Annotated in this window: 35 protein-coding genes, 1 tRNA gene and 1 other RNA gene; 20 read left to right on the plus strand and 17 right to left on the minus strand. The window is 65.3% G+C overall.

Features of this window, described 5'->3' with window-relative positions:
* Positions 1 to 129 precede the first annotated feature (129 nt).
* Together K1X74_20535 and K1X74_20540 are read right to left on the minus strand one after the other, a co-directional pair.
* The gene (locus tag K1X74_20535; protein MBX7168736.1) at positions 130 to 621 is read right to left on the minus strand and encodes a 6-pyruvoyl tetrahydropterin synthase family protein; all 492 of its coding nucleotides are present in this window, start codon (positions 619 to 621) and stop codon (positions 130 to 132) included.
* Complete coding sequence (locus tag K1X74_20540) at positions 618 to 1,556, minus strand: triphosphoribosyl-dephospho-CoA synthase (GenBank protein ID MBX7168737.1); 939 nt, start codon at positions 1,554 to 1,556, stop codon at positions 618 to 620. The genes K1X74_20535 and K1X74_20540 overlap by 4 nt, the downstream gene beginning before the upstream one ends.
* A 150-nt stretch (positions 1,557 to 1,706) precedes the next feature.
* Between K1X74_20540 and ppk1 the strand changes: the two genes are divergently transcribed.
* Positions 1,707 to 3,866, plus strand: coding sequence for a polyphosphate kinase 1 (gene ppk1, locus K1X74_20545; protein ID MBX7168738.1), 2,160 nt, complete (start codon positions 1,707 to 1,709; stop codon positions 3,864 to 3,866).
* 39 nt (positions 3,867 to 3,905) lie between these two features.
* On the opposite strand, the gene K1X74_20550 is transcribed toward ppk1, so the two are convergent.
* Positions 3,906 to 5,420, minus strand: a complete 1,515-nt coding sequence (locus K1X74_20550) for a CehA/McbA family metallohydrolase (GenBank protein ID MBX7168739.1) — start codon at positions 5,418 to 5,420, stop codon at positions 3,906 to 3,908.
* Between the two features lie 188 nt (positions 5,421 to 5,608).
* On the opposite strand from K1X74_20550, the gene K1X74_20555 reads away from it, so the two are divergent.
* The 10 genes from K1X74_20555 (at position 5,609) to K1X74_20600 (ending at position 18,068) form a co-directional block, all read left to right on the plus strand.
* Positions 5,609 to 6,604 carry a J domain-containing protein gene (locus tag K1X74_20555; protein MBX7168740.1) on the plus strand — a complete coding sequence of 332 codons (996 nt, stop codon included), beginning with the start codon at positions 5,609 to 5,611 and terminating at the stop codon, positions 6,602 to 6,604.
* A complete protein-coding gene (locus K1X74_20560) occupies positions 6,601 to 6,921 on the plus strand; it encodes a hypothetical protein (protein ID MBX7168741.1) in 321 nt (106 codons plus the stop codon). The genes K1X74_20555 and K1X74_20560 overlap by 4 nt, the downstream gene beginning before the upstream one ends.
* Before the next feature lie 7 nt (positions 6,922 to 6,928).
* Entirely contained in the window at positions 6,929 to 7,291 is a 363-nt protein-coding gene (gene rnpA / locus K1X74_20565) for a ribonuclease P protein component (GenBank protein ID MBX7168742.1), read from the plus strand.
* Entirely contained in the window at positions 7,288 to 7,527 is a 240-nt protein-coding gene (gene yidD / locus K1X74_20570; GenBank protein MBX7168743.1) for a membrane protein insertion efficiency factor YidD, read from the plus strand. The genes rnpA and yidD overlap by 4 nt, the downstream gene beginning before the upstream one ends.
* A 173-nt stretch (positions 7,528 to 7,700) precedes the next feature.
* On the plus strand, positions 7,701 to 9,569 hold the full coding sequence (locus tag K1X74_20575; GenBank protein ID MBX7168744.1) for a flagellar basal body P-ring protein FlgI: 1,869 nt from the start codon (positions 7,701 to 7,703) through the stop codon (positions 9,567 to 9,569).
* Positions 9,570 to 9,678: 109 nt separating this feature from the next.
* Positions 9,679 to 13,305 (plus strand): chromosome segregation protein SMC, encoded by a 3,627-nt coding sequence (gene smc, locus K1X74_20580; GenBank protein ID MBX7168745.1) that lies wholly within the window; start codon positions 9,679 to 9,681, stop codon positions 13,303 to 13,305.
* Between the two features lie 726 nt (positions 13,306 to 14,031).
* Entirely contained in the window at positions 14,032 to 14,604 is a 573-nt protein-coding gene (locus K1X74_20585) for a helix-turn-helix domain-containing protein (GenBank protein MBX7168746.1), read from the plus strand.
* Positions 14,605 to 14,789: 185 nt separating this feature from the next.
* Positions 14,790 to 16,466, plus strand: coding sequence for a glycosyltransferase family 39 protein (locus tag K1X74_20590; GenBank protein ID MBX7168747.1), 1,677 nt, complete (start codon positions 14,790 to 14,792; stop codon positions 16,464 to 16,466).
* 67 nt (positions 16,467 to 16,533) lie between these two features.
* Complete coding sequence (gene moaC, locus K1X74_20595) at positions 16,534 to 17,013, plus strand: cyclic pyranopterin monophosphate synthase MoaC (protein ID MBX7168748.1); 480 nt, start codon at positions 16,534 to 16,536, stop codon at positions 17,011 to 17,013.
* 50 nt (positions 17,014 to 17,063) lie between these two features.
* Entirely contained in the window at positions 17,064 to 18,068 is a 1,005-nt protein-coding gene (locus K1X74_20600; protein ID MBX7168749.1) for a polyprenyl synthetase family protein, read from the plus strand.
* 51 nt (positions 18,069 to 18,119) lie between these two features.
* Here K1X74_20600 and nrdR read toward each other — a convergent pair whose 3' ends face one another.
* Entirely contained in the window at positions 18,120 to 18,590 is a 471-nt protein-coding gene (nrdR, locus tag K1X74_20605) for a transcriptional regulator NrdR (protein ID MBX7168750.1), read from the minus strand.
* Positions 18,591 to 18,862: 272 nt separating this feature from the next.
* Here nrdR and K1X74_20610 point away from each other — a divergent pair, with 272 nt between their 5' ends.
* Positions 18,863 to 19,495 (plus strand): PH domain-containing protein, encoded by a 633-nt coding sequence (locus K1X74_20610; GenBank protein ID MBX7168751.1) that lies wholly within the window; start codon positions 18,863 to 18,865, stop codon positions 19,493 to 19,495.
* Between the two features lie 25 nt (positions 19,496 to 19,520).
* Here the strand turns inward: K1X74_20610 and rpoN are convergent, their stop codons facing one another.
* From rpoN to ffs, 5 genes are all read right to left on the minus strand, one after another.
* On the minus strand, positions 19,521 to 21,014 hold the full coding sequence (gene rpoN / locus K1X74_20615; GenBank protein MBX7168752.1) for an RNA polymerase factor sigma-54: 1,494 nt from the start codon (positions 21,012 to 21,014) through the stop codon (positions 19,521 to 19,523).
* A gap of 175 nt (positions 21,015 to 21,189) precedes the next feature.
* A complete protein-coding gene (gene recR, locus K1X74_20620; protein MBX7168753.1) occupies positions 21,190 to 21,789 on the minus strand; it encodes a recombination mediator RecR in 600 nt (199 codons plus the stop codon).
* Positions 21,790 to 21,809: 20 nt separating this feature from the next.
* Positions 21,810 to 22,133: a YbaB/EbfC family nucleoid-associated protein gene (locus tag K1X74_20625; protein ID MBX7168754.1), complete on the minus strand. Its 324-nt coding sequence runs from the start codon at positions 22,131 to 22,133 to the stop codon at positions 21,810 to 21,812.
* A gap of 85 nt (positions 22,134 to 22,218) precedes the next feature.
* The gene (dnaX, locus tag K1X74_20630; GenBank protein ID MBX7168755.1) at positions 22,219 to 23,946 is read right to left on the minus strand and encodes a DNA polymerase III subunit gamma/tau; all 1,728 of its coding nucleotides are present in this window, start codon (positions 23,944 to 23,946) and stop codon (positions 22,219 to 22,221) included.
* Positions 23,947 to 24,105: 159 nt separating this feature from the next.
* Positions 24,106 to 24,204: signal recognition particle sRNA small type (gene ffs, locus K1X74_20635), an RNA gene on the minus strand.
* A gap of 271 nt (positions 24,205 to 24,475) precedes the next feature.
* On the opposite strand from ffs, the gene K1X74_20640 reads away from it, so the two are divergent.
* Positions 24,476 to 24,973, plus strand: a complete 498-nt coding sequence (locus tag K1X74_20640; GenBank protein MBX7168756.1) for a DinB family protein — start codon at positions 24,476 to 24,478, stop codon at positions 24,971 to 24,973.
* 4 nt (positions 24,974 to 24,977) lie between these two features.
* Here the strand turns inward: K1X74_20640 and K1X74_20645 are convergent, their stop codons facing one another.
* Positions 24,978 to 25,637: a metal-dependent transcriptional regulator gene (locus K1X74_20645; GenBank protein MBX7168757.1), complete on the minus strand. Its 660-nt coding sequence runs from the start codon at positions 25,635 to 25,637 to the stop codon at positions 24,978 to 24,980.
* 201 nt (positions 25,638 to 25,838) lie between these two features.
* On the opposite strand from K1X74_20645, the gene mch reads away from it, so the two are divergent.
* From mch to K1X74_20660, 3 genes are all read left to right on the plus strand, one after another.
* The gene (gene mch / locus K1X74_20650) at positions 25,839 to 26,777 is read left to right on the plus strand and encodes a methenyltetrahydromethanopterin cyclohydrolase (GenBank protein MBX7168758.1); all 939 of its coding nucleotides are present in this window, start codon (positions 25,839 to 25,841) and stop codon (positions 26,775 to 26,777) included.
* Between the two features lie 37 nt (positions 26,778 to 26,814).
* Positions 26,815 to 27,687: a RimK family alpha-L-glutamate ligase gene (locus tag K1X74_20655; protein MBX7168759.1), complete on the plus strand. Its 873-nt coding sequence runs from the start codon at positions 26,815 to 26,817 to the stop codon at positions 27,685 to 27,687.
* Between the two features lie 446 nt (positions 27,688 to 28,133).
* Positions 28,134 to 28,889 (plus strand): gamma-glutamyl-gamma-aminobutyrate hydrolase family protein, encoded by a 756-nt coding sequence (locus tag K1X74_20660; GenBank protein MBX7168760.1) that lies wholly within the window; start codon positions 28,134 to 28,136, stop codon positions 28,887 to 28,889.
* An 87-nt stretch (positions 28,890 to 28,976) separates the two neighbouring features.
* On the opposite strand, the gene K1X74_20665 is transcribed toward K1X74_20660, so the two are convergent.
* Complete coding sequence (locus tag K1X74_20665) at positions 28,977 to 29,558, minus strand: DJ-1/PfpI family protein (GenBank protein ID MBX7168761.1); 582 nt, start codon at positions 29,556 to 29,558, stop codon at positions 28,977 to 28,979.
* A gap of 241 nt (positions 29,559 to 29,799) precedes the next feature.
* On the opposite strand from K1X74_20665, the gene K1X74_20670 reads away from it, so the two are divergent.
* Positions 29,800 to 30,405 (plus strand): hypothetical protein, encoded by a 606-nt coding sequence (locus tag K1X74_20670; GenBank protein MBX7168762.1) that lies wholly within the window; start codon positions 29,800 to 29,802, stop codon positions 30,403 to 30,405.
* 145 nt (positions 30,406 to 30,550) lie between these two features.
* A complete protein-coding gene (glgB, locus tag K1X74_20675) occupies positions 30,551 to 32,764 on the plus strand; it encodes a 1,4-alpha-glucan branching protein GlgB (protein MBX7168763.1) in 2,214 nt (737 codons plus the stop codon).
* A 313-nt stretch (positions 32,765 to 33,077) separates the two neighbouring features.
* On the opposite strand, the gene K1X74_20680 is transcribed toward glgB, so the two are convergent.
* Positions 33,078 to 33,320, minus strand: coding sequence for a hypothetical protein (locus tag K1X74_20680; protein MBX7168764.1), 243 nt, complete (start codon positions 33,318 to 33,320; stop codon positions 33,078 to 33,080).
* A 15-nt stretch (positions 33,321 to 33,335) separates the two neighbouring features.
* Between K1X74_20680 and K1X74_20685 the strand changes: the two genes are divergently transcribed.
* Complete coding sequence (locus tag K1X74_20685; protein ID MBX7168765.1) at positions 33,336 to 34,907, plus strand: tetratricopeptide repeat protein; 1,572 nt, start codon at positions 33,336 to 33,338, stop codon at positions 34,905 to 34,907.
* A gap of 59 nt (positions 34,908 to 34,966) precedes the next feature.
* On the opposite strand, the gene K1X74_20690 is transcribed toward K1X74_20685, so the two are convergent.
* The 5 genes from K1X74_20690 to K1X74_20710 form a co-directional block, all read right to left on the minus strand.
* Positions 34,967 to 36,469 (minus strand): DUF1501 domain-containing protein, encoded by a 1,503-nt coding sequence (locus K1X74_20690; protein ID MBX7168766.1) that lies wholly within the window; start codon positions 36,467 to 36,469, stop codon positions 34,967 to 34,969.
* A gap of 11 nt (positions 36,470 to 36,480) precedes the next feature.
* Positions 36,481 to 37,716, minus strand: a complete 1,236-nt coding sequence (locus K1X74_20695) for a sulfite oxidase (GenBank protein MBX7168767.1) — start codon at positions 37,714 to 37,716, stop codon at positions 36,481 to 36,483.
* 19 nt (positions 37,717 to 37,735) lie between these two features.
* Positions 37,736 to 39,853, minus strand: coding sequence for a DUF1549 and DUF1553 domain-containing protein (locus K1X74_20700; GenBank protein MBX7168768.1), 2,118 nt, complete (start codon positions 39,851 to 39,853; stop codon positions 37,736 to 37,738).
* Positions 39,854 to 40,237: 384 nt separating this feature from the next.
* On the minus strand, positions 40,238 to 42,526 hold the full coding sequence (locus tag K1X74_20705; protein ID MBX7168769.1) for a tetratricopeptide repeat protein: 2,289 nt from the start codon (positions 42,524 to 42,526) through the stop codon (positions 40,238 to 40,240).
* A 47-nt stretch (positions 42,527 to 42,573) separates the two neighbouring features.
* Positions 42,574 to 43,221, minus strand: a complete 648-nt coding sequence (locus K1X74_20710; GenBank protein ID MBX7168770.1) for a hypothetical protein — start codon at positions 43,219 to 43,221, stop codon at positions 42,574 to 42,576.
* A 314-nt stretch (positions 43,222 to 43,535) separates the two neighbouring features.
* On the opposite strand from K1X74_20710, the gene K1X74_20715 reads away from it, so the two are divergent.
* Positions 43,536 to 43,608: transfer RNA gene (locus tag K1X74_20715), tRNA-Met, on the plus strand.
* Positions 43,609 to 43,610 lie beyond the last annotated feature (2 nt).

The raw sequence follows: 43,610 nt of genomic DNA on the forward strand, positions 1-43,610 counted from the left end.
TGGCCGACGGTGCGATCGACCGCCTGATCGGCGGCAGCGACCTCGATTGGCTCTTCTACACCTTCGGCCAGGACGTCGTAAACGGCCTGGAACCCGGCGAAACGGAAACCGATTCGGCGCCCTGAGCCATCAGTCGGCGCGCCACGTCCAAACGCCAAGCTGACCGTTGCATTCGTCGACCTCGACCCGGTACGTAGGGTACGTGTGCCTCGTCGTCCGCTCAATCACCTCGCGGAGCTTACCTCCGACATGCCGGGCGAGTAGTTCGGCCGTTGTATTGGCCACCGGCAACAGCACGCAGTCGTCGAGCGGAAACACCCAGCGGCGATCTTGGAAAGTCACCGTCACCTCGTTCGGGCCGGCGGCCACGCGGATGCTCGGATGGTGCATCGGCAGCAGCATCCGGTGATCGAGTTCGGCCACGATATCGCGCAAAGCATCGCGCAAGGCGATGAAGTCGACGACATATTGATTCTCGTCGAGCGGTCCGTGCACCTCGGCGGCAACCCGGTAATTGTGTCCGTGCAGCCGCTCGCAGACGTTGCCGTTGAACGTGATGAAGTGGGCCGCGGAGAAGACCAGGTAGTCCTTCGTCACACGGACGTGGTAATGCTCGCTCAAGCTCTCTGCTCCTCGGCATCTTGCTTGACAAACGGCCGGTAAAATCGCCAGGGCGCCGTCAACGTGCCCTGCCGCAAGAGCACAAACAGCCCTGCCGCCAGCAGATCGGCCGTGGTCCCTGGATTGCGCCGATGGTGATCGCTGCGCAGCCAGAAATCGAGATCGCCCAGCGCCCGTTCATAATCTTCGTCGCCCGGTGGCCCGGCCTGCAACACTTGGCCGGCCAGCCGCGCTGCCTGCTCGGCCACGGCCACCCCGCACTTGCGCGCGATCAGGCTGTCGGGCCAGCGGCTCATCGCGCGGACATGCGCGAACACGATCGCATCGGCCGGACAGATGCCTTGCTGCAGGCCGAATTGCAGATCGGGCACGACGTGGTCGAAGACCTCGGCGAATCCGTTGGCGTACTGGCGCGCGACGAGATCGCGCTCGGCGGCGAGCGGCATCGCGGCGACCAGGTCGGCCGGCGGCTCGCCCGCCACGTCGGCCTGGCCGACGCGCCCCAGCCCGCCGGCCGCCGCCTCGCGAATGGCCAGGTACACGCGCGCGGCGTCGTCAGGCGTTAGGCTTTCGAGCACCCGGCGCACCCCGGCGTGCAGGTCGTCCGACCTTGAAGCCTTGGCCAGGGGGGCCAGCAGCAGGATGGTGCCCAGGTTCGTGTTGGTCGCCACGAGTGCCGCGGTGGCCCGAACCGCGGCCAACACCGTTTCGCCGAGCGAACGCTCGCGGGCCAGCTCGAAGACGGGCCCGAGCGCGATGGCTCCGGCGGCAAACTCGAAGAACGAGACGTCGTCGAAGTCGGCGCCGCGATGGACGTTGCCCGGCTTGGCGGCCGTCACCTCCATCAGGCTCGCCAACGTCGCCAGCTGTCCGAGTGACGGGACCGTCGCCGGCGATTCCCCTTCGGGCCGATTGGGATTTGAAATTGCGGCCATCACTGGTGACCAGGAAAAAGGGGCGATGCCGTCGCGCCAGCAATCGCGGCGGCAGGTCCACGTGGGCCGATTGCCGCTGCCGCGTTCGGATCGGCAAGGTATGATGCATCAGGGTCGGAAACATAAATTGTAATCGCTGAGTGCCTGCCCGTGATCGGCCGTCCGTTTCTCGCCGAACACTTCATGAATCGCGAGTTGAGCTGGCTGGAGTTCAACGCGCGGGTGCTCGAGGAAGCGTTCGACGAGAGCAATCCGCTCTTGGAGCGGGTCAAGTTCCTGTCGATCTTTTCGTCGAACCTCGACGAGTTTTTCATGGTTCGCGTCGCGGGCTTGCGAGAGCAGGCCTTTGGCGACGGGGCTCCGCAGGATTACTCGCCCGACGGCATGCGGCCGCTCGCCCAGTTGCAGGCCATCGCCAAGCGAACCCAGGAACTCGTGGCGGACCAGTACCGCTGCTGGTGCGACCACGTCATGCCCGCCCTGGCCGGGCAGGGCATTCGCTTGCTGGCCCACGATCAGCTCTCACCCGAACAGACCGATGCCCTCGATCGCTTCTTCCGCGATCGGGCGTACCCGATTCTCACGCCGATGGCCGTTGACCCGGCACATCCCAGCCCGCGCTACCACAACCGCGGCTTGTACCTGGTGAGCAAGCTGCGCCGCGCCTCGGGCTTGGGGCCGCGCAACCTGTTCGCGGTGGTGCAGTTGCCCACGGTCCTGCCGCGCCTGGTGCCGCTCTCGGCCGAAGACGCGCACGATTTCATCCTCTTGGAGGACGCCGTCGCCGCGCGGCTGCCCGACTTGTTCGGCGGGTTCGAAGTGCAGGCCTGGACCACGTTCCGCATTACGCGCGATAGCGATATCGACCTGCTCGAGCAGGAATCGGACGACATGCTGCGGCTGATCGAGGCCCGGCTCAAGGCGCGGCAACGCGGCCAGGCGGTGCGGCTCGAGGTCTCGGCCTCGGGCGACCCGGAGCTGATCGACACGATCATCGAGTCGGAAGAAATCCGCGACGGCTCGCTCGACGCCTACAGCGAGGTTTACCGCGTCAACGGGCCCGTCGACTTGACTGGCATGAGCGGGCTGCTCGACCTGGCAGATTTTGAAGAGTTGCGCGATCCACCGTTCAGCCCGCGAATTCCCCGGGGTTTGCGTCAACGCCGGGGCGAAGACATTTTCACGCGCATCGCAAACCGCGACATCCTGCTGCACCATCCGTACGACTCGTTCGACAGCGTGGTCGAGTTTGTCAGCCGCGCGGCGAACGATCCGAAGGTGCTGGCCATCAAGCAGACGCTGTACCGCACCAGCGGCGATTCGCCGATCACCCGGGCGCTGATGCTAGCCGCCGAGAACGGCAAACACGTCACGGCCCTGGTCGAGCTCAAGGCCCGTTTCGACGAGGCCAACAATGTGAGCTGGGCGCGCCAATTGGAGCGCGCCGGCGTGCACGTGGTGTTTGGCTTCTTGGACCTGAAAACACACTGCAAGCTGTCGCTCGTCGTCCGGCAGGAGGGTGGCGTCTTGCGGCGGTATGCCCACTTGGGCACCGGCAATTACAACCCGACGACGGCCCTGATCTACACGGACCTGGGCCTGTTCACGGCCGATCCCGACACGACCGAAGACGCCTCGGCGTTGTTCAACCTGTTGACGGGTTACTCACAGGGCCATGCCTGGCGCAAATTGGTGGTCGCGCCCGAAGATCTGCAGGAGCGCACGGTCGAACTCATCAATGAGCAGGCCGATCGGGCCCGCCAAGGCCGCCCGTCGCGAATCTTCGCCAAGCTCAACGCGCTGGCCGATCATCGCGTGATCGAGGCGCTCTACCTGGCCAGCCAGGCCGGAGTGCCGATTGACCTGGTCGTCCGCGGCATCTGCTGCCTGCGGCCCGGAGTTCCGGGAATCTCCGAGAACATCCGCGTCGTCAGCATCGTGGATCGCTTCTTGGAACACAGCCGGGTCTACGTGTTCAGCCCGGACGACGAGGCCCAGGTGTTCCTGGCCAGCGCCGACTGGATGCCGCGCAACTTCTATCGCCGCGTCGAGGTGATGTTTCCGATCGAGGCCGCCGAATCGAAGGAGCGGATCCTCAAGGAGTTGATCCCCGCCTATCTGCACGACAACGTCAAGGCGCGGCTGCTGCTGCCCGAGGGGACGCATCGCCGGCTGCATCCGGCGCCCGGCGATACGCGATTTCGCTGCCAGGAAGAACTGCTGCGCACTTGGAGCGTCGGCGGTCCGGGCGAAGACACGCTCAAGACCAACGGGCTGATCTCCGCCGGGCAGGCTTCGTTGCCGGCCTGAGCGGCCTCTGGGCTGCTGTGCGCTGATTGGGCTGCTGTTTCAGGGGGCGTTGGCCGTGTCGACGCGGTGGGTCCAAAAGTCGACGGTCGTCTCGTGCAGGGCGATCGTCTCGGCGGGCAGTGCCGGCTTGATCGCGCGCAGCCGCGCGAGGCGTTCCCGCGCCCAGGCGAGAAAAAACTCGGCCGATGCCCGGCTCACGCGGTGTGGCACGTCGCCAATCTCGACGTAGTACGGGGCCGTCGTGGCGAAGCGATAGGTCGCTTCGACCTGTGTCGCGACGCGGATCAGGAACCAACCGCTCTCTTCGAAACTCAGCGGCGGTAGTTCGCCCGATTTGGCAAATTCGTCCAGCCGCACGGACCGTTCGACCAGTCCATTCTTGACGATTTCAAGATACTCGATCTTGTCGCGGGTCGAGAGCTTCAGATTGACGTCGAGGTCGACCGCACCGCCGGCCGGGGCCTGAAACACGTGGCCGGGGCGTTGCCCCGCGACCAGCGGCCGCAGCAGCGGGCCGTTGGTCACCATGCACCGTCCCGCGCGCAGGGCCTCCCACCAGGCGTCGCGCGAAAACTCGGGGCCCAGGTAAACGTACACGCGGTTGTAGCCCGGCGGGTTCGACGATTCACCCGATCCGCTGGCGGCCGTCGGCGGCAGACGAAAGCCGCAATTGAGCAAGTGATAGTAGATTTCCTGCGACCACAGCCCGGCCCCCCAGTTCCCCGGCAGCCGCTGGTTGTCGCGCGGACGCGTTCCCGGCATGTCGGCTCCCATACGGTCGCGGCCCAATTGCTGCGGCGCAAGCTGCACCGAATCGATGGCCTGGTGCGCCAGCCACAGCGGCAGATCCCAGCCTGAAATCGTCGCGGCATCGACCCAGGCCTGCGGGTTGCCGTCTCGAAACGCGCGGATCACTTCGAGCGACGAAGGCTGCTCGTGTTTTGCAACGGGGACGCTGAACGCCGCGCCGCGCAAGAGCAGCAACTGGCCGCCCCCCGATGAATCGCGGCCGCACAGCCGCTCGATGATCGGCGGCTCCGCGGTCTGGCGCGACGCGTCGGACTGATTCCCGTCGCCGCAAACGAGCAGTTGCAGGTCCTCGGCCGCCACGATCAGCGGCAGCTCGCGATCGGCGCGGTGCAGCTCGAAATCGCCCGACCACCAGCCCTCGCTCGACATATCGCAAATCCGCTGCAAGTCGACATGCTGTTCGTCGTCGGCAAAATCTTCGATGGTGAAATGGCCGGATCGCACGACGTATTCCGGCCCATGCTCGATGGTGAAGCGATAGGCGCCCTTGGGCAGGTTGAGCAGCACCTTGCCGGGGCAGGCGAAGTGATCGTGCCAAAAGGGAAGCTTGTTCACCTTGCGCGGCTTTCCTGCTTCGTTCACCAGGTGAATCCGGCAGGCGACCGGTTTGCCGGTATCGCGATCAACGATTTCCAGCAGCAATTGACCGCCGCTCGCGGCAGCCCATTCGGGCCGCGATTGGAGCGTGAATGCCGTAGCCAAGGTGAAAACCAGCCAGGATGGGCGTCGGAGCAGCAGATGCATCGCGGAACTCGCGCAGACGGGACGAGCAAGGAGACGTGGAGCGAGCGCAACGCGCGGCCCGGACTAGTCTAGCTTGCAGAGCGCGCGGCGGAACGAGCCTTGAAGCTCGGCGCCGGGGGGCCGTAAAATACCCCGGATACAAACCAATTTTTCGGCGCAGCGCTGCCGCGCTGCACAATCGGAACGATATGGCGGACGACTACTACCAGGTTCTCGAGTTGAAGCGCGACGCCCAGCCGGCGGACATCCAGAAGGCCTATCGGCGATTGGCGCGCAAGTACCACCCCGATCTGCATCCCGACGACAAGGAGGCCAAGCGCAAGTTCCAGGACGTGCAAAAGGCCTTCGAAGTGCTCAACGATCCGAAAAAGCGCGAACTGTATGACCGCTACGGGGCGTCGTTCGAGCAGATGGGTCAGCCGGGACCAGGCGGCCCCGGGGGCGGCACCTATACCTGGACGGGCGGTTTTCCCGGCGGCGGCGCGGGCGGCGGCTCGTTCGAAGACGTCGACCTGAGTCAATTCTTTGGTGAGCGATTCGCAGGCGGCGGTGCGGCAGGAATCGGCGACTTGTTCGGACAATTCAAACGCGCCTCGGGCGGACGCGGACGGCGCCGGGCACCGGCCACCGAAGAACTACGCGGCGCCGACGTCCGGTACGAATACGAAATCCCTTTTCAAACGTCGATCACCGGCGGCGAAGTCACCCTGTCGCTCGAGCGTCCGGACGGTCGCGTCGAAAAGCTGGCCGTCAAGATTCCGGCCGGCATCGAGGAAGGGAAGACCATTCGCCTCCGCGGTCAGGGCGATCCATCGCCGACCGGCGGGCCCGCCGGCGACTTGTTGCTCAAGGTGCGCGTCGCGGCGCATCCGCACTTTCATCGCCGTGGCCAGAATCTGCACGTCAAACTTCCCGTCTCGCTGGCCGAGGCGGCCGCCGGCGGAAAAGTCGATGTGCCGACGCCGCGCGGGGTCGTCTCGTTGCGCATTCCGCCGGGCAGCACCAGCGGGACCAGGCTCCGCATCAAGGGTCATGGCGTTGCCGCGGCAGGCGCCGCGCCGGGCGATCTGTTCGCCGAGTTGCTGATCGCCCTGCCCCGGGGTCTCGACGACGACGATCGCGAAGCGCTGCGCCGGATTGCCGAAAAACATCCCGGCGACATCCGTCAGGAGTTGCACTGGTGAGGCTGGCCGTGGATATCCGGGCGGCTCGACTCGCGTCGGTCGCGGTAGCACTGGCCTGCTTTGGCCCGATCGCCGCGGCGGCCGAGGAAGCCGCCGCCAAACCTCCGGCGCTCGATCCGGTGCGGCGTACGTATATCGTGATGGCCTTGTTCGGGCTGGCGCTGATCGGCGCCTTGATGGTGGTCTTCGTGGCCTGGGGTGGGCGCCTGGTGCGCCGCCACGCGCAGAAGCGTTTTCCACCCACGCCGCTGCATCAGGACGATTGGTACCGCAAGCCGTTGGTACCGCAGACGGACGAGCCCCCCGCCGATTCATGAGGGGTCTATGACGACGGCCCGATTTCTGGCTCGACATCGCCTGCGGCACGGCGCCCTGTATCAGCGCGTGTACCGGCAGCGCAACGTGGTTTCGCACGGACCGGTCGTCGTTTACGGCAACTGCAATGAATTGCCGTATCCGCGATTGGGATTGAGCGTCTCGCGACGAGTCGGCAATGCCGTGGCGCGCAATCGTTGGAAGCGGCTGGTGCGCGAGGCGTTCCGGCTGGAGCTGGCACGGCTGCCGCAGGGCATCGACCTGGTGGTCGTCGCCAAAGGCCCGCAGCCCCCCGAACTGTCCGTGCTCCGCGAAACGCTCGTGCGCCTGGCTGCGAAGCTGGCGCGGCGGCTGGCCAAGGAGGCGCCATGAGCCGCTGGCTCTACCTCTTGCGCCGCGTGCCGGTCGAGCTGCTGGTGCTGCTGGTGCAGCTTTACCAGGTCACGCTCAGCCCGATCCTGGGCGGACATTGCCGCTTTGAGCCGAGTTGCAGCCACTACTTCATCGGGGCGGTACGCAAGCACGGTGCTGTGCGCGGAACGCTGCGCGGGTGCTGGCGCATCCTTCGCTGTCATCCATTCAGCGCTGGCGGTTACGACCCGCCTTGACCCCGATGGCGACCCGTGTCTATCGTTCCGCGCCTCAAGTTGGATCTCGTCTCATCATCCTATCCATGTTCGCGTTCGCGTGCCGGCTCGGCGATCGTGCGTGCCCCAGCCATTCGGGCTAGGGTAGCAGTTCGCGCCGGCGGACAAGGACGCATATGCGGAGCGCCCCGGGCATGATGCCGTTACGCGCCGTTCTCGCCATCGCTTTGATCGGGCTGTGCGGATGCACGCCGTGGGCCGTGCGTTCGCAAAGTCCCGAGGAAGATCTCGAAGCGCTGATGGACAGCCCCGATCTGGTGGGCGACCTGGCCGTCGCGACCGGAACCAGCCCCGTTCGCGTCGAAGCGGTCAGCCTGGTGACCGGCTTGGAAGGCACCGGCGGTGATCCGCCGCCCTCGCATCAGCGCGCCGCGCTGATCTCCGAGATGCAAACGCGCGGTGTCCCGCACCCGAACCGCGTGCTCGAATCGCGCGACACCGCCATCGTGCTGGTCCGCGCCTATCTGCGCCCCGGCATTCAAAAGGGCGATCGCTTCGACATCGAAATCCGTTCGCCTTCGGGCGCAAGCACCACAAGCCTGCGCAACGGCTGGCTGATGGAGACACGGCTCAAAGAACTGCAGATCATCAACGACACCATCCACGACGGCCACGTCCTGGCACTGGCCGAGGGTCCGCTGCTCGTCGATCCGGGAGCGAAGGCCAAGGACGGCGAAAACGTCCTGCGGGCTCGCGTGCTAAGCGGAGGCGTCGCGCTCAAGTCGCGGCCGCTGGGGCTGGTGCTCAAGCCCGATCATCGCACCGTGCGCAACAGCGCGCTGATCGGCAAGGTTCTCGACCGGCGATTCCATACCTACACGGCCGGCATCAAGATGGGCGTCGCCAAGCCCAAGACCGACGAGTACATCGAGCTGGCGATGCACCCGCGGTACAAGGACAACCTGGAGCGATATCTCGACGTGGTGCGCAGCGTCCCATTGAGCGAATCGGCCGCCGAGCGGCTCGAGCGCATCGAGGTGCTCGAGCGGCAATTGCTCGACCCCGTGTCGGCGAAAACGGCCGCCCTCCGGCTCGAGGCCATCGGTCGCGAGGCGATTGAAACGCTGCGCAAGGGACTCGACGTGGCCGATCCCGAGGTGCATTTCTACTCGGCCGAGGCGCTCGCCTATCTCGACGATCGCACGGCCTGCCCGATGTTGGCCGACGTGGCCAAGAACGAGCCGGCGTTTCGCGTCTATGCCTTGACGGCGCTCAGTTCGATGGAAGACGTCGCAGCGTTCGAGGCCCTCAGTTCGCTGCTCGACGTGCCCAGCGCCGAAACACGCTATGGCGCCTTCCGTGCGCTGTGGGCCATGGACGCTTCGCACCCGCTCGTCAAGGGCGACGACCTCGACGGCAAATTCCATCTTCACGTGCTCGACTCGGCGGGCCCGCCGATGATTCACCTGACCCGCAGCTATCGGGCCGAGGTCGTGCTGTTCGGCCACGGCGCGCGATTCGAACTGCCCGTCGTGATCGAGGCCGGCAAGCACATCTTGATCAAAGGCGAATCGGGCGGCGACGTCCTGACGATCAGCCGCTTCGCCGTGGACGAGCCCGATCAGAAGCGACAGGTCTCGCCTAACGTCGAAGAGGTCATCCGGGCTGTGGTCGAGCTGGGCGGGACGTATCCGGACGTCGTCGAGATGCTTATGGCGGCTCGCGGCAAACGGGCCTTGAACTGCCGGGTCGAAGTCGACGCCCTGCCCCAGGGCGGCCGCACTTACGATCGCTCGTGGCCGTCGTTCGACGAAGAATCGTCGCCCGAAGAGGGGTCTGGCGATGGTCTGGACACCCTGGCCGCGACCGCGGAGTCCGGCGCCGAGGTGGCGCCGGTCGAAGACCGGCGAAAGCTGCCCCTGCTGTACCGCGGCGGGGAGGATTGGAACGAATCCGATGACAGCGACGGTTCGGACCAGGCTTTCGACCAGGAGGAGCCCGAAAAGCCAAGGCGACCTTGGGAGGGGCTCTTTGGTAGAATCGGGAAGAAGCGGCCGGGCTAGCGATTCCCCGCTTGTTGGGGGGAGCAGGCATGGCCGGTGTAGAACGGGCTCTGCCGGTTGACCTGCCAGAAGCCCGGTCCGTTTGATTCTGCCAATTCGGCGGCACTGCATGCTCAAGGCTCTCGAACTGGTCGGCTTCAAAAGCTTTGCCGACAAGACGCGCTTCGAGTTCCCCCCCGGGATCACCGCCGTCGTCGGGCCTAACGGTTCCGGCAAATCGAACGTCGTCGACGCGGTCAAATGGGTGCTCGGCGAGCAGAGCGTCAAGAGCCTCCGTGGCAAGGAGATGGCCGACGTCATCTTCAACGGCTCGAGCGGCCGCCCGCCGCTCAATTTTGCCGAGGCCACGCTGACCTTTGACAACGCCTCGCGGGTACTGCCGCTCGATGCGCCAGACGTCCATATCACGCGGCGGGTGTATCGCAGCGGTGAAAGCGAATACCTGATCAACCGTCAACCCAGCCGGTTGCGCGACATCCGCGACCTGTTCGCCGGGACCGGCGCAGGGAGCGAAGCCTACTGCATCATCGAGCAGGGCAAGGTCGATATCCTGCTGCAATCGTCCCCGCGCGACCGCCGAGCGATTTTCGAAGAGGCCGCCGGCATCAGCCGGTTCAAGGCCAAGAAGGTCGAATCGCTCCGCCGACTCGAGCGTGTCGAGCAAAACCTGCTGCGGCTGGCCGACATCGTCAGCGAAGTTGAAAACCAGCTCCGCAGCGTCAAGGCCCAGGCGGCCAAGGCCCAGCGGTACCGCGAATACACCGGCCGGCTCCAAGACTTGCGCACGCAGGTGGCCCTGGCCGATTGGCGTCAGCTCTCCGAACGCATCGACGCGATGGAGACCGAGCTCGCCGAGCTGCACCGCGAGGTCACCGAAAGCAGCGCCACGGCCGAGACGATCGAGGTCCAATCGCTGGCGGCAGAAACCCAGGCCAGCGAATTGACCGAGGCGATCCGCGTCTGCGAGGCCAAGATCGCCGAGAATCGCGAGCGGATCGCCGCCTGCGAATCGCGCAGCGAACACGAACGGGCCCTCGTGGCCGAGCTGGAAGTCGAAGCGAGCCGCCTCCGCAAGCAACTCGCCACGATGGGCCTGAGCATCGGCGATTTGCAGCAGCAGGCCGAGTCGATCGCCGCCGACGTGACACTAGCCGCCGCGCAGCGTGACGACGTCCGCCAACAGCTCGCAGCCCAAGAAGCGGCGTTTGCGGCGCTCGCCGCCGATCTCGAAGCCCGGCGCGCCACCATGAGCGAGCGACGGCAAGCCTACTTGCAGGCCCTGCGCGCGGCGGCAGCGTTGGGCAACGAGATGAGCGTGCTCGAATCGCAGTTGGCGACGGCCCGCGAGGCGGCAGCACGCTTCACCACCCGACTCGCCGAGTTGGCCGCCGCGCAACAATCTCAACAACAACAGCTCGACGCCCTGCAGCAAGGCTCCGCGACCTTGGTCGCGGGCATCGAAGTTGCGGCCGATGCTCTGACCACCACGCAGTCGCAAATCGCCGCGGCGCGCACGCGTCTGGCCGGCCGCACCAAGGATCTACACCACGCGCGGCAGCAGCTCAGTGCCGCGCAAGCCCGGGCCGCGGTGCTCGACGAGCTCGAACAACGTCTCGAGGGACTGGGCGCCGGGGTCAAGGAAATCCTCTTGGCCGCTCGCTCCGCCGAGCCTGGTCCTTGGAGTCAAATCGTCGGGCTCGTCGCCGATTTGATTCGTGTCAAAGTCGAACTGGCCCCGGTGATCGAGGTCGCCTTGGGCGAACGGGCCCAGCACCTGGTCGTCGCCGACGGCGCCGAACTCTGGGACCAGCTCGCCGCCGGGCAGCAAAACTTTCACGGGCGCGTCGGCTTCCTGCCCGCGTCGGGCGCATCGCCGGAGACCGCCGCGGACCTGCTTACCGGCCGCCCAGGCGTGGTCGGCAGGGCCGACACGTTCGTCGAAGTCGCGCCGCAGTGGCAGCCGTTGCTCACACGCCTACTCGGCTCGACCTGGATCGTCGACACCTTGGCCCATGCCTGGCCGCTGCGCAACGAGATCCCTGACGGCGGGCAGCTGGTCACCCTCGCGGGCGATTTGCTGGCCCCCAATGGTACGCTCGTGGTCGGCTCCTGGTTGGCCAGCCCGGGATTGATTTCGCGCCGCAGCGAACTGCGCGTGTTGCGCGACCAGATCGCCGCTTTGGAGTTGCAAGCCGCCGAGCTGGAGCACGACTCGGGCATGCTCGAGCGGCAAATCGGCGAAGCCGAGCTGCTGGCCGCGACTCAGGCGAACGAACATCGCGCAGCGGTCGATCGCCTGGCCGAACAGCGGCTACAGATTGCGGCGGCACAGCAGCGACACGCCGAATTGGCCGACCAGACTCGGGCCGCGCAGTCCGATCTCGACGCCGCCGAGCGACAGGCGGCCGTCGCGCAAGCCGCGCTCGTCAAGACGCGCGAGTTGCGCGAGGCCGGCGAGCGTCAAGTCGCTGAACTCGACGCGCTGCTTGCGCAACTGACCCAGGAGCTCGATGCGATCGACGCCGACCGGGGGCGCCGCAATGCCGAGATGACGGCCATCAAGGTCCAACTCGCCAAAGTCGAAGATCGGCTCGAAAACCTCCAAACCCAGCAGCGTCACCTGGAGCACAGCCAGGAAGAACGCCGCCAGGCCCGCGAAGAAACGGCCGCGCGCCTGGCAGCCGCGGAACAGCGGGCACGTCAATCGCGTGCCGCCATCTTGCAGGCCAGCGCGACCATTGCCGAACTGTTCTTGAGCAAGGACGCTTTTGCTGCCGAGGCCGCTGCCCACGTCGAAGCCCGCGAGTCGTTGCGAGTCGAGCGCGGCGAGCTGGCGCAGCAGGCCCAGCGCGTGCGTGCCAGGATCAAGCGGCTCGAAGACCAGGTGCACAGCAAGGACCTGGCCGCCAACGAGGTGCGCCTGCAGCGCAACACGCTGGCCGCGCAATTGCGCGAAGACTACGGGATCGAGCTGTCCGAGCTCGAAGCGGCGACAACCGACGAGGAGCAAAGGGCACGCGCCGAGGTCGATCAGGAGATCGCCGAGCTACGGCGCAAGATCAACAATCTGGGCAACGTGAACCTCGACGCCCTCGACGAGCTCGACGCCCTGGAGGCGCGCTATCAAGCGCTCGCGGCGCAGTACCAGGACCTGGCCGAGGCCAAGACGGCCCTCGAGCGCATCATCCACAAGATCAACAACGATAGTCGCCGGTTGTTCGCCGAGACGCTGGAAATCGTCCGCGGCCACTTCCAGACGCTGTTCCGCAAGCTGTTTGGCGGCGGCCATGCCGACATCATCCTCGAAGAGGGAGTCGATATCCTCGACAGCGGCATCGAAATCGTCGCGCGCCCGCCGGGGAAAGAGCCGCGCAACATCTCGCTGCTCTCCGGCGGCGAAAAGACGCTGACCTGCGTGGCGCTGCTGCTGGCCATCTTCCGCAGTCGCCCGAGCCCCTTCTGTGTTCTCGACGAGGTCGACGCGGCGCTCGACGAGGCGAACATCGAACGCTTTATCGGCGTGCTCAAGGAATTCCTGGCCTGGACGCAGTTCATCATCGTCACGCATTCCAAGAAGACGATGACCTGCGCGACGACGCTCTACGGGGTCACCATGCAGGAATCGGGCATCTCGAAGCGCGTCAGCGTGCACTTCGACGATATCAGCGAGAACGGCGAGTTCCGCTGGTCGCCGCAACGCGAAGCGGCCAGGGAAGACGACACGGCCGCGGCTTGAACTGCCGGCCGGCGCCCCTGCTCTCCCCTCGGCCGGCGACCCTACCCAGCACCGGGCCGGAATATCCTGCCCGACCGTTACCGACGGTGACTCTGGTAGCCACCGATTACGCGATACGACCCCGGTGGCCACTACGATAGTCGAAACTCTCTAAAGTCATCCCCCCGGGGCAATCGAAACTACCTTTGGAAGGCGTACCACGCGGACACCGCCTCGCAAGAGACGGCCGTTCACCGCGGTAAGCCGGAGGGGGGACAACTAGCACTCGGGTCGCGCCAATCGCTGGCGAATTGGCCCGTTTCGTCGCAGCCGTCCGTGTGCCGCGGACGCCGCCTCGGCGCGCTTGCTGCCCTCTCTCCGGACCAGATCGGTCGGTTCTTGCGACTTCGGTGGATGGCGCACGTTGTGCGCTCTAGCACTGCGGTCCTCGCAAATCCGACTGCTCCTGGCCTTCTCTATGTTACGGATTTTCGCTGGCTTCCTTGTCGTCTTGTGCCGATAGCACTCTTAGGCGCAGGCCAGAGGGAGCTGAGTCCTAGCCCGAAAGTAGCGAATTCCCGGACAAGCCCCGACCCAGACATTTGCCGCAACCTGGCGTACCCACAGCCGGCACGAAGGATTGAAACCGGCCGGGCCAGCGCAGATGCGGGGCACAGCGTCCGCTCGCGGAGTCAAACTCCTCGAGCGGTCCACCTACGAAAGCGTACAGAATTTGGAGAGCCTGCGATGAAGGTGTTTACAACTGGTCAGGTCGCAAAGATCTGTAAGGTTGCCCCGCGCACGGTCAGCAAGTGGTTCGATTCCGGCCGGCTGAAGGGTTATCGCATTCCCGGATCGCAAGACCGTCGCATCCCGCGCGAATATCTTATTAAATTCCTCAAAGAGCATGGGATGCCGCTGGGTGACTTGGAAGACGAGGCCATGGCCAAGGTGCTCGTCGTGGCGCAGGATCAGGTGCTCATCGAGAACCTGAAGCGCGAACTGCCGATCGAACGGTCGTTCAAGCTGAGCACTGCCGCCAGCGGTTTCGAGGCCGGCATTCAGTCCGAAAGCTTCCACCCGGACTGCATCATTGTCGACTTCTCGATTGGCCGGACCGAGTCGCTGCAGATTTGTCAGAACCTGCGGCGCAATCCTGAGTTCCAGGAAGTGATCCTGATTGCCCTGTTGCCCGACGACGGCAACCCGAACAGCTTCGACCGCTCGTCGATCAACGAGACGTTCAAGAAGCCGTTCGACGTGGCCCTGCTGGCCGAACGGCTGAAAACGCTGATCGGCGGCCGCAAAGAGCTCGTTTGAGCCCAACTTTGTCTTACCGTCGCCGGTAGACATATCCCCCGTCGCGGAGACCCCCGCGACGGTTTTTTTTGCGCTCGACTGCTCGGCCAGCGCTGCCCCACGCGGGCAGCGCTGGCCGTTTATCATGGCGCGCTGGCGGCGCGCGGCACGTGGCCCGGCCGCCCTGGAGCCGTGGAGATCCTGCATTGAGCGCCGCCGCTGCCGCGAAGCCCCCCTCGGCTCCCATCGGACGCGAACGATCGCTCCTGCGCGCGTACCGCGGACCAATCGTCGTGGCGCTGCTGGCGCTCTTCGCGACGGCGCTGACGCTGTCGCCCTCCGGTTATGGCCCCGGCGTGACGTGCGACGAGTACTACGACGCCCTGGCCGGTAAACGACTGGTCCAGAGCTTTCTGCGCCACGGCGTCGGGTTCTTCACCGCGCCGGTGATTCACGAGACGTTCGACTGGCAAACCAAGCATCCGCCGCTGGGGCGCTGGCTGCTCGGCTGGGTGCATGCCTTCGGCGATCCGTTGCCAGGCGAACCGAACGCCGTATGGCTACCCGTGGCCCGTCTGGCGTCGGCGATCGAGTTTGCGGCGATGATCCTGGTTGTCGGCTGGCTCGCCACGCGCTGGGCCGGCGCCCTCGCCGGCACGCTAGCGTCGTTCTCCTTGGCCACCATGCCGCGCTGTTTTGGCCATGCGCATTTCGCCACGCTCGACACGCCCACTGCGATGTTTTTCACGCTGGCCCTTGCAGGGCTCGCCTGGGCGGCCGAAACCTCGGGCACCGCGCGCCGCGCCGCCCTGGCCGGCGTGTTGGCCGGCCTGGCCATGGCCACCAAGCTACACGGCCTGCTGTTGGCGCCCGTGGCCTTGCTCGTCTTCGTGTGCCTCAAGCGACGGCACGGTCTGCCTGCGTTCGCCGCCTGGTCCTTGGCCGCAGCGGCGGTGTTCTTCGTGTCCTGGCCGTGGTTGTGGCTGGCACCCTGGGATCACTTGCGGCAGTTTCTCGGCACTGCGACCCAGCGCCAGTCGCTCCATGTGTTCTACCTCGACCGCTCGTGGAACGATTTCGAGGCACCCTGGCACTACCCGGCCGTGATGTTTGCCGTCTGCCAGCCGCCGGGATGGCTGCTGCTTGGATGCGTAGGGCTGATCGTCGGTCTGCGCAAACATCGTGGAGCGGTCGCCTGTTCCGCCGCGAGTGGTCTGCTCGTCGTGCTCGGAGTCTTCAGTTGGCCGGGCGTGCCGGTCTATGACGGCGTGCGGCTGTTTCTCATGGCGTTCCCGCTGTGGAGCGTGTTCGTCGGCGCTGGCTCCGCCGCCGTCATTGACCGGTTCCCTTGGGAGCGTTGGCGGCTTCCCTGGCGCGTCGTGTTCGTGGCCGTGCTTGCTGCGACACAGGCGACGGGGCTGATCGCCCTGCATCCATTTCAACTCAGCTACTACAACTTGCTGATTGGCGGGTTGCAGGGCGCCGAGCGCCTGGGATTCGAAACGACCTATTGGGGCGACACGATTCAGGGCGAGCTGCTAACGATCGCCGCAGCGCAGGCATCGGGCGAAACCATCATCTATGCTCCGCACCTGGCGCCGTTTCAGGCAGAGACGGTCGAAGCGACGAGCCCCGAGCTGGCGGCAACGACCGCCCATCTCGCTGGCTGGGATTCGAGTCAGGCCGATCCGCTGCGAACTGCCCGCTGGCTGCTGGTCTATCGCCGCCGCGCCGACCTGGCGGAGATCGAACGCCGGCTGGCGGGGGCCGCGGTTGTGGCTGAGATTTCGCGCCAGGGGGTCTGGCTGGCAAGACTTTATCGCTTGAACCCCTCGGCAGAGCCGCCTCCCGCGGCGCAAACGTCCGCCTCACAAAGCCCCTAGACGGCTGCTGGCGAGCCTTTAGAATGGCGTGGATCGTTGGTTCCGCTGCCGTCAAAAATCCCTGCGCATGAATGGTTTAAGCCATTTCGACGAGTCCGGCGCCAGTCGCATGGTCGACGTCGGAGAAAAGCCCCAAACCACGCGCATTGCTCGGGCGAGTTGCCGAGTTTCCATGCAGCCGCAGACGCTGGCGTTGATCCGCGGCCAGGGAATCGCCAAGGGCAATGTGCTCGAGGTGGCCCGGTTGGCCGGGATCATGGCCGCCAAGCGGACGTCGGAACTGATCCCGTTGTGCCATCCACTGCCGCTCGACTCCGTCGAGCTAGGGTTCGAATTCCCAGACGAATCGAGCGTAATGGTCGAGTCGACCGTCCGTGTCACGGCCCGTACCGGCGTTGAGATGGAGGCCCTCGTGGCGGTCAGCGTAGCGGGATTGACCATCTACGATATGTGCAAATCGGTCGATCGAGACATGACGCTCGAGGCCGTGCGGCTCGAAGAGAAATCGGGCGGCAAGAGCGGCCACTATGTGCGGCCGGCCCGTTAGCCGAGTGAACGATTGAAATCAGGTCCGCCACCAGGAAGGAAGACAGCGTAATGACGACGGAGGTCGGACGACCGGCGCCTTCGCCCAATATCCTGGCGGCCCTGTACGAACCGATTCAAGCGGAGCTCGCCCAGGCCGAAGACCTGTTGCGCCGCGAACTGCGCAGCCAGCATCCTTTCGTCGATGAACTGGTCAAGCATGGATTCCGGCTCGGCGGCAAACGCCTGCGGCCGGCGCTGGTGTTACTAACCGCACGGGCCGCCGGCCAGATCACGCCCGCGCATCGGACCTTGGCTGCCGTGGTGGAGATGATCCATACCGCGACCTTGGTGCATGACGACATCCTCGACGAAGCCGACCTGCGGCGGCATCTCGAAACGGCCAACTCGCGCTGGGGGAACGAGGCCAGCGTGTTGCTGGGTGACTTCTTGTTCTCGCACGCCTTCTACCTGGCCAGCTCGCTCGACGACGCGTATGCCTGTCGCGTGATCGGTCGCTCGACGAACATCGTCTGCGAAGGTGAATTGCGCCAGATCAACAGTCGCGGCGCTTTCGACACCACCGAGGAAGAATACCTGGCCATTATCGACGCCAAGACGGCCGAGCTGACCGCGTGCTGCTGCCGCCTCGGTGGCCACTACGCCGGCGCCAGTGACGAGGCCGTCGACGCTCTGGAACGCTACGGGCGCGACCTGGGCGTCGCCTTCCAGATCGCCGACGACGTGCTCGACCTGATCGGCGAGGAATCGGCGGCCGGCAAGTCGCTCGGCACCGATCTCGAGAAGCGCAAGCCTACGCTGCCGTTGATCCGGCTGCTCAAAACGCTGCCCGGCGATGATCGCCTCGAACTACGCGAACTGCTCGCGCGCACCGGTGGGCTCGATCGCGCGGGAATCGTCGAGTGGATCGGCCGCGGCGACGGCATCGAGTATGCCCGCGACGTAGCCTGTCGTTATGCCGCTTCGGCCCGCGAGCAGCTCACGCGGTTTGGCCGCAGCCCGGCCGTCGCTGCGCTGGCCGAGATGACCCGGCTGGTGATCGACCGGCCACATTAGACTGACCGGCACCACGGCCCGATTCTCGGACGTGCCGGCAGCCTGCCGGGACTAGCGCTTGAGCTTCGGTGCGCTGCCCAACATAGGCTCGAGTTCTTCGGCAAAGTCTTGCGCGTCTTTGAACGCGCGATAGACGCTGGCAAAGCGGATGTAGGCCACTTCGTCGAGCTGCCGCAGGTGCTTCATCACCAGCTCGCCGATTTGCTCGCTGGGGACTTCGCCCTCGAAGTTGGCGTAGACCTCGTTTTCGATCGATGCCACGAGCTGCTCGATCTGCGCGTCGCTGACCGGTCGCTTCCAGCAGGCTCGCAGCAGCCCGTGCTTGATCTTCTCCCGTTCGAAGGGGACGCGCACGCCGTCTTTCTTGACGACCTTGATCACGGCTTCCTCGATCCGCTCGTAGGTCGTATAGCGCCGCCCGCAAGACACGCATTCGCGCCGGCGTCGGATGGCGAAACCGTCTTCGCTGGCCCGCGAGTCGATCACCCGGTCGTTATCACTCTTGCAAAAGGGACACTTCATACGGATGGCAGCGGCGTCAAAGTCGCGTCCGAGGGCGGTTACGAGTTGGATTCACTATACCTGGACCCGTTGCTTTCGACAGCCGCCCCGACCGGCCGGCGCACCGGCCGCGGGGCCGCTCGTATGCCTCCTGGCGTCGACAGCCGCCGGCGAAACAAGCAGAATACGGTGCACGGCGACCCGGCTTGGGTCCCAAGCTTTGGCCGCCGCCGACGAACATCCGTTAGAAAACCATGCGCCGCGCCGGCGCAAGCGTCTGGAGCTACCGAAGAATGTCCACCTCACAACCCGGCAAGCATCCGGCCGCCCCAGCGGGCGATGCAGCCTCCACCCCGAGTACCGCCGAGCGATTTCGCCAGGCTGCCACAGGCAGGCTCGATGCGCCCGAAGAGGATGTCTGGCAGGGCAGCTACTCGCCGCGGGCCATGATCGACACTTGGGCGATCTGTGGCCTGGTCACTTTGGCGGCGCTGATCGCGGCGGCCATCCTGCTGCACGACCCGTTGACCTGGACGGCCGTGGTCGTGGCCATCGTCGTGATCTGGTCGATCCCGGTGTTCACCTTGCTCTACCGCCGGATGTCGATCTCTTACCGACTGACAACCCAGCGCCTGTTCCACGAGCACGGCATTCTCAGCCGCACAATCGACCGTACTGAACTGATCCGCATCGACGATCTGTCAATTAGGCAAGGGTTGTTCGAGCGGCTGATCACCGGAACCGGCACGATCAAGGTGATCTCCTCGCGCGACGCGACCGACAAGGACCTCGAGCTGCGCGGGATCGAGAACGTGCGCGACGTGTTTTCCAAGATCGACGCAGCGCGACGCAATGAGAAAACCCGGCGCAGCTTGCAGGTCGACGAAGGTTACCTGCCGCCGCATCTGGGCGAGTCGCTGACCTAGCGACCTTGATCCTGCCGAAAGGCGCTTATTCGTCCCAAACGCGACGCTGCCGCGAGCTGGCGATGTTCATCGCCTTGCGGTACTTGGTGACGGTGCGCCGCGCGACCTTGAGGCCGTGCTTCTCGAGCTCCTTGACGAGCTCGTCATCGCTCAAGGGGTTGTGTTTGTCTTCCTTGTCGATGATCTCTTGCAGCTTGAGCCGGATGGTGTCCCAGGCCACTTCCTCGCCGTCGGCACTGGTGGTGCCGCCGACAAAAAACCGTTTGAGCGGGAAAATACCGCGCGGCGTTTGAATCCACTTGTCGTCGACCGCCCGGCTGACCGTCGTCACGTGCACGTGCACTTTGTCGGCGATCTGCTGCATCTTGAGCGGCTCGATCGACTCGGGCCCCTTGTTCAAGAACTCGGTCTGATGGTCGACAATTGCCTGGGCGACCCGCGTCAGCGTGTTGCGCCGCTGCTCGATCGACTCGATCAGCCATTGAGCCGAGTTCAACTTGCGCTTGATGTACTCGCGGGCCTCTTCGCTGGCCTTGCCGCTTTGCAGCATCTGGCGATAGATCGGGCTGATAAACAGCGTCGGCGTTGGCCCATCCTCGAGGCGCACCTTGTACCCGCCGTTCTCGGCCGGCTCGATGAACACGTCGGGCGTGACCGTCGGCACGTGGGCATCGATGAACTTGGCGCCGGGCTTCGGATTCAGCCGACGCAGCTCGTTCAAGGCCTCGTGAATCAGCTTCATCGACATCCCGCTGCGCTTCTCGATTTGCGGCAGGCGGTTGTGCTCGAGATCCTCGAAATGATCGACGATCAGCCGGCGGACCTCCACGTACAGCGGCATCCCCGGCGTGAGCTGCAGCAGCAAACACTCTTTCAGATCCCGGGCGCCGATGCCCGGTGGGTCGAGCTTGTGCACCGTGGCCAGCGCCTGTTGGGCCAGCTGAAGTTGTTCGGGCCCGCCGGCCGGGTCGATCAACTCTTCGAGCCGGGTGCGTAGATAGCCGTTCTGGTCGAGGCTGTAGATGATCCGCTCGCACATCTGCCGCAAAGCGGGATCGAGCTCGAACCAGGCCAACTGGTCGGTCAGGTAGTCTTGCAGCGAGGGCGGCCGCGACGCCATGTTGGCCATCGCGTCGTGCTTCCGGTCGGCTTCTTCTTCGAGACGCGTGCTCGACAGGCGCGGGCGCTCGTCGAAATGGTCTGGCAACTGCTCGTCCATCTCGAGCAGCCGCTCGAAATCATCGGCGTTGGAATTGGTTTCGTCGACGACCAGTTCGCGCTCTTCGGTCGTCGGGGCGTCCGGGCTTTCGGCCGAATCGGCGGGCGGAGGGCCGTCTTCGGCGACCGGTTCGGCCTCTTCTTCGCGAACCTCCAGCACCGGGTTTTCCTGGAGTTCCTGTTCGATGCGCTCTTGCAGGGCCATGATCGGCAACTGCAGGATCTCCATCGATTGGATCATCCGCGGCGCCAGAATCTGCTTCTGGACCTGCCGCATCTCCTGTCCAAACGACAATCGCATCGCAACTGCGCCGATCGTTCGATCGGCCTCCTCAAGGGTGGGCTACAAGCGCCCCTTGCGTCGAGTTTTCCCACCGACCCGCATTCTGGCACACTCTGGCAGAAAATGCCCGAGCGTTTTCTCAACTGTTTACTGCCGACTTGCTTGGCGGCTCTGGACGCTTGGCACCAGGGCCTTATAGTCGCTGCCTTCCGGCCAATGCGTCCGCAACAATCTCCTTATTGGCAAATTCTAGCACACTGCCGCTGGTGATCCCCCGGGCGAGGCGGGTGATGGTTACCGGGCAGTCTGCCAGCAGACTGCTGATGTGCAGGGCCGTACCGTCGCCCTCGACCGTCGGATTGGTCGCCATGATCAATTCGCGCACCTGGCCGGCGCGGACCCGCGCGACCAGCGCCTCGATCGTCAATTGGTCCGGACCGATACCTTCGAGCGGGGCAATCCGCCCCAGCAGCACGTGATACAAACCGTGATAAGTGCCGGCCTGCTCGATGGCCAGCAGGTCACGCGGCTGTTCGACGACGCAAATCGTCGTCGCATCGCGACGCGGATCGGCGCAGATCGAGCACAGCTCGCTCTCGGCCAGATTATAACATTGCCGGCAATGCCGGACGTTTTCTTTGACCGCTCGAATCGCGTCGGCCAGCGCCAGCGCCTCGCCGCGCTGCACGCGCAGCACGTGATACGCCAGTCGTTCGGCCGATTTGCGGCCGATCCCTGGCAAGCGTCCGAACTCCTCGATCAAGCGTGTGACGCAGTCGCTGCCTCCGGCCACGATGGCGGAACTCCTCTGTGCTAAGGCTTGACACCCGGCAGACGCGAAAGCAAAGTGTCGAGCCCCGGCAGCGAAATCCCGCCGGTCAACGCTTGCATCGCCTCGCCGTGCGCTGCTTGGGCCTTTTCCACGGCCTGGTTCACCGCCGAGCGTACCAGGTCTTCGAGCAATTCTTTGTCGGGATTTTGCAACAGCTGCGGATCGATGCGGCAAGCCAGCACTTCACAGGCACCATTCATTTCGATTTCCAGGAGCCCGCCGCCGGCCGTACCCGTCACGTGCCGCGCACGCAATTGCTCCCCGAGCTGCTGCATCTTTCCGCCCAGCTCTTGCGCTTGTTTCATCAGTCCCGCCAGATCGCCCAAACCTTTGAACACGTCTTGCCTCGCTGAATCTGTTGTGGACCGCTGGGCCGTGGTGGAAGCTGTTTCACCGGCGATCGGGCAAATCGACCGACAGCGGTTTCGCGTCGAACAATTCTATGGCACGCCGGGCCAGCGGGTGCTGCGATCGTTCCTGCAGCGTCCGCTGCGCAGATACGCCCGGACGCGCACTGCGCGGCTCGACGGCCCGCGGCGCGACCGCCGGGTCGGGCACCAACTCGAATCGAATCGCCACCGGGACGCCCGTGAGCGCTTGCATCGCCGCCGCGAGCTGCTCGAGATGCGCGGGCTGAGCACAATACTGACGGCTGTCGTCGAGCGACTGACGGAACGTCACGACCAACTGTCCGTCGCCTTCCAAGACGACTCGCTCGCAAATCGAGGCGTGGCCTTGCAAGATGCCGCCCAGGCTGCCGGACGCCTGGTTCCAGATCGCCTGCGCATTGGCCGGAGTGAGCGTTACCGTGGCCGTGGGAGCGGGCAATTCCGCCACTGCCGCGGGGGGAAGTTCCCTGGCAGCAACGGGGGCAGCGGGCGCACTGGCCGGCCCGGCCCCGTTAAGGTCGTTTTTTTTTGACGTCTCGGTAACCGCCGATGCGGCAGGTCGCGGCGACGCGGTTGCGACGCCACCTTCGCGCAGTTGCGCCACGAGCTCCGGCAGCTCGTCGATTTCGCTGAGCCGGCAGAGCTGGACCAGGGCCAACTCGGCCAGAATCCGGCCGTGCGTGCTGTAACGCATCCGGGCCAACGTCTGATCGAGAATCTGCATCGACGCGAGTACGGCCTCGAGGCCCAGCGCGTCGGTCGCTTGCGCAAAATCGGCGCCTTCCTGCGTCGAGCTGAACAGCAACGACTCGGGCGTGCCGCCAACCTTGAGTACCATGACGTCGCGAAACGAGCCCAACAATTGACCGAGCAGTTGGCCCAGGTCGCAGCCTTCGGCCAGCGCAGTATCGAGTTCCGCCAAGGCCGCGGCGGGCTGGCGGGCGCCGAGCTGGGCGATCAGCTTGGTCAGCCGGTCGCCGCCGACGGTTCCCAGCAGCGCGTGTACGTCGGCGGCCGAGATGCGTTTGCCGCCGAACGAAAGAATCTGTTCCAGCAGCGACTGGCTGTCGCGCATCGACCCTGCCGCGCGGCGCGCGAGCAAGCTCAAGGCCGCGTCGTCGACCTCGGCGCCCTCTTGCGCGGCGATCTGCCTTAGCCGCTCGACGATTTGTCCTGGCTTGATGCCGGCGAAGTCGAATCGCTGGCACCGCGACAAGATCGTGATCGGAATCTTCTCCGGCTCCGTCGTGCAGAAGAAGAACTTCACATGGTCGGGCGGCTCCTCGAGGGTCTTCAACAGCGCGTTGAAGGCCTCGCGCGTGAGCATGTGGACTTCGTCGATGATGTAGATCTTGAAGCGAGCCCGGCTGGGGCGCACATGCACGTTCTGCCGCAGTTCGCGGATCTCGTCGATGCCGCGGTTGCTGGCGCCGTCGATTTCGAGCACGTCGAGATCTTCGCCGGTGCTGATGCCCCGGCAGATGTCACACTCGTTGCACGGGCTGGGCGTCGGCCCGTGCTCGCAATTGAGCGCCTTGGCAAAGATCCGCGCGGTCGAGGTCTTGCCCACGCCGCGCGCGCCGGTGAACAGGTAGGCATGGCCCACGCGGCCGGCGGCGATGGCCCCGCGCAGCGCCTGCGCCGCGCTGTCCTGGCCGACGAGATCGGCAAACGTCTGCGGCCGATAGCGGCGGGCGATGACGGTATAGCCGTCGCGTCGCGAGCCGATGTCCTCGGCGGCGGCCGCAGCCGGGGCAGGCTGATCCTCGGGGAAGAAGCTGGAATTTGACTGGGCCACGATCCGTCACCCACCTGAGCCGGGGACCACGGCATAAGTCGCGGCGGCTCTAAGCTCCGAGTTTCAGGCCAGATTCGCACCCTGCCGGCCCCCGGTGAGAGGCCCACCGCACAAAGAGCTGACTGCTTATGGCTGCTGCCTTTCGACCCTGACCAGGTTCACAGGTCTCCATTGCGGGGACCTCTCACCCGAGGCCGGCGGATGCGCTGTGCATGTATTGTGCCGGACCGGGGTCTGTTGGTCAAAAGCCCCCTTTCATGCGACGTATTTGACGATGAATCGAGCGTCAAACCAGGAATTCCGGCACAGGGCCGCCCTGCCTGGCCACTCGACGAATTCGATTTGGGCGGGACAATACGCAAGCCGCGAAGTGGCCGTCCATCAGGGCGGCCAAGCGCCTGCGCCCGCAGGCGCGTGCATTCCCTGGGCGATTTCTCATCATCGATCGAGAGCAAACTTCATGAGCCTCAAGCAGCGATTGTTGGCCCAGCTGAAGAAGTCACGGAAGTTCACGGAAGAACTGCTAACGGCCTTCAAGACGCCGCAGGAATGGACCCATCGCGTCCATCCGAATGCCAATCACGCCCTGTGGTTTGCCGGGCACATCGGCTGGGTCGACAATTTCATGATCTCGCTGATCGATCCCAGTAAGACGCGCGACGCCCCCGGGTGGGGCGAACGATTCGGCATGGGCTCGCAGCCGGTCGACGACGCAGCGGCGTACCCGCCGGTCGAGCAGGTGCTCGATTACCTGTCCGAACGCCGGGCGACCTTTCTCGGCCTGCTCGAGGCGATGGACGAAGCCGATTTGGACAAGCCAACACCAAAGGGCGCCCCGGGCTTCTTGCCCGACTATGCCACGCTGTTTCAAACCGCGATCTGGCACGAGGGCCTGCACTCGGGACAGGTCACCGTTGCCCGCCGGGCCTTGGGCTATCCGAACGTCTCGGGACGTTGAACGCCTAGCGAGGCAGAACCAGCAGCTTGTTTGCCGCCACGTGTCCGAGGGTCGTTTCGCGGCCGGCCAGGTCGACGGTGATCACGTCGGCCTCGGGCCGGTTGATTTTGACCTCGCCTTCGGCGCCGAGTCGCAGGCCGGACTCGGTCAGATAGCGGAGAAAATCGGGAGTCTGGTCGATCACCCGCGCGAGCTGGAAGCGAAAGCCGGGACTGCACTCGCCCAGGGCGCGGACTTCCCGGGGCTCGATCGAGCCGTCGGCGCGCGGAATCGGGTCGCCATGCGGGTCGACGTCGGGCCGGCCCAGGAATTCGTCGATCCGATCGACGAGCCAGTCGCTCACGGCATGCTCCATGTGCTCGGCCTCCTCGTGCACCTCGTCCCAGGTCAATTTCAACGTCTCGACCAGGAATTGCTCGATCAGGCGATGTCGCCGGACGACGCGCACGGCCAGCGCTTCGCCGGCCGTGGTCAGCCGCACGCCTTCGTAGGGCGTGTACGTAACCAGGCCGCCGGCGCTGAGCGTCTTGAGCATGCTGGTGACGGTTCCCGGCAGCACGCCCAGGGCCGCGGCCAACTCGCCCGTTGCGGCCGCGCGCTGCGCGTCGGTACCACAGATCTGGTAGATCGCCTTGACGTAATTCTCGACCGTCAAACTGGGCACGCCGACACTCTCCCTGAACGTGGGCCCGTCCAACTCCCGTCACTCTGCGACGGACCTCCCGAAGGATTCTAACCGCGGGCCCTTGACCTCAGAAAGGCATCGCGTGCTTGACGCCGCGTCGTGGATGCCGATATTGCAGGCGCGCCGACAAGCGGCGCAAACCACTACCGCCGAGATGCACGCGTGACCACGCACGAAGGCCTGAACGAACGCGCCGCACGACTGGTCGATGCCCTCGTGGCTGACGCCGCGCGGCTGCGCATCGCCGTCGAACGCGAACCGCACGGCGGCCGCGTGATCGATTGCGGCATCGCCGTCGAAGGCGGTCTCGACGCGGGTGTCCGGCTGGCCGAGATTTGCCTGTCGGGGTTGGGCCACGTCGATCTCGTGCCGGGTCTGCCGGCAGTGGGCCCCAGCGTCGACGTGGTCGTGCGCACGGACCACCCCCTCGCCGCCTGCATGCGCTCGCAGTACGCCGGCTGGCAGTTGGCCGAAGGCAAATTCTTCGCCATGGGCTCGGGCCCCATGCGGGCTGCGGCTGCCAAGGAACCGTTGTTCGAGCGGATCGGCGGCCGGGAAAGTGCCCAGCGCGTTGTGGGCGTGCTGGAGACACGGAGCCGGCCTCCCGAAGCGATCTTTGCCCGTATTGCCGGCGAAACCGGCGTGCCGCAAGACGCCGTCACCCTGCTGGTCGCGCCGACGGCGAGCCAGGCCGGCACTTTGCAGGTGGCGGCGCGCAGCGTCGAAACGGCCTTGCACAAGCTGCTCGAACTGGATTTCGCTGCCGAGCGGATTGTCAGTGGCTGGGGCCGCGCGCCGTTCCCTCCGGTGGCCAAGAACGACCTGGCCGCCATCGGCCGTACGAACGACGCCGTGCTGTACGGCGCCGAAGTCGTGCTCTGGGTGCGCGGCGATGATGCGTCGATCGAGGCGATCGGCCCGCGCGTGCCCAGCGGCGCTTCGCCCGATTTCGGCCAGCCGTTTGCCGAAATCTTTGCCCGCTATGGCCACGACTTCTACAAGATCGACCCGCATTTGTTCAGCCCTGCGGTCGTGACCTTCGTCAATCTCGACACGGGCCGCACGCGATCGTACGGGCAGTTGCGCGGCGACGTGCTTGCCCAATCGTTCGGCGACTGAGCTACGATCGAGCGCGCTTCGCGCGGGGAATCGCCCTATGCAGATCGGCGTGTTGGCATCGCCCGACAGTTGGTACCTGGCCGATTTGCGCCGCGCAGCTCACGCTGGAGAAACCATCCTCGCTGCAGAATTCTCACAGCTCGCTTCGCGCATCGACGGTCAAGGCGAGCGCATCTCGGCCGCCGGCGTCGAGCTCGATCGACTCGACGCGGTACTGGTACGCAGCATGCCGCCGGCCTCACTCGAGCAGGTCGTCGTGCGGATGGACATGCTCGCCAGGCTCGCGGCCGAGGGAGTTGCCGTGATCAATCCGCCCCGGGCGCTCGAAGGAGCGATCGACAAGTACCTGGCCACCAGCCGCCTGCGCGGCGCCGGACTGCCGACGCCGCGCACCGTGGTGTGCGAATCGCCCGAAGCGGCCATAACCGCCTTCGAGGCGCTCGGCGGCGACGTGGTCGTCAAACCGTTGTTTGGCTCCGAAGGGCGCGGCCTGGCGCGTCTCCAGGACCCGGCCCTGGCCGAACGCGCCTTTCGCATGCTCGCGCAGTTGCGGGCCGTCGTTTACCTGCAGGAATTCCTGCCGCACGAAGGCTACGACATCCGCGTGTTTCTCTGCGGCAACCACGCGCTCGCCATGCGGCGCAGCAACCCGCACGATTGGCGCACCAACGTCAGCCGAGGCGCGCAGACGAGTATCGAGCCCTTGCAGCCGCGCTTGTTGGAACTGGCCGAGCGGGCTCGCGAAGTGATGGGGGCCCCGGTCGTCGGCGTCGATTTGCTGCCGGCCCGCGATGGGCAGACATACGTGCTCGAGGTCAACGCCGTGCCCGGCTGGAAGGCTCTGGCGGCGACGCACCAGGTCGATGTGGCCCGCCTGGTGCTCGATTTCGTGCACACGCAGCGCCGCTAGCACTGCCCGCAACACGACATCTTGTGGCGACGCGGCAAAGCGGGCCCAAAATCATCCATTTGCTTGCCACGCGCCTGCAGCAGGGCTAATTTCCGCCCAAGCCGTTCGCGTGGACGGCAACATCGAGCAACGAAGCGCTCACTGCACGCTTGACCGGTTAGGACTGCGATCCACTCCAGGTTGCAGTCGGTGCGATCTCGCGGTTGGCTGAAGGATTGGCCACCGGCAGATCGTGACGCGTGCGGCGCAGCTTGGACGAACGTCACGGATGACCTTCTCTTGCCACTCGTCGGCGCAACGCACCGCGTTTTTGCAAGCGGCTCTCCGCGCGCAGCCCGCAACCCGGGTCTGCGACGTTCCCCAAGACTTCGCCACGAGCGCAGCGCTGCCTCGGGCCATTTTGTCTTCAGGGGGGACACAGGACGTGTCCCAGAAGGAGCCGAACTGTGAAGTCGAAGCCACTCATCGGAATCAACGCCGACTATCGCGCCGCAGCCAAGGATTCGCCGGCCTTTAGCTTTGTCGCCGCGGGCTACGTCGATCGGATCATTGCTGCGGGCGGGATTCCGGTCGTGTTGCCGCCGTTGGCCGAAGAAGACGACATCCAGCAATTGCTCGACACGCTCGAAGGCGTCGTGCTGGTGGGCGGTGCCGATCTCGACCCGCGCCGCGACGGGTTCATGTTGCATCCGTCGATGCGGCTGCTCGACCCGCGCCGCGAGGAATTCGACCGCATGCTGACCCGGCTCTCCGTGCAGCGCCGGATGCCGGTGTTGGCGATCGGCGTCGGGATGCAGCTCTTGAACCTCACGGCCGGCGGCAATCTGTTCTTGCACGTGCCCGAGGATCTGCCCAAGGCCCTGCCGCACAAGGACCCGCTCGACCCGAATCACCGCCACGGCCTGGAAGTGGTGCCGGGCACGCTGATGGAGCGCGTCTTCGGCGAGGGCGAGGTGCGCGTCAACAGCATGCACCACATGGCGATCGACCAGCTTGCGCCTGGCTTCATCGTCTCGGCCCGCGCCCCGGACGGCGTGATCGAAGCGATCGAGAGCGACGATCCGTCGTGGACGGCCTTTGGCACGCAATTCCATCCGGAAGCGGCCAGCGCCTCGGCCCTCGATCAGCGGATCTTCGAGGAATTCGTCGCGGCAATCCGCGGCGTCGTACTGACGGTGATGGACGAAAGCCTCGCGGCGTAGGCCTGCGAAAAGGTCCCTCTTCGGTCCTGAATACAGGCGCAGCGCACGGCAGCAGGCCGTGCGCTGCGTTTTTTTCGTCTCGGGCGACTAGGCTACCTGCGTGCCTAACTGCCCGAGCAGGGCCTTGATCCACGAGTGAATTCCCGGCCAGGCCGGCCCGGTGATCAGGTTGCCATCGACGTGCACGTTGTCCAGGCTCGGCGACGGCTCGACCCAACGGGCCCCAGCCGCGACGACGTCGGGTTTCACTGCCGGATAGGCCGTGCACGAGCGGCCGCGCAGCACGTCGGCCGCCACGAGAATTTGCGGCCCGTGGCAAATGGCCGCCAGCGGCTTCTTGCCGCCGGCGAAGGCCTGCGCGATCTCGATCACCCGCGGATTCATCCGCAGATACTCGGGGCTGCGTCCGCCCGGAATGACCAGGGCGTCGTAGTCCTCGACTTTGACCTGGGAGAAGTTGGCGTTGAGCACGAAATTGTGCCCGCGCTTTTCGCTATACGTCTGATCCCCTTCGAAGTCGTGGATCGCGGTCGGCACCGACTGGCCAGCCTGTTTGTCGGGGCATACCGTATCGACGCGATGGCCAACCAGCAGCAACATCTGGTACGGGACCATCACCTCGTAGTCCTCTACGAAATCGCCGATGAGCATCAGGATTCGCTTCGACATTCCCGGCAGCCCTTTCTTGCGAGCACTTCGCGCGGCCCGGCGAGCCGCGAAGAAAAACAGACAAAACAAATTGGGGAATCTACGTCACGATTGCCGATAGGTGAATTCGGGCGCTCGAGCAAGACCTGAAGGACCACGTTCCCGACAGGTCGGCGACGGCGCGTGGCGCGATCACTCCCCTTCCTTCTGCTTGCGCACGATGGGTTTCTCCGCCATGATCAGTGCGACAAGACCTCAGTTGGTGATCGTAGCCCGCGCGCATTGCGGCCGACAAGAAGGTACGTGGGAATTCACCCTACGGACTGCCGATGGTGAAGAGGTCTTCAAGGCCGGCGATGTCGAGCCCGGGGTCACCGGCGAGCGGCTCGAGCTGCTCACGGTCGTCCGGGCGCTCGAAGCGCTCGACCAGGCCTCGTGCGTAACGGTGATCACCGACAGCCGGTACGTCGACCGGGGCGTGCTCCACGGTTTGGCCGAATGGCGCCGGCAAGGGTGGATCTGGGAATGCTTTGGCGAGTGGACACCCGTGAAGAACAGTGACCTCTGGCAACGGCTCGATCGGGCCTTGGAAGTTCACCAGGTGACGTTCCGCCGGCTGCGGATCGACGCCCCGCATGCCCTGCACGGAACGCACCGCCCAACCGATTCGCATCGCGATCGGGTGCGGCTCGAGCGCCCGAACCCTGCCGCGCGAACCTCGGCGCGGCCCGACGAGCCGCTCGCGAAGCGTCGCCTGCGGCCTGCCCCGGTAGCTCGGCGGGACGCTCCTGCCGTCGAGCACGCCGAGTTGCTGGCCCCGTTGCGCCGGGTTTTGAATCGCATTCTCGACGGCCTCGCCCCCGCCTGACCACGCCAAACCGCCCGCCGCCCTGAATCGCAAGTCGTTCGCTGCCAAAGACTTGTCGTCCGGTGCGTCCAAACGGCCCCTGGACGACATCCGCCCGGCAATCGACAATCGCCACCAACACAAGATGTGCATCAAGGAGGTTCCGATGCGGACGAGCGTCGGCCTGGACATGATTGGTCAATTGGTCGAAGGCCGCCACGAGAACCCGGCAGCCGTGCTGGGTCCGCATGAGATCGAGGCCGAAGGCCGGCGAGCGCTGGCCGTGCGGGCGTGGTTGCCGCATGTCCGCCAGGCGTGGGTCCTCGACCATGCCCATGCGGGCGCGGTCCGGCCGATGCGGCGGATACATCCGGCAGGATTGTTCGAAGCGATTTGCCCCTGGGACGAGCGTCGTAGCCCCGCGAGGTATCAATTGCAGACAGCTAACGAAGACGGCACCAAGGCGATCATGCACGACCCCTACGCGTTCCCCTGCGCCCTGACCGACTACGACCTTTACTTGCTGGCCGAAGGCCGCCACTGGCGCAGCTACGAGAAACTCGGGGCCCACCTGCGCACCTTCGATGGCGTGACGGGCGTGCAATTCGCCGTCTGGGCGCCCAACGCCACGAGCGTGAGCGTCGTCGGCGACTTCAACCAATGGGACGGCCGTCGCCATCCCATGAAGAAACACATCCCCAGCGGCTTCTGGGAAGTGTTCATTCCCAATGTGCCCGAAGGCGCGCTCTACAAGTACCAACTGCGCCACGGTGGGGAATTGTTCGAAAAGTCCGACCCTTACGGATTTGGCGCCGAGGTGCCGCCGCGCACGGCCTCGAAGGTGGTCAACCTCGAGGCGTACCAATGGAAAGACGCCGACTGGCTGGCCCGTCGTCCGGTGGGGCAGGCCCTGAACCGGCCGATGAGCTTCTACGAAGTGCACCTGGGTAGCTGGAAACGGCCCGGCGACAATCCGAACGGCTGGCTCGACTACCGCGAACTGGCGCATCAACTAGTGGCGCATTGCCGCGAAAACGGCTATACGCACCTCGAGCTGTTGCCGGTGAGCGAGCACCCCTTCTCCGGCAGCTGGGGCTATCAGACGGTCGGCTACTATGCCGCCACGAGCCGCTACGGTTCGCCCGAAGATTTCATGTACTTCGTCGATTACTGCCACCAGCACGACATCGGCGTGTTGATCGACTGGGTCCCGGCTCACTTCCCGCGCGACGGCCACGGCCTGCGCCGCTTCGATGGCACGGCCCTCTACGAGCATGCCGATCCGCGCCAGGGCGAGCACCGCGATTGGGGGACGCTGATCTTCAACTACGGCCGCAACGAGGTGGCCAACTTCCTGCTCTCCAATGCCCTGTTCTGGTGCGAGAAGTACCACATCGACGGGCTGCGCGTCGACGCGGTCGCGTCGATGCTGTATCTCGACTACAGCCGCGAGCCGGGCGATTGGATTCCCAACGAATTCGGCGGCCGCGAGAACCTGCAGGCCGTGTCGTTCATCAAAACGTTCAACGAGCAAGTGCATACCCAATACCCCGGCGTGTTGACCGTGGCCGAAGAATCCACGGCCTGGGCCGGCGTGTCGCGGCCAACCTACGTCGGCGGTCTGGGCTTCAGCCTGAAGTGGAATATGGGCTGGATGAACGACACGCTGCGCTACATGCGCAAGCAGGCGATTCACCGCGCCTTCCACCACGACGAACTGACCTTCAGCCTGATCTACGCGTTCCACGAAAACTTCGTGCTGGCCCTGTCGCACGACGAAGTCGTGCACGGTAAGGGGTCGCTCCTCGATCAGATGCCCGGCGACTTGTGGCAGAAATTTGCCAACCTGCGGCTGCTCTACGGCTACATGTGGACGCACCCGGGCAAGAAGCTGCTGTTCATGGGTGACGATTTCGGCCAGTGGAACGAGTGGAACTACGACACGTCGCTCCAGTGGGACCTGATGCAATGGGACACGCACCAGGGGCTGCAGCGCATGGTCGGTGACCTGAACAAACTCTATTGCCGCGAGCCGGCCTTGTACGAGGTCGACTTCGACCACACCGGCTTCGAGTGGATCGACTGCCACAACAACCGCGAGAGCGTGCTGGCCTGGTTGCGCCGCGCGAGCGATCCGCAGGACTTCGTCGTCGTGGCCCACAACTTCACGCCCGTACCGCGCCAGGAACACCGCATCGGCGTACCCTGGGGCGGCTGGTACGAAGAGATCTTCAACACCGATTCGGCCTACTACGGCGGCAGCAACCTGGGCAACGGTCCGGGGCGGATGGCCGACGAGATTCCCTGGCACGATCGACCCTACTCGTTGAAGGTCACGCTGCCTCCCTTGGCGACGATCATCTTCAAGCCTAAGCAGTAGCGCCCCCCCGAAGGCACTAAGCCGATCTGAGTCCAAGCAGGCGTAAAGCTTGCGGCCGGTTATTCCTTTGCCGGCACGGCACGGTTCAGGCTTGCGAAATATTCATTCCCCCGCACCGTTCGCGTGTAGGCAAACGCCGGCACCTTCGTAAAATCAAACGAAGGAGTGTGCTCTCGGTCGTTTGCCGCGGGGTGCCTCGAAAAACGGCTTGCAGATGCAAGCCGCCGCCCGCCTCTTCGGGCCACCTCGCTGACCATCTTTTTTCTTGGGTAGCCGACGGGGGAATGCCTCCGGCCGTCGCCCAGCGAGGTATCTAATGTTGCCCGACGTCGTCTTTCGTCTGTGCCGACGCTCGATCATGGTTGCGGCGATTGGGTGCAGCGTGCTCGCCACCGCCAGAGTAAGTTTCGCGCAACATGGCGGCCATGGTGGTGGGCACGGGGGCGGCGGCGGGCATGCCGGAGGTTTCAGCGGTGGCGGTGGACATGCCGGAGGCTTCGGCGGAGGCGGTGGACACCATGGCGGCTTCAGCGGCGGTGGCTTCAGCGGCGGACATCACGGCGGGTTCAGCATGGGCCCCTCGCATGCCTACAGCGGCGGATACCACGGTGGATTCAGCGGTGGCGGCGGCTCAATCGCTGGCCCCTCGTTCCATGGTGGCAATGTGTATCACGGTCCCTCGGGCGGCGGCGTGCAAGGCGGCAACTTCGGCGCGTTTCGCGGCGGCTCGCAGCATCACCACCTGGGCGGTTCAACGCCCGGCGGCGCCGGCAACCTGGGTAGCGCGTTTCCAGGCGGCGCTCATTACGGCCACCGGCCCAGCACCGGAATGCCGGGTGGAAGCACCGCGCCTCAAGCGTTCAGCCATCGTCACCCGGTGATGACTTCGCCGGCGGGTAGCACCGCGGGCAACCAACCCTCGGCGATGCATCATCACCACGGCAGCCCCGGCGGAGTCGCGGGCCACGCTTGGCATCATCCGGGCAGCGCCTTCACGCCCGGCCAGGGGCCAGGCGGTGCAGGCCACGGACCTAACAGCCATTTGCCGGGCAGCTTTGTTCACCGGCATTTTCCTGCTGGCGGGACCTACGCTCATCACCATCATCCGCAGTCGCACCCACCGTACCATTCTCACTACCCCATCTACCGACCGTTCTACGGCGGCCTTGGCTTCGGCTACCCGTATCTCTGGTACGGCACGGGCCGTTACCCGTTCTATCCCCGCTATCGGCGCTATCTCGGCATCTATTCCTACTTGCCTTTCTTGCTCGGCGGGCTGAGCGGCTATGGCGCTTGCGGGTATGCGTCGCCCGGCTTGTACTACGCCTACGGCCTGGGTCTGGGCGGCTACTACGGCAGCTATTACGGTTCGTCTTACGGTCTCTATGGGTCGGGCACTTACAGCCCAACGCAAAGCTACGCCGTTGCGGCGGTCGACACCTCCACCGAAACACCGCCCCCCGAGGCGGCGCCGTCCGACGACACGTCGTCAGAAACGGCTCCGGGCGATGCGGCCGCCGCGGATCGCTACGAATTGGAAGGTGAACAGGCCTTCCGCAGTGGCGATTTCGAAGGCGCTTTGCGCGCCTGGAGGCACGCGCTGGTCGAGGACCAGCGCGATCTCGGGCTAGTCCTGCTGCTCGCGCAGGGGTTGTTCGCGGTAGGCCAATACGACGAAGCCGCAGCCTCCCTGGAATTCGCGTTCGCGCAGATGGACGAGAAGCACTGGGGCGTCGTCGTGGAAAACTACCGCGAGCTCTATGGCAACATCGGCGATTACACCAAGCAACTCCGGGCCCTGGAAAAGGCGTCGAAGGACAAGCCCGGAACGCCGGTCCTGATGCTGCTGCTCGGCTACCACTACGGTTATCTGGGCTATCCGAAGGAAGCGGTGGCCGTGCTGCAAAAGCTGGTCGTCCAGCAACCCGACGATCTCACTGCCCAGAAGCTGTTCGCTCACTTCGGCGGCAAGCTGCACGACAAGCCGGCAACGAACGCGGAGCCTCCGGCACCGCCCGCGACCGCCCCGGCAGAAGCTGCCCCCTCACAGACGACGCCCCCCGAGAACAAAACGCCCGACGCCCAATCGCCGGTGACGGGAGAACAGCCGGCAGACAACACCGGTTCGTCGGTCGACATCTGACGCGCAGTTGCAAGCTAGCGGCGCCACGGCTCAGCCCCGTCGGCGGTCGAGCCGCGCGCTCAGCAGACCAGGTCTTTCACCACCACGCCTTCGACGTCGGTGATCCGCATGTTGCGGCCGCCGTTGAAGTAGGTCAGGCGCTCGTGATCCATGCCCATCAGGTGCAGGATCGTGGCGTGAATGTCGTGGACGTGCACCTTGTTGGCCACGGCGGCAAAGCCGAAGTCATCCGTGGCACCGTACATCTGGCCGCCGCGAATGCCGCCACCGGCCATCCAGATCGTGAACCCGCGGGGGTTGTGGTCGCGTCCTTTGCCGTTTTGCGCGGTGGGCGTGCGGCCGAATTCGCCCGTCCAGACGACGAGCGTCTCGTCGAGCAGTCCACGCTGCTTGAGATCGGTCAGCAGGGCGTGGATCGGCTGATCAGTCTCGCGGGCATGCAGCTCGTGGTTGGTGTTCACGTCGCCGTGGGCGTCCCAGTTCTCATCGAGGTGGCCACCGCCCGAGTAGACCTGCACGAACCGTACGCCGCGCTCGACCAATCGCCGCGCCATCAAGCAGCGCCGGCCGAACTTCTCGGTCGCCTCTTGATCGAGCCCGTAGAGTTTGTGCGTGTCGGCCGTTTCCCGGGCGAGGTCGACCGCCTCCGGGGCCGAGGCCTGCATGCGATAGGCCAGCTCGTACGTCGCCAAACGCGCGGCAAGATCGTCCTGCCGCGGCAATCCAGCGCGCTGCAAGTCGCCCAACCGGGCAAGCAAATCGAGCTGCTGACGGCGCTGGGCGATGGTGATGCCGGCCGGCGGCGACAAGTCGATCAACGGGTCGCCGGTCGTCCGGAACTGGGTACCCTGGTAGGCAGCCGGCATGAAGCCGCTGCCCCAGTTGGGCGCGCCACCGATCGGGCCACCCCGGTGATCGAGCAGCACGACATAAGCCGGCAAATCCTGGTTCTCGGTGCCCAAGCCGTAAGTGACCCAGGCCCCCAGGCTGGGAAAGCCCTGCCGCAAGAACCCCGTGTTCATTTGCAGCAGGCCCGAGCCGTGCGCGAAGCTGTCGGCATAGCACGAACGCACTACCGCGAGTTCATCCGCATGGCTTGCGACCTGCGGGAACAGGTCCGAAACTTCGATGCCGGCGTCGCCGTACTTGGCAAACTTGCGGCTGCTGGCCAGCAGCTTGCCCGGATTGCGGACGGCAAACAGCGGGTCCTTGTCGGCATTCGGGATCGGCTGGCCATTGAGCCGCGTCAACTCGGGCTTGGGGTCGAACGTGTCGACCTGGCTCACTCCGCCATAGTTGAACAGCACGATGCAGGACTTGGCTCGCGCGGCGAAATGCGGCGGCTTGGGCGCCAGCGGATTCAGGTCCGATCCGGTCGTCGGCACGCTATCGGCGGCACAGGCTCGGCTGGGGCCGAAGAACCCGTCCTGGGCCAGCATCCACGTGAGCGCCGTACCGACAAAACCGCCACCGGCTTCCCAGAAGAACTCGCGCCGCGACTGGCCGCAGGGAGTCAGGCGGGCGGGGCGGGGCGACGGGTTGCCGGGCGAAGCGTCGTTCATGACGGGTGCCTTCAGGTGACGTTCAATTGCACAGAGTCGACCGCATGCCAGCCATATCCGTGAGGATTCCAGGTCGTGGTGCCATCGGGAGGCTGCGAACGGCCCAAGCGATCGATGGCCCGACAACGGAGCGTCGTGGTTCCGGGCTTCAGGTCCGCGGTCCAGCGCCAACGCTGCCAGGCCCAAGGGCTGGACGAGCGTTGCAGTTCGGTCGCTTGCCAGGTACGGCCGTCGAGCGAAACTTCGACCGCCTCGATCGGCGCTGCGCCGTCGTTCCAGGCCAAACCGCGTGCCTCGATCCGCCCTGCTGCGACTCGCGTTCCGTCGGCCGGCGTCAGAATTCGGCTGGCGATGCGCAGGTCGTAGTTCGGCCGGCTGTTTTCCAGCGAGTATTCGAATTCCTCGCCCGGCGCAAGGCCGCGATTGGGAAAGCGGTATTGCGGCAACTGGTAATGATTGGTCGTCTCGCCGACGTCGAATCTCAGCCGAGTGAGCCACTTGACGTTCATCGTGGCGTAGTAACCCGGCGTAACCAGGCGCACCGGCCCGCCATGCACGGCCGGCAGCGGTTCGTCACCTAATCGCAAGACCAGCAGCGACCGCTCCATGGCGACGTCGAGCGGAATACTGTGCTCGAAGTCCGGCTTGCCCTTGGCGCTGGGTGCATCGAGCCCTTCGGCGGTCAGGTACTTCGCACCGGCGTCGATTTCAATGCCCAGGCGTTCGAGAACCTCGCTCAATAGCACGCCGCTCATCCGCACGTTGCCGATGCCGCCGCGCTGCCATTGCGTGCCTTGCGTAGGTGCGATCTTCGAGAACAGGATTCGGCCATTGCCTGAGCATTGCAGGACCAGCTCGCGATCGGTTTGCGGCATGGCCTCAAGCTCAGTCGCGGCCAGAGTCTTGGCCTCTCCAATCAGCCCGGAAAACTCGATCTGCCAACCGGCCAGCGGCTTCGGCTCGAGGGTCATATAGCCGGGCACCAGAAAGTTGTTCCGCACGAACAATTTTTCTTTCGGCGTGACTTGACCCTGGGCAAGTACCGCATCGGGAGTGCCCAGCACCACCGGGTCGGCGCTATGAATCACCAGATCATCCGACTTGCCGGCGATCAGCTGCGACGGACGATGCGGGTCGTCGGCGCGGCCCAAGTGTGGGAGCACCCAGGGGGCCGCGCCCGCCAGCGCGCCGAACTGGAGCCACCGCCGCCGCGAGAGTCGGTGTGCGACGGGAGTCGATCGTTCCACGAGATATTGCATCGACAAACTACGGCAGGAATACGAATTCGTTGGTGTTGAGCAGCATGAGGCAATACGACGTCAGCGCTTGCCGTTCGGGATCGATCGGCGCCGCGGCCGGTGCCGTTTGGACGTCGGATTCGATTTGCCGTCGATGCTCGGCGAGAAACTGCAGGACAACGTCTCGCTCGGCGTCAGTCGGCAGCCGGCACAACGTCAACCGGAACGACAAGTCGACTTGCGCCGCGGGTTCGTGACCCGCCTCGCGCAGCAGCCGATCGGCAAACAGCCCGGCCTGCTGGTTGATGAACTCGCCATTCAGGTAGGTCAGCGCCTGCGGCGCGATCGTCGATGTTTGGCGCTGCTCGCAGCTCGAATCGGGGTTCGGCTGATCGAGCACCTCCAGCTCGGGCAACGGCAGCGTGCGTTTGACAAACACGTACACGCTGCGGCGCGAGGCGGCGTGTTCGTCCGAGCTACCCCAGCCCAGCCCCGGCCGCGATTGGCTGGCCAGGACCGCGGGCGCGATCTTGGGATATACGCTCGGCCCGCCGGCATCCAGGTTCAACTGACCGCTGGCGGACAAGATCAAATCGCGAATCGTTTCGGCCTGCAAACGCCGCGACGGATAGCACCAGAGGAATTCGATCTTCGGGTCCGACGCTTCGGCCGCAGGGTTCGACACGGCCGCCATCTGGTAAGTGGCCGACAACAGGATGTGCCGGTGCAGCGATTTGAATTTCCAGCCGCTGGCGACAAATTCGGCGGCCAGCCAATCGAGCAGTTCGGGATGCGACGGCGGGCTGCCCATCAGGCCGAAATCGTTCTCCGTCGCGACCAGCCCCTCGCCGAAATGTTGCTGCCAGATTCGGTTGACCATCACGCGCGCAGTCAGCGGGTGATTGCTGTCGGCGATCCAATGGGCCAGCTGCAGGCGACGACCCGTGCTGACCGCGGTGGGCGCGGCCGCGCGGGGCGGCGCATCGACCAACACGGCTGGTACGCCGGCGGCAACTTCCTCGCGCGGGCTTCGCGGATCGCCGCGGTAGAACACGTGCGTCGGGCTCGCCTGGGGCGTGTCTTCGAACCAGACGTATGCCCGCGGCGGCTCGGCCGGACGCGTTGCCTCGGCCGAGGCCATCTCGCCCAAGATCCCATTGCGCTGGCGGGTCTCTTCTGTCGTGCAGGCCTTGATGATCTCGGCCACGATTTGCTCGCGCGCCTTGGCGAGCAGCTCTTGCTGCTCTTTGGAGCGCGTCGCCGGATCGGTCGTCAAAGCCGTCTGCATCTCCGGCGGCAACTTGCTCGATCCGGTGGCGACCAGCCGCCGCGCGACGTGCGATTCGAGCGTATCCAGGTCGCGCCGCAAGGTACCGACGCGCTGATCGACCGCTGCGGTCGCGTTGCGGAACGTCTCGAGCTCTTGCGGAGTACCCACCAGCCGGTCAAGATCTTCGCGGTTGTTCTGCGGGCGCTTCAGCGGCTCGAAGGCCGCCAGCACGCGAGCATAGTCCTGTTGAGTAAACGGCTCGAACTTGTGATCGTGGCAGCGCGCACAGCGGAGCGTGAGCCCCAGCAAGGACGCACTCGTGACGCCGACGACGTCGTCCAACTGGTCGTACCGGTCGACCAGCGGATCGGCCGGTTCGTCGTCCCACAGGCCCAAACGCAAGAAAGTGGTCGCGATCTGCGTTTCGGCGTTCGAACCCGGCAGTTCGTCGCCGGCCAATTGCTCGATGATGAAACGATCGTACGGCTTGTCGTCGTTCAGCGAGGCGATGACATAGTCACGATAACGCCACGCGTTCGGCTTGGCCCCGTCGCGTTCGTACCCGTTCGATTCCGCATAGCGCACCACGTCGAGCCAATGCCTGGCCCAACGCTCGCCGTATTGCGGCCGGCTTAGCAAATCGTCAACCACACGGGCATAGGCCGCGGGCGACGGATCTGCGAGAAACGCTGCTTGCTCGGCCACCGTGGGCGGCAGCCCGATCAGGTCGAGAAAGACGCGCCGCAACAGCGCCAGCGGCGCGGCCTGCGGCGCCGGGTCGAGCGACTTGTCCTCGAGCGCCGCCAGCACGAACGCATCGATGGGACTTTGCACCCAATCGAGCCGCTGCACTTCGGGCAGAGGCGGGCGCTTCACAGGGAGAAACGCCCAATGTTCCCGCTCGTAGTCGGCAAACTGGGATCGACCGTACGCAGCGGGCGCCGGCGCCTGACCAGCGGATGCATCGGCGGTTGTCGATGGATTCAATTCCGCTGCATTTGCCCCGAAAACTCCAAGCAGGGCTGCGCAAACGACTGTGGACCATCCGGTCAGGAACCCGAAGTGATTGCGTCGGCTCGGCATGCGTCGGCCCTGAGCGTTACCGTGCAAGGCGGGCATGACCCAGGCCCTCGACAAGCTGGGAGGGCAAGCAGTCATGTGTCAACGATGATGATAACCGAACCTGAATCCGGCCGGCAATCATTTTCTTCGTCGATTCCAGCGACGTAAGCCAAACAGTCACAGCGACTTGCACAATCGCTACGGCAAGCCCGGCGGAGGGCTCGGACCCGGGCTCGAGCCAGCCTTAACGCGGGGGCGCAAGTATTCGAGCAGGGCGGCAGCGCGCTGGTCTTGGGCGCCCGTGCTGGCGACCCATTGTTCGACCAAGGCCAGCCCCTCGTCCCAGCGTTTCAGGCGCGCCAGGAACATCGCCAAGGCCTCGATCAGCTGCGGATCGCCGGGGTTCTTCTCGAGCGCCGTGCGCAGATATGCCTCGGCCTGTGCCGGCCGCCCGAGGTGCTCGTTCGCCAGGGCCAGGTTGTACCAGGCGCGAATCTGATGCGGATCGGCAGTCACCGCTTTCAATAGCGACTGTTCGGCTTCGGCAAGTCGTGCGGGCGACTCGGCCAAGAGGAGGCCCAACGAGTAGTGCGCCGGGGCAAAGTCCGGGGCGAGCGACAAGGCCTCGCGCAACAGACGCTCGGCCTCATCCAGACGCCCTGCGTCGTAACAGAGCATCGCCCAGTTGACTCGCGCGGGCACATAGCCTGGCGCCAGGCGCAGCGCCGTGGCGTAGGCCGCCTCGGCCAGATCGGGCCGCCCTTGGTTCGAACGAATCACGCCGAGATTCAGATGGGCCGCCGCCTGGTCGGCGAAGTCTTCCTGTCCCTTCAAGTACTCTTCGAGCGATCGGGAAAAAGCCGCCTCGTCAGCAGCCGTAAGCTGCCGATCGGGGAAACTCGATAACGCACGCGCCGCCTCCGTGCGCACCAGACGACTGGCGTCGTCCAAGCGAGCCGCAAGAAGTCCCCCGCCGGCCGCGCCCAGACGCTGCTCGCAACCGCGCACGGCTGCCAGCCGCACCATCGCTTCGGGGTCGTCGAGAGCGGTCGCCAGCGCGTCGGCCACCGTGGTGCCCGCGACTGCGCCGGCCGGCAGAGCAGCCAGATGGGCCACGGCCGTGGCCCGAACGATGGGACTTTGATCGCGCCGCCTGGCCCAGGCCGCAAGTGCAGCGCCCGCGTTGGGCTGCGCGGCGCGCGCCGCTGCGAGCGTCTCGCCAAAATGCGGAGCGCGCTCGGCGTGCGGGCCATACCACGTCGCGGTGTGCTGCGCGGCCCAGGCATTCGTCTGATCGCGATGACAGTCGGTGCAGGTATTGGGCGTCTGCAGCTTGTCGCTCAGATCGGGCCGCGGAATGCGCAGACTATGGTCATGGCGTGCATCGACCACCATGTAAGTGCGCGTCGGCATGTGACAGGCCACGCACGATGCACCCGTCGAGCCCGCAGCGTGATGATGGTGACGGGGCGTGTCAAAGCGGGCCGGCTCGTGACAGCGATTGCAGAGCTTGTTGCCCTCGGCCCGCAGCGTCGCGGTATGTGGATCGTGGCAGTCGGTGCAACGCACGCCCTTGAGGAACATCTTGCTCTCGAGGAACGAGCCGTATTCGTAGTCCTCTTCAAGGATCTGGCCGTCGGGGTAATAGATCCCCTCGCGGAGCAGTTCTACGTCGTAGTGATCGAGCAAAGGATCGCCTGGCTGGTGGCCGGCAAAACTGGCACGGCGGCGCGAATGGCACATACCGCAGGTTTCGATCTCCTGTCGCGCAGAGGCCCGGATGGGGTTCAAGCCACGCGCGGGGCTGCCGTCCCACCAGGGTAACCAGCTTTCGGCCATGTCGACGTGTCGGCTGCCTGGGCCGTGGCAGGCCTCGCAGCTGACGTCGATTTCCGACCAGGTGGTGTGATAGGCGTTGGCGGCGAGTTCGAAGTTGCGCTCGAGGTTCGTCGAATGACATTCGGCGCACATGTAATTCCAGTTTTGGGCCGCGCCGGTCCAGTGCAGCTCGTCGCTGGGGGCCAACCTCTCCTGCGGATACAGATGAAACCAGCGCCGGGCTTCGGTGTCCCAGGCTTGCGGCAGACACTGCAGCCGTCCGCCCGGAAACTCGACCAGATACTGCTGCAGCGGCCGCACGCCGAAGGTGTATCTCACCGGATAGGTCTGTTGCCCGCCGCCGGGCCCTTCGGTGTCGACCAGGAACTGTTCGGCGAGCCGATGAAAATGCGTCTGGACGCCAAAGTGCTCGAAATCGCGCTGCTCAAAATCGCCGAGCACGGTGTCGGCGCCGACGCGTTCCATGGCCCGATCGTGGTTCGACCCGGCATGCCGGCGCAATTGCTCGGGGTGGCACTGCCCGCAGGTCTGGCGCCCGACGTAGCGGCTCGCCCCAGGCGCGTGCCCCGGCAGCCACCATCCCAAGGCCCAACCGCCGACGGCAGCCAAGAGCAAGCAAGCGCCGGCGATCGCGCACCCGAGCAGCATGCGTCTGGTTCGAGGCGCCGCGAAACGAACGCTACGCGCCGCACGTTTCACCGCGAAACCGCCGTGGCCCCGGGCCCAGTCGGTGGATAATCCAGAGAGTCCGACGGCGGTGGCGCGGCATGAACCTGAAACGTGCAGCCCGAATTGCCGTCGAGCCGACAGCCGACCATTTCCACCGGGAAGCCCACGACGCCGCACATCATGGCTTTTTCCACCGCGCACACCGCCCGGGAGTCGTCAACCATGTCGACGAACGGGCAGGTTCGCTGATGCAGGACCACGCGATCGGGCCGCTGCTCGACGTCGACGACGACGCCCTCGCGGGCCAACAGCTCAGCCAATTGCGTGAAACGCGGGCCCGGATCTTGGGCGGTGATTTGTTGGCGGTAGTGTTCGATCAGCCGCTGCGTCGCCCCTTCGAGCACCTGCCTGCGGAGCTCCGCTCCGCCGATCTCGGTGACCGCATCAACCAGCGCGGGGGCCAACAGCCGCTGATTGTTTGCAAACAGGGTGCGCAGCGCCAGTTCGGTGGCCTCATATCGATGCCTCGGGCGACCGCGGCCGGCGCGCTCCAGCGTGCGGCGCACAAACCCCGAGCCCAACAGGTCGTTGAGCTGCTCGGTCACGGCGGTCCGAGTGACCCCGGTCGCCTGGATCAGGCTGGCCATGGTCTGCGGGGGTTGTCCGACCAACAACGTAATGATCCGCATTCCAGCGGGTGTAACGACCGCCCCCGTCATAGACATTCCTGCTTGTGGGCGACTCAAGGGCCTCAATCTGTCCGCGGGCAACCCGCAAAGTTGCCGGCCCGAGTCGTCTCGGTGCCGCAAGGGCTGCGTCGTTCCGATCCTAACCTTGCGATGAAGTGTCAGCAAACAATCAGCGCAGCCACACAGCGATCAAGGAACGTGGTTTCCGGGCCCCGCGGCAGGAGGAAATGGCCTGTGCGGCGAGGCCCCCCTTGTCGACGCTGCATGGCCGCTGTAAAGTCGCTAGTCCAAATAGGTTCGGCGGCGTAGCTCAGAGGTTAGAGCGGCGGCTTCATAAGCCGTAGGTCGTAGGTTCAAGTCCTACCGCCGCTATT

The sequence above is a fragment of the Pirellulales bacterium genome, assembly GCA_019694435.1.
Lineage (GTDB): Bacteria > Planctomycetota > Planctomycetia > Pirellulales > JAEUIK01 > JAIBBZ01.

Excerpts from the sequence above, each read along its gene's own strand:
- glgB (MBX7168763.1), top strand. The coding sequence starts at position 30,551 with ATGCGGACGAGCGTCGGCCTGGACATGATTGGTCAATTGGTCGAAGGC.
- K1X74_20665 (MBX7168761.1), bottom strand. The coding sequence starts at position 29,558 with ATGTCGAAGCGAATCCTGATGCTCATCGGCGATTTCGTAGAGGACTAC.
- K1X74_20600 (MBX7168749.1), top strand. The coding sequence starts at position 17,064 with ATGACGACGGAGGTCGGACGACCGGCGCCTTCGCCCAATATCCTGGCG.
- K1X74_20625 (MBX7168754.1), bottom strand. The coding sequence starts at position 22,133 with ATGAAACAAGCGCAAGAGCTGGGCGGAAAGATGCAGCAGCTCGGGGAG.
- K1X74_20585 (MBX7168746.1), top strand. The coding sequence starts at position 14,032 with ATGAAGGTGTTTACAACTGGTCAGGTCGCAAAGATCTGTAAGGTTGCC.
- K1X74_20655 (MBX7168759.1), top strand. The coding sequence starts at position 26,815 with ATGCAGATCGGCGTGTTGGCATCGCCCGACAGTTGGTACCTGGCCGAT.
- K1X74_20575 (MBX7168744.1), top strand. The coding sequence starts at position 7,701 with ATGATGCCGTTACGCGCCGTTCTCGCCATCGCTTTGATCGGGCTGTGC.
- K1X74_20550 (MBX7168739.1), bottom strand. The coding sequence starts at position 5,420 with ATGCATCTGCTGCTCCGACGCCCATCCTGGCTGGTTTTCACCTTGGCT.
- K1X74_20540 (MBX7168737.1), bottom strand. The coding sequence starts at position 1,556 with ATGGCCGCAATTTCAAATCCCAATCGGCCCGAAGGGGAATCGCCGGCG.
- K1X74_20685 (MBX7168765.1), top strand. The coding sequence starts at position 33,336 with ATGGGCCCCTCGCATGCCTACAGCGGCGGATACCACGGTGGATTCAGC.
- rnpA (MBX7168742.1), top strand. The coding sequence starts at position 6,929 with ATGACGACGGCCCGATTTCTGGCTCGACATCGCCTGCGGCACGGCGCC.
- rpoN (MBX7168752.1), bottom strand. The coding sequence starts at position 21,014 with ATGCGATTGTCGTTTGGACAGGAGATGCGGCAGGTCCAGAAGCAGATT.
- K1X74_20690 (MBX7168766.1), bottom strand. The coding sequence starts at position 36,469 with ATGAACGACGCTTCGCCCGGCAACCCGTCGCCCCGCCCCGCCCGCCTG.
- K1X74_20705 (MBX7168769.1), bottom strand. The coding sequence starts at position 42,526 with ATGCTGCTCGGGTGCGCGATCGCCGGCGCTTGCTTGCTCTTGGCTGCC.
- moaC (MBX7168748.1), top strand. The coding sequence starts at position 16,534 with ATGAATGGTTTAAGCCATTTCGACGAGTCCGGCGCCAGTCGCATGGTC.
- yidD (MBX7168743.1), top strand. The coding sequence starts at position 7,288 with ATGAGCCGCTGGCTCTACCTCTTGCGCCGCGTGCCGGTCGAGCTGCTG.
- K1X74_20680 (MBX7168764.1), bottom strand. The coding sequence starts at position 33,320 with ATGTCCGCCGCTGAAGCCACCGCCGCTGAAGCCGCCATGGTGTCCACC.
- K1X74_20555 (MBX7168740.1), top strand. The coding sequence starts at position 5,609 with ATGGCGGACGACTACTACCAGGTTCTCGAGTTGAAGCGCGACGCCCAG.
- K1X74_20610 (MBX7168751.1), top strand. The coding sequence starts at position 18,863 with ATGTCCACCTCACAACCCGGCAAGCATCCGGCCGCCCCAGCGGGCGAT.
- nrdR (MBX7168750.1), bottom strand. The coding sequence starts at position 18,590 with ATGAAGTGTCCCTTTTGCAAGAGTGATAACGACCGGGTGATCGACTCG.
- K1X74_20640 (MBX7168756.1), top strand. The coding sequence starts at position 24,476 with ATGAGCCTCAAGCAGCGATTGTTGGCCCAGCTGAAGAAGTCACGGAAG.
- smc (MBX7168745.1), top strand. The coding sequence starts at position 9,679 with ATGCTCAAGGCTCTCGAACTGGTCGGCTTCAAAAGCTTTGCCGACAAG.